At 75.6% G+C, this 57,112-nt stretch carries 55 protein-coding genes, 1 tRNA gene and 1 riboswitch (1 of these 57 cut by a window edge); of the genes, 42 read left to right on the top strand and 14 right to left on the bottom strand.

Going from position 1 to position 57,112, the window contains the following annotated elements:
• The 10 genes from dacB to AB0J00_RS18815 form a co-directional block, all read left to right on the top strand.
• A protein-coding gene (dacB, locus tag AB0J00_RS18860; RefSeq protein WP_357747696.1) for a D-alanyl-D-alanine carboxypeptidase/D-alanyl-D-alanine-endopeptidase crosses the window boundary here: on the top strand, positions 1-2,273 show its 3' portion. Its footprint begins 334 nt before the window's first position; only the last 2,273 of its 2,607 coding nucleotides appear in the window; the start codon falls outside the window, past its left edge; the stop codon is at positions 2,271-2,273.
• A gap of 39 nt (positions 2,274-2,312) precedes the next feature.
• Positions 2,313-3,407, top strand: a complete 1,095-nt coding sequence (locus tag AB0J00_RS18855; RefSeq protein WP_357747694.1) for a zinc-dependent metalloprotease — start codon at positions 2,313-2,315, stop codon at positions 3,405-3,407.
• A 22-nt stretch (positions 3,408-3,429) separates the two neighbouring features.
• Positions 3,430-4,425 carry a tRNA lysidine(34) synthetase TilS gene (gene tilS / locus AB0J00_RS18850; protein WP_357747691.1) on the top strand — a complete coding sequence of 332 codons (996 nt, stop codon included), beginning with the start codon at positions 3,430-3,432 and terminating at the stop codon, positions 4,423-4,425.
• 109 nt (positions 4,426-4,534) lie between these two features.
• A complete protein-coding gene (hpt, locus tag AB0J00_RS18845) occupies positions 4,535-5,092 on the top strand; it encodes a hypoxanthine phosphoribosyltransferase (RefSeq protein ID WP_357747785.1) in 558 nt (185 codons plus the stop codon).
• Between the two features lie 209 nt (positions 5,093-5,301).
• Complete coding sequence (gene ftsH / locus AB0J00_RS18840) at positions 5,302-7,299, top strand: ATP-dependent zinc metalloprotease FtsH (protein WP_357747688.1); 1,998 nt, start codon at positions 5,302-5,304, stop codon at positions 7,297-7,299.
• A 77-nt stretch (positions 7,300-7,376) separates the two neighbouring features.
• Positions 7,377-7,955 carry a GTP cyclohydrolase I FolE gene (folE, locus tag AB0J00_RS18835; RefSeq protein WP_357747783.1) on the top strand — a complete coding sequence of 193 codons (579 nt, stop codon included), beginning with the start codon at positions 7,377-7,379 and terminating at the stop codon, positions 7,953-7,955.
• Between the two features lie 78 nt (positions 7,956-8,033).
• Positions 8,034-8,885, top strand: a complete 852-nt coding sequence (gene folP / locus AB0J00_RS18830) for a dihydropteroate synthase (RefSeq protein ID WP_357747686.1) — start codon at positions 8,034-8,036, stop codon at positions 8,883-8,885.
• Positions 8,878-9,252: a dihydroneopterin aldolase gene (gene folB, locus AB0J00_RS18825; protein ID WP_357747684.1), complete on the top strand. Its 375-nt coding sequence runs from the start codon at positions 8,878-8,880 to the stop codon at positions 9,250-9,252. The genes folP and folB overlap by 8 nt, the downstream gene beginning before the upstream one ends.
• The gene (gene folK, locus AB0J00_RS18820) at positions 9,249-9,752 is read left to right on the top strand and encodes a 2-amino-4-hydroxy-6-hydroxymethyldihydropteridine diphosphokinase (protein ID WP_357747682.1); all 504 of its coding nucleotides are present in this window, start codon (positions 9,249-9,251) and stop codon (positions 9,750-9,752) included. Before folB ends, folK begins: the two co-directional genes overlap by 4 nt.
• Positions 9,749-10,258, top strand: a complete 510-nt coding sequence (locus AB0J00_RS18815; protein WP_357747680.1) for a DUF3180 domain-containing protein — start codon at positions 9,749-9,751, stop codon at positions 10,256-10,258. Before folK ends, AB0J00_RS18815 begins: the two co-directional genes overlap by 4 nt.
• 31 nt (positions 10,259-10,289) lie before the next feature.
• On the opposite strand, the gene AB0J00_RS18810 is transcribed toward AB0J00_RS18815, so the two are convergent.
• Positions 10,290-11,477 carry an ATP-binding cassette domain-containing protein gene (locus tag AB0J00_RS18810; protein ID WP_357747677.1) on the bottom strand — a complete coding sequence of 396 codons (1,188 nt, stop codon included), beginning with the start codon at positions 11,475-11,477 and terminating at the stop codon, positions 10,290-10,292.
• 47 nt (positions 11,478-11,524) lie between these two features.
• Between AB0J00_RS18810 and AB0J00_RS18805 the strand changes: the two genes are divergently transcribed.
• The 3 genes from AB0J00_RS18805 (at position 11,525) to AB0J00_RS18795 (ending at position 14,079) form a co-directional block, all read left to right on the top strand.
• Positions 11,525-12,196: an ABC transporter permease gene (locus AB0J00_RS18805; protein ID WP_357747675.1), complete on the top strand. Its 672-nt coding sequence runs from the start codon at positions 11,525-11,527 to the stop codon at positions 12,194-12,196.
• Entirely contained in the window at positions 12,193-12,927 is a 735-nt protein-coding gene (locus AB0J00_RS18800) for an ABC transporter permease (RefSeq protein WP_357747673.1), read from the top strand. Before AB0J00_RS18805 ends, AB0J00_RS18800 begins: the two co-directional genes overlap by 4 nt.
• 141 nt (positions 12,928-13,068) lie before the next feature.
• Complete coding sequence (locus AB0J00_RS18795) at positions 13,069-14,079, top strand: glycine betaine ABC transporter substrate-binding protein (RefSeq protein WP_357747671.1); 1,011 nt, start codon at positions 13,069-13,071, stop codon at positions 14,077-14,079.
• A gap of 52 nt (positions 14,080-14,131) precedes the next feature.
• Here the strand turns inward: AB0J00_RS18795 and AB0J00_RS18790 are convergent, their stop codons facing one another.
• A complete protein-coding gene (locus AB0J00_RS18790; RefSeq protein WP_357747669.1) occupies positions 14,132-14,740 on the bottom strand; it encodes a DUF1684 domain-containing protein in 609 nt (202 codons plus the stop codon).
• A 180-nt stretch (positions 14,741-14,920) separates the two neighbouring features.
• Between AB0J00_RS18790 and AB0J00_RS18785 the strand changes: the two genes are divergently transcribed.
• Positions 14,921-16,573: a DUF6779 domain-containing protein gene (locus AB0J00_RS18785; RefSeq protein WP_357747667.1), complete on the top strand. Its 1,653-nt coding sequence runs from the start codon at positions 14,921-14,923 to the stop codon at positions 16,571-16,573.
• A 19-nt stretch (positions 16,574-16,592) separates the two neighbouring features.
• Here AB0J00_RS18785 and AB0J00_RS18780 read toward each other — a convergent pair whose 3' ends face one another.
• Complete coding sequence (locus AB0J00_RS18780) at positions 16,593-17,348, bottom strand: SDR family oxidoreductase (protein WP_357747664.1); 756 nt, start codon at positions 17,346-17,348, stop codon at positions 16,593-16,595.
• Between the two features lie 303 nt (positions 17,349-17,651).
• On the opposite strand from AB0J00_RS18780, the gene AB0J00_RS18775 reads away from it, so the two are divergent.
• From AB0J00_RS18775 to AB0J00_RS18730, 10 genes are all read left to right on the top strand, one after another.
• Complete coding sequence (locus AB0J00_RS18775; RefSeq protein WP_357747661.1) at positions 17,652-18,599, top strand: DUF2520 domain-containing protein; 948 nt, start codon at positions 17,652-17,654, stop codon at positions 18,597-18,599.
• Positions 18,596-19,438 carry a pantoate--beta-alanine ligase gene (panC, locus tag AB0J00_RS18770; RefSeq protein ID WP_357747659.1) on the top strand — a complete coding sequence of 281 codons (843 nt, stop codon included), beginning with the start codon at positions 18,596-18,598 and terminating at the stop codon, positions 19,436-19,438. Before AB0J00_RS18775 ends, panC begins: the two co-directional genes overlap by 4 nt.
• Positions 19,435-19,860 (top strand): aspartate 1-decarboxylase, encoded by a 426-nt coding sequence (gene panD, locus AB0J00_RS18765; RefSeq protein WP_357747656.1) that lies wholly within the window; start codon positions 19,435-19,437, stop codon positions 19,858-19,860. Before panC ends, panD begins: the two co-directional genes overlap by 4 nt.
• Positions 19,857-21,506, top strand: a complete 1,650-nt coding sequence (locus AB0J00_RS18760; protein WP_357747654.1) for an L-aspartate oxidase — start codon at positions 19,857-19,859, stop codon at positions 21,504-21,506. Before panD ends, AB0J00_RS18760 begins: the two co-directional genes overlap by 4 nt.
• Before the next feature lie 70 nt (positions 21,507-21,576).
• Positions 21,577-22,509 (top strand): carboxylating nicotinate-nucleotide diphosphorylase, encoded by a 933-nt coding sequence (gene nadC / locus AB0J00_RS18755; RefSeq protein WP_357747653.1) that lies wholly within the window; start codon positions 21,577-21,579, stop codon positions 22,507-22,509.
• 3 nt (positions 22,510-22,512) lie between these two features.
• On the top strand, positions 22,513-23,310 hold the full coding sequence (locus tag AB0J00_RS18750; RefSeq protein ID WP_357747651.1) for a type III pantothenate kinase: 798 nt from the start codon (positions 22,513-22,515) through the stop codon (positions 23,308-23,310).
• 36 nt (positions 23,311-23,346) lie between these two features.
• Positions 23,347-24,852 (top strand): lysine--tRNA ligase, encoded by a 1,506-nt coding sequence (gene lysS, locus AB0J00_RS18745; RefSeq protein WP_357747648.1) that lies wholly within the window; start codon positions 23,347-23,349, stop codon positions 24,850-24,852.
• A gap of 140 nt (positions 24,853-24,992) precedes the next feature.
• Positions 24,993-25,349 carry an Lsr2 family protein gene (locus tag AB0J00_RS18740; RefSeq protein ID WP_357747646.1) on the top strand — a complete coding sequence of 119 codons (357 nt, stop codon included), beginning with the start codon at positions 24,993-24,995 and terminating at the stop codon, positions 25,347-25,349.
• Positions 25,350-25,647: 298 nt separating this feature from the next.
• Complete coding sequence (locus tag AB0J00_RS18735; protein WP_357747643.1) at positions 25,648-28,182, top strand: ATP-dependent Clp protease ATP-binding subunit; 2,535 nt, start codon at positions 25,648-25,650, stop codon at positions 28,180-28,182.
• A gap of 80 nt (positions 28,183-28,262) precedes the next feature.
• Positions 28,263-28,469 carry a hypothetical protein gene (locus AB0J00_RS18730; protein ID WP_357747640.1) on the top strand — a complete coding sequence of 69 codons (207 nt, stop codon included), beginning with the start codon at positions 28,263-28,265 and terminating at the stop codon, positions 28,467-28,469.
• Here AB0J00_RS18730 and AB0J00_RS18725 read toward each other — a convergent pair whose 3' ends face one another.
• On the bottom strand, positions 28,470-29,360 hold the full coding sequence (locus tag AB0J00_RS18725) for an A/G-specific adenine glycosylase (RefSeq protein ID WP_357747638.1): 891 nt from the start codon (positions 29,358-29,360) through the stop codon (positions 28,470-28,472).
• Between the two features lie 85 nt (positions 29,361-29,445).
• Between AB0J00_RS18725 and AB0J00_RS18720 the strand changes: the two genes are divergently transcribed.
• Both AB0J00_RS18720 and AB0J00_RS18715 read left to right on the top strand, forming a co-directional pair.
• The gene (locus AB0J00_RS18720) at positions 29,446-30,102 is read left to right on the top strand and encodes a MucR family transcriptional regulator (protein ID WP_357747635.1); all 657 of its coding nucleotides are present in this window, start codon (positions 29,446-29,448) and stop codon (positions 30,100-30,102) included.
• A complete protein-coding gene (locus AB0J00_RS18715) occupies positions 30,099-30,563 on the top strand; it encodes a hypothetical protein (protein ID WP_357747632.1) in 465 nt (154 codons plus the stop codon). Before AB0J00_RS18720 ends, AB0J00_RS18715 begins: the two co-directional genes overlap by 4 nt.
• Before the next feature lie 10 nt (positions 30,564-30,573).
• On the opposite strand, the gene disA is transcribed toward AB0J00_RS18715, so the two are convergent.
• The 3 genes from disA to AB0J00_RS18700 form a co-directional block, all read right to left on the bottom strand.
• On the bottom strand, positions 30,574-31,656 hold the full coding sequence (gene disA, locus AB0J00_RS18710) for a DNA integrity scanning diadenylate cyclase DisA (RefSeq protein ID WP_357747629.1): 1,083 nt from the start codon (positions 31,654-31,656) through the stop codon (positions 30,574-30,576).
• A 116-nt stretch (positions 31,657-31,772) separates the two neighbouring features.
• Complete coding sequence (radA, locus tag AB0J00_RS18705; protein WP_357747626.1) at positions 31,773-33,137, bottom strand: DNA repair protein RadA; 1,365 nt, start codon at positions 33,135-33,137, stop codon at positions 31,773-31,775.
• Between the two features lie 67 nt (positions 33,138-33,204).
• On the bottom strand, positions 33,205-33,831 hold the full coding sequence (locus AB0J00_RS18700) for a copper chaperone PCu(A)C (protein ID WP_357747624.1): 627 nt from the start codon (positions 33,829-33,831) through the stop codon (positions 33,205-33,207).
• 121 nt (positions 33,832-33,952) lie between these two features.
• On the opposite strand from AB0J00_RS18700, the gene AB0J00_RS18695 reads away from it, so the two are divergent.
• Positions 33,953-35,515, top strand: coding sequence for a cryptochrome/photolyase family protein (locus AB0J00_RS18695; RefSeq protein ID WP_357747621.1), 1,563 nt, complete (start codon positions 33,953-33,955; stop codon positions 35,513-35,515).
• Here the strand turns inward: AB0J00_RS18695 and AB0J00_RS18690 are convergent.
• The gene (locus AB0J00_RS18690) at positions 35,512-36,363 is read right to left on the bottom strand and encodes a UbiA family prenyltransferase (RefSeq protein WP_357747618.1); all 852 of its coding nucleotides are present in this window, start codon (positions 36,361-36,363) and stop codon (positions 35,512-35,514) included. The genes AB0J00_RS18695 and AB0J00_RS18690 overlap by 4 nt on opposite strands.
• Before the next feature lie 136 nt (positions 36,364-36,499).
• On the opposite strand from AB0J00_RS18690, the gene AB0J00_RS18685 reads away from it, so the two are divergent.
• The 6 genes from AB0J00_RS18685 (at position 36,500) to AB0J00_RS18660 (ending at position 40,993) form a co-directional block, all read left to right on the top strand.
• Complete coding sequence (locus AB0J00_RS18685; RefSeq protein ID WP_097206868.1) at positions 36,500-36,982, top strand: CarD family transcriptional regulator; 483 nt, start codon at positions 36,500-36,502, stop codon at positions 36,980-36,982.
• Between the two features lie 38 nt (positions 36,983-37,020).
• Positions 37,021-37,707, top strand: coding sequence for a 2-C-methyl-D-erythritol 4-phosphate cytidylyltransferase (gene ispD / locus AB0J00_RS18680; protein ID WP_357747615.1), 687 nt, complete (start codon positions 37,021-37,023; stop codon positions 37,705-37,707).
• A complete protein-coding gene (gene ispF / locus AB0J00_RS18675; protein WP_357747611.1) occupies positions 37,704-38,204 on the top strand; it encodes a 2-C-methyl-D-erythritol 2,4-cyclodiphosphate synthase in 501 nt (166 codons plus the stop codon). Before ispD ends, ispF begins: the two co-directional genes overlap by 4 nt.
• Entirely contained in the window at positions 38,201-39,604 is a 1,404-nt protein-coding gene (cysS, locus tag AB0J00_RS18670; RefSeq protein WP_357747609.1) for a cysteine--tRNA ligase, read from the top strand. Before ispF ends, cysS begins: the two co-directional genes overlap by 4 nt.
• Entirely contained in the window at positions 39,604-40,566 is a 963-nt protein-coding gene (rlmB, locus tag AB0J00_RS18665) for a 23S rRNA (guanosine(2251)-2'-O)-methyltransferase RlmB (RefSeq protein WP_357747606.1), read from the top strand. Before cysS ends, rlmB begins: the two co-directional genes overlap by 1 nt.
• Before the next feature lie 38 nt (positions 40,567-40,604).
• Positions 40,605-40,668: riboswitch (guanidine-III (ykkC-III) riboswitch) on the top strand.
• Positions 40,669-40,678: 10 nt separating this feature from the next.
• Entirely contained in the window at positions 40,679-40,993 is a 315-nt protein-coding gene (locus AB0J00_RS18660; protein WP_357747605.1) for a multidrug efflux SMR transporter, read from the top strand.
• Positions 40,994-40,997: 4 nt separating this feature from the next.
• Here the strand turns inward: AB0J00_RS18660 and AB0J00_RS18655 are convergent, their stop codons facing one another.
• A complete protein-coding gene (locus AB0J00_RS18655) occupies positions 40,998-42,278 on the bottom strand; it encodes a DUF445 domain-containing protein (protein WP_357747603.1) in 1,281 nt (426 codons plus the stop codon).
• A gap of 126 nt (positions 42,279-42,404) precedes the next feature.
• Positions 42,405-43,862: a trypsin-like peptidase domain-containing protein gene (locus AB0J00_RS18650; RefSeq protein WP_357747601.1), complete on the bottom strand. Its 1,458-nt coding sequence runs from the start codon at positions 43,860-43,862 to the stop codon at positions 42,405-42,407.
• A gap of 250 nt (positions 43,863-44,112) precedes the next feature.
• Between AB0J00_RS18650 and AB0J00_RS18645 the strand changes: the two genes are divergently transcribed.
• Entirely contained in the window at positions 44,113-44,838 is a 726-nt protein-coding gene (locus AB0J00_RS18645; protein WP_357747598.1) for a hypothetical protein, read from the top strand.
• Between the two features lie 9 nt (positions 44,839-44,847).
• Here the strand turns inward: AB0J00_RS18645 and AB0J00_RS18640 are convergent, their stop codons facing one another.
• Positions 44,848-45,714, bottom strand: coding sequence for an NAD(P)-dependent oxidoreductase (locus AB0J00_RS18640; protein WP_357747595.1), 867 nt, complete (start codon positions 45,712-45,714; stop codon positions 44,848-44,850).
• A gap of 76 nt (positions 45,715-45,790) precedes the next feature.
• Between AB0J00_RS18640 and AB0J00_RS18635 the strand changes: the two genes are divergently transcribed.
• The 3 genes from AB0J00_RS18635 to AB0J00_RS18625 all read left to right on the top strand — a co-directional run bounded on the left by AB0J00_RS18635 (position 45,791) and on the right by AB0J00_RS18625 (position 47,024).
• Positions 45,791-45,862, top strand: a tRNA-Thr gene (locus AB0J00_RS18635).
• The gene (locus AB0J00_RS18630; RefSeq protein WP_357747592.1) at positions 45,855-46,736 is read left to right on the top strand and encodes an LLM class flavin-dependent oxidoreductase; all 882 of its coding nucleotides are present in this window, start codon (positions 45,855-45,857) and stop codon (positions 46,734-46,736) included. Before AB0J00_RS18635 ends, AB0J00_RS18630 begins: the two co-directional genes overlap by 8 nt.
• Positions 46,737-46,814: 78 nt before the next feature.
• Positions 46,815-47,024, top strand: coding sequence for a dodecin (locus AB0J00_RS18625; protein ID WP_357747591.1), 210 nt, complete (start codon positions 46,815-46,817; stop codon positions 47,022-47,024).
• Positions 47,025-47,028: 4 nt separating this feature from the next.
• Here the strand turns inward: AB0J00_RS18625 and AB0J00_RS18620 are convergent, their stop codons facing one another.
• The 3 genes from AB0J00_RS18620 to AB0J00_RS18610 are packed head-to-tail and all read right to left on the bottom strand — an operon-like array spanning position 47,029 to position 49,565.
• The gene (locus tag AB0J00_RS18620) at positions 47,029-47,439 is read right to left on the bottom strand and encodes a Rieske (2Fe-2S) protein (RefSeq protein WP_357747588.1); all 411 of its coding nucleotides are present in this window, start codon (positions 47,437-47,439) and stop codon (positions 47,029-47,031) included.
• Between the two features lie 23 nt (positions 47,440-47,462).
• Positions 47,463-47,861: a DUF5313 family protein gene (locus tag AB0J00_RS18615; RefSeq protein WP_357747586.1), complete on the bottom strand. Its 399-nt coding sequence runs from the start codon at positions 47,859-47,861 to the stop codon at positions 47,463-47,465.
• A 48-nt stretch (positions 47,862-47,909) separates the two neighbouring features.
• A complete protein-coding gene (locus AB0J00_RS18610) occupies positions 47,910-49,565 on the bottom strand; it encodes a Na+/H+ antiporter (RefSeq protein WP_357747583.1) in 1,656 nt (551 codons plus the stop codon).
• A gap of 644 nt (positions 49,566-50,209) precedes the next feature.
• Between AB0J00_RS18610 and rarD the strand changes: the two genes are divergently transcribed.
• From rarD to AB0J00_RS18585, 5 genes are all read left to right on the top strand, one after another.
• Complete coding sequence (rarD, locus tag AB0J00_RS18605) at positions 50,210-51,121, top strand: EamA family transporter RarD (protein WP_357747580.1); 912 nt, start codon at positions 50,210-50,212, stop codon at positions 51,119-51,121.
• Positions 51,122-51,247: 126 nt separating this feature from the next.
• On the top strand, positions 51,248-51,640 hold the full coding sequence (locus AB0J00_RS18600; protein WP_357747578.1) for a DUF3263 domain-containing protein: 393 nt from the start codon (positions 51,248-51,250) through the stop codon (positions 51,638-51,640).
• Between the two features lie 121 nt (positions 51,641-51,761).
• Entirely contained in the window at positions 51,762-53,162 is a 1,401-nt protein-coding gene (locus AB0J00_RS18595; protein ID WP_357747576.1) for a LytR C-terminal domain-containing protein, read from the top strand.
• A gap of 80 nt (positions 53,163-53,242) precedes the next feature.
• Positions 53,243-56,053, top strand: a complete 2,811-nt coding sequence (locus tag AB0J00_RS18590; protein ID WP_357747573.1) for an alpha/beta fold hydrolase — start codon at positions 53,243-53,245, stop codon at positions 56,051-56,053.
• Positions 56,050-56,991 (top strand): ABC transporter permease subunit, encoded by a 942-nt coding sequence (locus AB0J00_RS18585; RefSeq protein WP_357747570.1) that lies wholly within the window; start codon positions 56,050-56,052, stop codon positions 56,989-56,991. The genes AB0J00_RS18590 and AB0J00_RS18585 overlap by 4 nt, the downstream gene beginning before the upstream one ends.
• Positions 56,992-57,112 lie beyond the last annotated feature (121 nt).

The raw sequence follows: 57,112 nt of genomic DNA, 5'->3' as shown, positions 1-57,112 counted from the left end.
AGACCGAGCCGCCCGCCGAGACCGCCCCCGTCGCCGCCGCACCCGAGCCGGCCGAGCAGGCCGAGCCGGTCGCTGAGCCCGCCCCCGAGGTCGTTGCCGAGGCCGAGCCCGTCGCCGAGGTCGAGCCCGCTGCCGAGGAGCAGCCTGTCGCCGAGGCAGAGCCGGCGGCGGAGGCCGAGCCGGCGCTCGAGACGGCCGTCGACCCGGCGGACGCCGCCGAGCCCGAAGTCCTCACCGCCCCCGAGCCCCCGGCCGAACCCGCACCGCAGACCGCGCCCGAGCCGGAGGCCGCCACCCCGGCCGAGGCCGAGCAGCACGCCGAGCCCGAGGCGGAGCAGCACGCCGAGCCCGAGGTGGACGTCGAGCCCGAGGCCGTCGCGGAGGTCCAGCCCGAGCCGGCGGCCACGGAGCCGGTCGCGCCGGCAGCGGAGGCGGCGCCCGAGGTCGACGCCGAGCCGGAGCCCGAGCAGTACGTCGAGCCGGTTCGCGAGGCAGCGCCCGAGCCCGAGGCGTACGTCGAGCCCGAGCAGTACGTCGAGCCCGTTCGCGAGGCAGCGCCCGAGTCGCAGCCCCACGTCGAGCCCGAGCAGTACGTCGGGCCCGAGCAGTACGTCGAGCCCGAGCCGCCGGTCGCGCCCGAGCCGCCCGCCGCGCCGGCGCCGTACGCGCCGCCGCCGGTCCCGTCCGCCCCACCGGCCCGCCAGCAGCGCCGGTCGACGCCCGCCGGTCTGCCGCCGGTGCCGCCGCCCCGCCGTCCGGCCCCTGCGGCGGCACCCCGGCCGGCCGCCGAGCAGGCGCCGCCGGTGCGGCCCACGCCGCAGCCGCGCCCCACGCCCGCCCCGCCGGCCGGGGCCACCCCCGCCCCCGTCGCCGTACCGGTGAAGCGCGGTCGGGGCCGGAAGCTGCTCATCGCGCTGGTCTCGCTCGTCCTCGCGCTGGCCGTCGTCGCCGGCGCGGTGCTGGTCGCGATCAACCTGACCGGCAGCGACAGCTCCGCGTCCGGCGCGGCACCGGTGCCGGACGCCGTCCTGCCCCAGCTCGGCGAGCCCCGGCCGGTGCTCGCCGAGCTGTCCTCGACCGCCCCGATGCCCGACCCCGGCACCCTCAGCGGCGTCCTCGGCCCGCTGCTGGACAAGCCGACGATCGGCACCGGGCTGTCGGCGCAGGTCGTCGACGTCGCCACCGGCACCGTGCTCTACGACCGGGACGCCGCCGACCCCGCCACGCCCGCCTCCACGGCGAAGCTGGTCACCGCCGTCGCCGCGCTCACCACCCTCGGCCCCTCGCACACGATCACCACGAAGGTGGTCAGCGGCAGCACCCCGGGCGAGGTGGTCCTGGTCGGCGGCGGCGACCCCACGCTGTCGACCACCGACCCCTCGCAGAGCTACCCGGGCGCGCCCACGGTCGCCGACCTCGCCGGCCAGGTGACGAAGGCCCTCGCCGGGCAGCCGGTCACCCGCGTCGTCGTCGACACCTCGCTGTACTCCGGGGACACGACCGGTCCCGGCTGGCAGCCCGACGACGCACCCTCCACTTACGCGGCCCCGGTGCTCGCGGTGGCCGTCGACGGCGCCCGCACCGACCCGGGCGACCCGAAGTCGATGCGCAGCGCGAACCCCGCGACCGACGCGGGCCGGGCCCTCGCGCGGGCGCTCGGGGCCCCCGCGGCCGCGGTCACCACCGGCACCGCGCCGTCCGGTGCGGCGACGCTGGGCACCGTCCGGTCGGCGCCGGTCGAGCGGCTGGTGGAGCAGGCGCTCAAGGCCTCGGACAACCTGCTCGCCGAGTCGCTGGCCCGGCAGGTGGCGATCGCGGCGAAGCAGCCGGCCAGCTTCCAGGGCGCGGCCACCGCGGTCGTCGACGCGATCGCGAAGGCCGGCGTCGACACCAGCGGGCTGACCCTCACCGATGGCAGCGGCCTCTCCCAGGACGACCGGGTACCGGCCGCGCTGCTGGTCCGGCTGGTCCGCGGCGCCGCCGACGGCTCGCTGCCGGCCGCCTCCGGGCTGCTCAACGGGCTGCCGGTGGCCGGCTACGACGGCACGTTGTCCGACCGGGCGGTCACCGGCGGGAAGAGCGCCCCGGGCGCGGTCCGGGCGAAGACCGGCACGCTGCTGGGGGTCAACGACCTGGCCGGCACGGTGGTCACCGCCGACGGGCGGCTGCTCGCCTTCGCCGTCATGGCCGACGGCACGGTGGGCGCGCTGACGGCCGGCGAGGGCGCGCTCGACGTCGTCGGCGACGCCCTGGCCGGGTGCGGCTGCCGCTGACCCCTCTCCGGGGGCGCCGGCAGCACGTACGGTGGGCCGATGAGCCGTGCCTCCTCGCTCGTCGACTGGGACCTCGCCGGCCGCACCGCTCGCCGGCTGCAGGGCCCCGGCCCCACCACGACCCGTGACGAGGCGGCCGCCGTCGTCGCCGAGCTGCACGAGGCAGCCGCGACCGCCGTCGCGCACGTCGAGGGCCTGACCGGCCTGCACCCGGTCGCCGGTGGGCCGACGCCGACCGTCGCGGTCGTCGACCGGCCGGGCTGGGTCGACGCGAACACCCTCGGCATGTCCGCCGTCCTCGACCCGCTGGCCGAGGCCCTCCAGCTCAAGCAGGGCAGCACCCCCGGTCCGTTCGCCGCCGCGATCGGCTCCCGGGTCACCGGCGCCCAGGCCGGCGCGGTGCTGGCGTTCCTGTCCTCGCGGGTGCTCGGCCAGTACGAGGTGTTCGGCAGCGGCGGCCGGCTGCTGCTCGTCGCCCCGAACATCGTGGAGACCGAGCGCCGGCTCGGCGTCGACCCCAGCGACTTCCGGCTGTGGGTCTGCCTGCACGAGGTCACCCACCAGCTGCAGTTCACCGCCGTCCCCTGGCTGCGCACGCACCTGGAGCAGCAGATCGGCCAGTTCGTCGAGGTCAGCGACCTCAGCACCGACGTGCTCCGGGAGCGGCTGGCCGACGTCGTCCGCAGCCTCGGCGACGCGGTGCGCGGCGGGGACGCCGACGACGACCGCCCGCAGGGCCTGATGGCCCTGGTCAGCGACCCCGAGCAGCAGGCCGTGCTCGACCGGGTCACCGCGGTGATGAGCCTGGTCGAGGGGCACGCCGAGTACGTGATGGACGGCGTCGGCCCGGAGGTCGTGCCGTCGGTGCGCACCCTGCGCAAGCGGTTCGCCCAGCGCCGCAAGGGCCGCGGGCCGGTCGACCGGGTGCTCCGCCGGCTGCTGGGCCTGGAGCAGAAGATGCAGCAGTACGCCGACGGGCGGGTGTTCGTGTCCGGGGTCGTCGACCTCGCCGGCATGGCCGGGTTCAACCAGGTGTGGGAGCGCCCGGAGAACCTCCCGCGCAAGGAGGAGCTCACCGAGCCGCGCGCCTGGGTCGAGCGGGTGCTGCGCTCCACCCCCGCCCTGCCCGCCTGAGGTGGTCGGCCCCGCACCCGCGGTGGCCGCGCTGCGGTCCGCCGTCCGGCCGGGCCTGCGCTCCTCGGCGCAGCCGGTGCTGGTCGCCTGCAGCGGGGGAGCGGACTCCCTCGCGCTGGCCGCCGCGCTGGCGTTCGAGGCGCGCGCCGCCGGGGTCGCGGTGGGCGGGGTGACCGTCGACCACGGCCTGCAGGCCGGCTCGGCCGACCGCGCGGCCGCCACGGCGGAGCTGCTGCGCGGGCTTGGGCTCGACCCGGTGCGCACCCTCCCGGTGACCGTCGGCGACGACGGGGGACCCGAGGCGGCCGCCCGCACCGCCCGGTACGCAGCGCTGGCCCGGGTGGCCGGCGCGCACGGTGCGCGGATCGCGCTCGGGCACACCCTCGACGACCAGGCCGAGACCGTCCTGCTCGGGCTCGGCCGCGGGTCCGGCCCGCGCTCGGTGGCCGGCATGGTCGCCGACCGGGTGGACGGCGGGGTCCGCTGGTGGCGGCCGCTGCTCGGCGTGCGGCGGGCCACCACCCGGCAGGCCTGCGCCGACCAGGACCTCCCGGTGTGGGACGACCCCTGGAACACCGACCCCCGGTTCTCCCGGGTGCGGCTGCGCACCGAGGTGCTGCCGCTGCTGGAGGAGGTGCTCGGCGGGGGCGTCGCGCCGGCGCTGGCCCGCACCGCCCAGCTGCTGCGGGAGGACCTCACCGCCCTCGACGACCTGGCCGCCGAGCAGTTGACCCGGCTGACCGTGGGCGCCGACCTGGACTCCGGGCCGCTGGCCGCGCTGCCCGACGCGGTGCGCCGCCGGGTGCTGCGGGGCTGGCTGCGCGGGCGAGGGGTGCCGGACCTGCAGGCGGTCCACCTCGCCGCCGTCGACGCGCTCGTCACCCGGTGGAGGGGGCAGGGTCCCGTCCACCTACCCGGAGGTACGGCCGCCGTCCGGGCGTCTGGCAGGCTGGTCCTGCAGCCGGCCGCCCGGACCGCCGCGGCGGAGCCGCCCGCGGCAGCCCCCGGCGCCGGCTGACGCGCCCCCGACGAACTGCTCTGCACCACCCTGCCCGCCCTGACGAGGAGCTCCTGCCGTGACCGAGTCCGCCGCCCCCACCGCCACCGGAGCGCCGGCAGCCGGTCCCCTGGGTCCCGACCACGGCTACGGCCCGGACATCGACCACGTGCTGCTCACCGAGGCGCAGATCCAGGAGAAGATCGAGCAGCTCGCCACGGAGATCGCCGTCGACTACGCCGGCCGCGAGGTGCTGCTGGTCGGCGTGCTCAAGGGCGCCGTGCTGTTCATGTCCGACTTCGCCCGGGCGCTGCAGCTGCCCACCCAGATGGAGTTCATGGCCGTCTCGTCCTACGGCAGCTCCACCAGCTCCTCCGGCGTGGTCCGCATCCTCAAGGACCTCGACCGGGACATCGCCGACAAGCACGTGCTGGTGCTCGAGGACATCATCGACTCCGGCCTGACGCTGTCCTGGCTGCTGAAGAACCTCGGCGCCCGCCGGCCGGCGAGCCTCGAGGTCTGCGCGCTGCTGCGCAAGCCCGACGCGATCAAGGTCGAGGTGCCGGTCAGGTACGTCGGCTTCGACATCCCCAACGAGTTCGTCGTCGGGTACGGCCTGGACTACGCCGAGCGCTACCGGGACCTGCCCTACATCGGCACGCTCAAGCCCGAGGTCTACTCCTCCTGACGCCCGGCTCCTGACCCCGGCCCGGGCCGCCGGACACCCAGCCTGCGGGCGGGTCGCGGCCAGCGGGGACACAGGTCGGCCGGTGTACCGTCGTCGCAACGACGTCGTCCAGCGCCGGGGTGGCCCACCTCCGCGTGGGCGGCGTTCCCGACGATCAGGAGGGTCGACGGGCACCTGGGGCCCGCCCCGGATGCGCCCGGCATCGGTGTATGGAACGTAAGAAGATGGTCCGGTCGCCCTGGCTCTGGGTGGTCCTCGTCCTCGTCATCGTCGTCATCGGGTCCAGCCTGTTCCGGGGCAACGGCGGTTACGACTCCGTGCCGACCTCGGTGGCGCTGGCCCAGTTCTCCGACGGCAACGTCGACGAGGTCACGATCAACGACAAGGAACAGACGCTCGATCTGGACCTGAAGTCGCCGGTCGACGGCAAGGACAAGATCACCACGTCCTACCCGGCCGGCGCGTCGGACGACATCTTCGACCTGGTCCGAGGCACCGACTCGCAGACGTCGGCCACCGGTGACAACGCGGTCCGCTTCGACACGCACGTCAGCCAGGACAACCTCTTCCTGAACCTGCTGTTCAGCTTCCTGCCCTTCATCCTGCTGCTCGGCCTGCTGTTCTGGCTGTTCAACTCGATGCAGGGCGGCGGCCGGGGCGTCATGGCCTTCGGCAAGTCCAAGGCCAAGCAGGTCACCAAGGACACCCCCAAGACGACGTTCGCCGACGTCGCCGGCGCCGACGAGGCCGTCGAGGAACTGCACGAGATCAAGGACTTCCTGCAGAACCCGGTCAAGTTCCAGGCCATCGGCGCGAAGATCCCCAAGGGCGTGCTGCTGTTCGGTCCGCCCGGGACCGGCAAGACGCTGCTGGCCCGCGCGGTGGCCGGCGAGGCGGGCGTGCCGTTCTACTCGATCTCCGGGTCGGACTTCGTCGAGATGTTCGTCGGTGTCGGCGCCAGCCGCGTCCGCGACCTGTTCAACCAGGCCAAGGAGAACGCGCCGGCGATCATCTTCATCGACGAGATCGACGCCGTCGGCCGGCACCGCGGCGCTGGCATGGGCGGCGGCCACGACGAGCGCGAGCAGACGCTCAACCAGATGCTCGTCGAGATGGACGGCTTCGACGTCAAGGGCGGCGTCATCCTCATCGCCGCGACCAACCGGCCGGACATCCTCGACCCCGCGCTGCTGCGCCCGGGCCGCTTCGACCGGCAGATCGCCGTCGACCGCCCCGACCTGCTCGGCCGCGTCGCCGTCCTGAAGGTGCACGCCACCGGCAAGCCGCTGGCGCCCGACGTCGACCTGGAGACCGTCGCCCGCCGGACGCCGGGCTTCACCGGCGCCGACCTGGCCAACGTCCTCAACGAGGCCGCGCTGCTCACCGCCCGCCACAACGGCACGGTGATCACCGACGAGACCCTCGAGGAGGCGATCGACCGCGTCATCGCCGGCCCGGAGCGCAAGACCCGGGCGATGAGCGACAAGGAGAAGAAGGTCACCGCCTACCACGAGGGCGGGCACGCCCTGGTGGCGCACGCGATGCCCAACCTCGACCCGGTGCACAAGGTGACGATCCTGCCGCGCGGCCGCTCGCTGGGGCACACGCTCGTGCTGCCGACCGAGGACAAGTACACCCAGACGCGCTCGGAGATGATCGACACCCTCGCCTACGCGCTGGGTGGCCGGGCCGCCGAGGAGCTCGTCTTCCACGAGCCCACCACCGGCGCCGGCAACGACATCGAGAAGGCCACCTCGATGGCCAAGGCGATGGTCACCCAGTACGGCATGAGCGCCAAGCTGGGCGCGGTGAAGTACGGCAGCACCGACTCCGAGCCCTTCCTCGGCCGGGACATGGGCTCGCGGCCGGACTACTCCGAGGCGGTCGCCGCCGACATCGACGGCGAGGTCCGCGCGCTCATCGAGGCCGCGCACGACGAGGCCTGGGAGATCCTGGTCGAGTACCGGGACGTCCTGGACGCGCTGGTGCTCGAGCTGATCGAGAAGGAGACCCTGTCCCGCGAGGACATGGACCGCATCTGCGCGCCGGTGACCAAGCGCCCGTCGCTGGCCCCGTACAACGGGTTCGGCAAGCGGACGCCGTCGCAGCGCGGCCCGGTGCAGACCCCGGCCGAGCGGGCCGCGGCCAACGGGCACGCGGACACCGCGCCGGTCGGGGACGTGGGCGCCCCGGCGCAGGGCCGGTGAGCGCCGCCGACCGCGCCGAGCCGGAGCCGCTGGACGGCGTGGGGCTGGACCCGCGCACCAGCGACACCGCCGGCGACCTGCGCCCGGACCGCATCGACGCGCCGCGGATCGAGGCCGCCGTCCGGGAGATCCTCGCCGCCATCGGCGAGGACCCGGACCGGCCCGGCCTGGTCGACACCCCGGCCCGGGTGGCCCGCGCCTACGCGGAGACCTTCGCCGGCCTGGCGCAGGACCCGTACGACGTGCTGGCGACGACCTTCGCCGAGGACCACGACGAGCTCGTGCTGGTCAAGGACATCCCGATGTACTCGACCTGCGAGCACCACCTGGTGCCCTTCCACGGCAAGGCGCACGTCGGCTACATCCCCGGTGCCGACGGCAAGGTGACCGGCCTGTCGAAGCTGGCACGGCTGGTCGAGGTCTACGCCCGGCGCCCGCAGGTGCAGGAGCGGATGACCCGGCAGATCGCCGACGCCCTCTTCGAGGTGCTCAAGCCGCGCGGCGTCATCGTGGTGATCGAGGCCGAGCACCTGTGCATGGCGATGCGGGGGATCCGCAAGCCCGGGTCGACCACGATGACCTCGGCGGTGCGCGGCATCTTCCGCGAGAAGCAGGCCACGCGCAGTGAGGCGATGAGCCTCATCCTCGGCCGGTGACGGTGCCGTGAGCATCGCAGCGAGCGCCGGCGAGCGAGGAGCGGAGCGGGGCCGGAACCGGCCCAGAAGGCTCGGCCGGTGACGGCGCTCCAGCTCCCGCGGCCGGGCCGCACCCTGGTCATGGGCGTCCTCAACGTCACGCCCGACTCCTTCTCCGACGGCGGGACGTTCGCCGACCCGGCGGCCGCGGTCGCGCACGGGCTGGCGATGCACGAGGCCGGCGCGGCCTACGTCGACGTCGGAGGTGAGTCGACCCGGCCGGGCGCCGACCGGGTCGACACCGGCGAGGAGTGCCGTCGCGTCGTCCCCGTGGTGCGCGAGCTCGCCGGCGCCGGGGTGCGGGTCAGCGTCGACACCACCCGCGCCGAGGTGGCCGAGGCGGCGCTGGACGCCGGTGCGGTGCTGGTCAACGACGTCAGCGGGGGGCTCGCCGACGCCGGCATGGCCCGGCTGGTCGCCGACAGCGGCGTGCCGTGGGTGCTCATGCACTGGCGCGGGCACAGCCGCGAGATGTACGCCGCGGCCCGCTACGGCGACGTCGTCACCGAGGTCGCGGCCGAGCTGACCGCGCGGGTCGAGGACGTCGTCGCCGCGGGCGTCGCGCCCGAGCAGCTGGTGCTGGACCCCGGCCTCGGCTTCGCCAAGAACGCCGAGCACAACTGGGCGCTGCTCGCCGGGCTGGACCGGCTGGTCGCCCTCGGGCTGCCGCTGCTGGTCGGCGCCTCCCGCAAGACCTTCCTGGGCCGGCTGCTCGCCGGCCCCGACGGCGGGCTCCGGCCCGTGGAGGGCCGGGAGACCGCGACCGCCGCGATCTCGCTGCTGGCCGCGCAGGCCGGGGCGTGGGGGGTGCGCGTGCACGAGCCGGTGCCGTCGCTGGACGCGATCGCCACCCTGGAGGCGGTCCGCAACGCAGGAGGACGACGTGGCTGATCCGACCCCCGACCGCATCACGGTGCGCGGGCTGACCGCGCACGGCTTCCACGGGGTCTACCCGGCCGAGCGGGAGCACGGGCAGACCTTCCGCGCGGACGCCGTCCTCGAGCTGGACACCGCCCCGGCCGCCGCCACCGACGACCTCGAGCTGACGGTCAACTACGCGGAGCTCGCCCAGCGGCTGCACGCGGTGCTCGCCGGCGACCCTGTCGACCTGCTCGAGACCCTCGCGCAGCGGCTGGCCGACGTCGCGCTGTCCTACCCGGTCGTGACCGCCGTCGAGATCACCGTGCACAAGCCCGAGGTCGACCTCGGCGTGCCGGCGGACGACGTCACGGTCGCGATCCGCCGGACGCGCGCATGACCCGGGCGGTCCTCTCCCTCGGCGCCAACCTCGGGGACCGCGCCGGCACGCTGCGCGCCGCCATCACCGCGCTCAAGGACGACGGGCTGGTCGCCCGCTCGATGCTCTACGAGACGCCGCCGTGGGGGCCGGTCGAGCAGCCGCCGTACCTCAACGCGATCGTCGTCGTCCGCGGCGTCCGGGACGCCGCCGGCTGGCTGGCCCGCGCGCACGAGCTGGAGCAGGCCGCCGGGCGCACCCGCGAGGTGCGGTGGGGCGCCCGCACGCTGGACGTCGACGTCGTCACCGTCACCGCGGACGACGGCACCCCGGTGCTCTCCGACGACCCGGAGCTCACCCTGCCGCACCCGCGGGCGCACGAGCGGGCGTTCGTGCTCGTGCCGTGGCTGTCGCTGGAGCCGACCGCGGAGCTGCCCGGGGCCGGGAAGGTCGCCGACCTGGTGGCCGCGCTGCCGGCCGACGACGTGGCCGGCGTGGTCCGCTGGGAGCAGCTGGCGTGAGCCCGGTCCGCCGCCGCGACCTGGTGCTGCTCGCCGTCCTGGTGGCCGCCGCCACCTGGGCGGTGGTGCGGACCCGCTACGGCGACCTGCCCCGGCTGGTGTGGTGGCAGCCGCTGCCGCTGGGCGTGCTCGCGGTCGCCGAGGCGCTCGGCGCCCGATCGCTGCGCTCGCGGCTGTCGGCGCTGCGGCAGGCCCGCCGCGACCCGGCCAGCGTGGCGCGCCCGGCGGCGCTGCGACCGGTCGAGCCGCTGCTGGTCGCCCGGCTGGTGGTCGTCGCCCAGGCCAGCGCCTGGGTGGGGGCGGTCTTCACCGGTGTGTGGGCGGGCGTGCTGCTGCACACCGTGCCGTCGCTCGCCCGGCTCACCGCCGCCCGCGGCGACACCGTCACCGGCGTGATCGGGGTGCTGTGCGCCGCGGGCCTCGCGGTCGCCGCGCTGTGGCTCGAGCACGTCTGCAAGATCCCGCCCGAGGACGACGAGCAGCCCCCCAACGGCGTCCGCGCCTAGCCCGCCCGCCGTGACCCGCCCGTCGGCAGGGTCAGGCGAGGGCGGCGCCGGCGGTCTCGGGCTCGGTGCCCTCCACCGAGCGGCGCAGCGCCCGGTGCAGCGACTCCGGCGTCAGCACGCCGCAGAACCGGTCGCCGTCCAGCACCGCCACCCAGCCGGCCTCGAGCTGCAGCATCGTCGAGAACGCCGTCTTCAGGCTCGCGCCGGTCGGCACCCACGCCTCCATCCGCCGGGCGGCGTCGCGCACCGTGCCGCTGCCGGCGGCGCGCTCGGCGGAGATCCAGCCGCGCAGCGCCTGGTCGCCGTCGAGCACCACGGCCCACCGGGCGCCGCTGGCGGCCAGGACGGCGCGGGCATCGGCCAGCCCGTCGTCCTCGTGGACGACCGGCGGGTGCTCCAGGTCGTGGGTGTCGATGCCGGTCACCGCGAGCCGCTTGAGGCCGCGGTCGGCGCCCACGAAGTCGGCGACGAACGGGGTCGCCGGCGACCCGAGCAGCTCGGCCGGGGGAGCGAACTGCTCGATCGTCCCGCCCTCGCTCATCACCGCGATCCGGTCGCCGAGCCGCACGGCCTCCTCGATGTCGTGGGTGACGAACACGATGGTCTTGCGGACGGCGTCCTGCAGCCGCAGGAACTCCGACTGCAGCCGCTCCCGCACGATCGGGTCGACGGCGGAGAACGGCTCGTCCATCAGCAGCACCGACGGGTCGGCGGCCAGCGCCCGGGCCACCCCCGCGCGCTGCCGCTGACCGCCGGACAGCTGGTGCGGGTAGCGGTCGCCGAACGTCGCCGGGTCCAGGCCCACCAGGTCCAGCAGCTCGTCGACCCGCTCGGTGGTCCGCCGCCGGTCCCAGCCCAGCAGCCGGGGCACCGTCGCCACGTTCCGCCGCACGGTCTGGTGGGGGAACAGCCCGATGCTCTGGATGACGTAGCCGATCCGCCGGCGCAGCTGCTCGGCGGGCACCCGGGTGACGTCCTCGCCGCCGAGCAGGATCCGGCCGGTCGACGGCTCGATGATCCGGTTGATCATCTTCATCGTCGTCGTCTTCCCGCAGCCGGAGGGGCCGACCAGCACGGTCAGCTCGCCCGCGGCGAAGGTCAGGTCCAGCTCCCGGACGGCGACCGTGCCGTCGGGGTAGACCTTGCTGATCCCCTCGAGCCGGATCTCCTCGGCGGACGGGCTGGCAGCGGAACCGGCGGTGGGAGCAGTAGCGTCCACGTCGTGGCCTTCCTGGCAGGCGCCCGGTGCTAGGCGCGACGAGCAGTGTGCTCGCGGTCGATGCGGCGCCGAACCCCTGGTTCAGCTCCTCCTACGTGTCCGACAACTGGAGCACCATCGTGCACCTCACCGGTGAGCACGTGCGGCTCACGGTGCTCGCCGTCGTGCTCGGGGCGGTGATCGCGCTGCCGCTGGCCCTGCTGGCGCGGCGCAGCCGCTACCTCGCCGGCCCGGTCCTCGCCCTGTCGACGCTGGTCTACACGATCCCGTCGCTGGCGATGTTCGCGTTCGTCGCCCCCTTCACCGGGCTGTCGACGACCACCGTGCTCGTCGGCCTGGTGCTGTACTCGCTGGTGATCCTGGTGCGGAACTTCCTCGCCGGCCTCCAGTCGGTGCCCGAGGACGTGCGGGAGGCCGCCCGCGGGCTGGGCTACGGCCCGGCCCGGCTCTTCTGGCAGGTCGAGCTGCCGCTGGCGCTGCCGTCGTTCATGGCCGGCCTGCGGATCGCCACCGTCTCGACGGTCGCGCTGGTCACCGTCGGCGTGATCGTCGGGCACGGCGGGCTCGGCCAGCTGATCACCGGCGGTTTCAACGCGAACTTCTACCGCGCCGAGATCGTCACCGGCGCCGTCGGCTGCGTGCTGCTCGCGCTGGTCGCCGACCTGGTGCTGGCGGGGGTCGAGCGGTCGCTGACCCCGTGGACGCGGGGGCGGGCGTGAGCGCCCTCGGCGACGCGGTCGTCTACCTCAACGACCCGTTCAACTGGTCGCGGCCCGGCGGCATCGCCGACCTGCTCGGCCAGCACCTGGAGATCTCCGGGCTGGCCGTCGCCGCCGCCGTCGTCGTGGCCGTGCCGCTGGGCGTGCTGCTGGGCCACACCGGCCGGGGCGGCGGCTTCGTGATCGGGCTGGCCAACGTCTCCCGCGCCGTCCCGACGCTGGCGCTGCTCACCGTCTTCGCGGTCACCCCGATCGGCTTCGGGCAGACGGCGACCACCATCGCGCTCGCCCTGTTCGCGCTGCCGCCGGTGCTGACCAACACCTACGTCGGCTTCCGCGGCGTCGACCGCGACCTGGTCGAGGCCTCCCGCGCGATGGGCATGAACGCCCGGCAGGTGGTGGTCAAGGCGGAGCTCCCCGCGGCGGCGCCGCTGCTGATGACCGGCATCCGGACGGCGGCCGTCCAGGTGGTCGCCACGGCCACCCTCGCCGCGCTGGTCGCCGGCGGCGGGCTGGGCGAGCTGATCAACCTCGGGTTCGGCCAGCAGGACTACGGGGTGGTGGTCGCCGGCGCGATCCTGGTCGCGGCGCTGGCCGTGCTCACCGAGCTGGTGCTGGCCGTGCTGGCCTGGGCGCTGACGCCGGGGGAGAAGCGGCTGCCGTGGCGCCGGGTCCGGCCCGCACGGCTCGAGCCGGTCGACCTGGTGGCGGCTCGGGTCACAGACGCGTAACGGAGGCCACGACCCGGGAACAGGTGCGCGACCGGGTTGCTTGCCAGCCTTCCGGAGGGTTCAGTGACCGACGCGGGTCACCCCCGCCAGACACGCGTGGCAGTCCACCAGGGGGCGCCACGGGACACAGAAGGCGGAGCCATGCGCATGCGTGCCCGGTTGTTCACCCCACTCGTCCTCGCCGCGGCCCTCGCGACCGCCGCCTGCGGGGAGTCCGGTTCCTCGGGCACCGGCGGCGACAGCGCCGCCGGCGGCTCCGGGTCCGGCTCGTCGGCCGGCGCCACCTGCGCGCCGGTCAAGGGTGACCAGCTCGTCGTCCTCCAGGACGACAAGAACCTGCAGAACGCCGACAACGTGCTGCCGGCCGTCAACGGCGCCGCGGCGTCGGGCAACCCGGCGCTGATCAGCACCCTGGACAAGGTGTCGGCGGTGCTCACCACCGACGACCTGGTGCAGATGAACGCCGACGTCGACGTGCAGCGCAAGAACGCCGCTGACGTGGCGGCGGACTACGTGAAGTCCAAGAAGCTGGACTCGGGGCAGTCCGGCGGCAGCGGGAAGGTCGTCGTCGGCGGCAGCAACTTCACCGAGTCGACCGTGCTGGCGAACGTCTTCGCCGACACCCTCAAGGCGGCCGGCTTCGACGCCTCCGTGCAGACCGTGGGCAACCGCGAGCTCTACCTGCAGGCGCTGGAGAGCGGCGAGATCCAGGTCGTGCCGGAGTACCTCTCCACGCTCACCGAGTTCCTCGACGGTGACGACAACCGGCAGGTGGCCTCCGGTGACGTCGACAAGACGTTCGCCGCGCTCACCCCGCTGGCCCAGTCGAAGGGCCTGGCCGTCGGCACCCCGTCGAAGGCGGCCGACCAGAACGCGTTCGCCGTCACCAAGGCGTTCGCCGACAAGGTCGGCGTCACGACGCTGTCGGAGCTGGGCCAGAAGTGCAGCGACGGCTCGCTGGTGCTCGCCGGCCCGACCGAGTGCCCGACCCGGCCGTTCTGCCAGCCGGGCCTGGAGCAGACCTACGGCCTGGAGTTCGCCAGCTTCTCCAGCACCGACGCCGGTGGTCCGCTGACCAAGGCCGCGCTGCAGCAGGGCAAGGCCTCGATCGGCCTGGTCTTCAGCTCCGACGGCGCCCTCGCCAAGCAGTAGCCGCACACGACGGAGGCCCGTTCCCCAGCCGGGGAACGGGCCTCCGTCGTGTTCAGTACCAGCCGCCGGGCGGGAGCTGCTCGCCCGCGGGGACGGCGGCGTCGAGGACGTTGCCCTCCGGCGCCAGCGGGCAGGTCCACCGCGGGTCGTAGGCGCAGGAGGGGTGGTAGGCGAAGTTGAGGTCGACCACCAGCCGGCCGGCGTCCCCACCGAGGTCCGCGCCCTTGATGCTGTCCAGCAGGTAGCGCCCGCCGCCGTAGGTGCCCCGACCCGCGCTGCCGTCGCGCAGCGGCAGGAACACCCCGCCGCCGTACCCGGCGATCCACCAGACGTCGAGCCGGCCAAGGTCGCCCAGGGTCACCCGGCCGATCCGGTCCATCACCACGACGCCGTCCGCGGCCGTGGGCACCTCGCGGCGCTCGGGCGGGACGTCGGTGTCGACCGCAGCGACGAACCGCAGCGCGGGGTCGTAGGGCGCCACGGGCACCCCGCCGAACCGGGCCCGGGCGGCGTCGGCCAGCGGCGAGTCGGGGTGCTCGGCGATCAGGGAGTCCCGACCGGCCCGCCAGCGGCGCCAGCCGTCCGCGGGGTCGTCGTCGGACCGGACGGCGGCGTACAGCTCGGCCACCGAACGGCGCCAGCTCAGCAGTGAGAGGGTCACGCGGTCCACCCTGCACCACCTCTGCCACCCCATCCGTCCCACGGGCGGCAGACCGCCCCAGGCGCTCCCCGCAGATGCCCGGGATGCGGGATGGTCCGGCCGTAAGGTCGGCGCATGGTCAACGGCCGGGAGCACCCTCGCAGCACGGCCCGGCGGACCCCGTCCGCCGCGTCCGGCCGGGTGCCCGTCGGGCCCGTCGCCGCCGGTGTGCTGGCCCTGGTCGCCACCGTCGTCGTGCTCGCCACCGACAACCCCGTGCAGCTGCGCGTGGGGCTGCTCGCGGTCTGCTGGGCCGCGGTCGTGGGTGTCTTCGTCGTGGCCGGACGCCGCAACGACCGGCTGGCCGCCGAGCGCCGCGAGCTGGCCCTGCGGCACGCCCACGAGCTGGACCTGCAGCGCGAGGCCGCCGCCCGCCGGGCCGCCGACCTCGCGGTGGAGAACGAGCTGCGCCGGGAGAGCGAGCAGGGCATGCGCGAGGAGCTCGTCCAGCTGCGCAGGGACCTCGCCGTGCTGGCCGGCGCCGCCGGCGACACCGGCGGGGTCTCCCAGCTGCGCGACGGGCTGGCCGACCTGGCCCAGCTGCGCGCCGAGATCACCGCGCTCACCCAGCTGCGGGCGGAGCTGTCCGGGCTGGGGAGCCTGCGCGAGGACCTGGGGCGCATCCGCGCCGAACTGACCGATCAGCGTTCGGGGGAGCTCATGGTGGAACGGATGGTCATGCGGGCCCAGTCGGTGCGGTTGCCCGCCGACCGCGACGACAGCACCCGCGTCGTGGAGGGGCCGGTCACCCGGATGTGGGAGACCAGCCGCATCGAGAGCGACCAGTGGCCCGAGCAGTGGGACCAGACCCGCATCGACCGGGTGCTGCCCGCCGTCGAGGCCCGTCCGGCCGTCGCGGGTGCGAGGCCGGCCGTCCCGCCGGCGACCGCGGTGCAGCCGCCGGTGCCCGTCCCGGCGCCGCAGGCGCGCCCGCCCGTCCCGCCGGTCACCCGGGCTGCTGCCGAGCCGGTCACCGTCGCGCAGCCCGCCGTCGGCGCCGAGCCGGCGCCCGAGCCGGCCGACCAGCCGACCCCGACGCCGCTGCAGTGGCTGGTGCAGCAGTCGGTCGTCGAGCCGTGGGTCGAGTCGCGCCCGAAGTCGCCGCTGGAGTGGCTCAGCGAGCAGTCGCTGGTCGACGCGGCACCGACCCCGCCCGCCGCGCCGCTGCCGCCGGTCGAGGAGCCCGCGCCGCTGCCGACCCCGTGGGCGGCTGCCGGGACGGCGGCCCCCGCCGCGCCGCGCCGGCACCGCCGGGCCGCCGAGCCGGACGACGGGCCGGTGGCGCCGCAGCGGCCGCGCCGCAGCCACGCCGCCCCCGAGACAGCGGTCGGCCTGGACCTCACCCCGTACCGGCTGGGCTCGGCCACCGAGGAGACCCCGCGCGCCGAGGAGACCCCGTCCTGGACGGCGAGCTCCTGGTCGTCGGACCCGATCCCGTCCGTGGCACCGGCCGCGGACCCGCTCTGGTCGACCGGCTCCTCGTGGGCCGACGCCGAGCCGACCCCGGCCCCCGCGTCACCGTCCTGGTCGGCCGGGGAGTGGTCGAGCAGCGCCTGGTCCAGCAGCAGCGCCTGGTCCAGCAGCAGCGACTGGTCGGGCACCGCGGCGACCGCGCCGTCCGCCGGCAGCCACCACCGGGCCGACGACGACGAGGCGGCCGGCTCCGCCCGGCTGGCCGAGATCCTGGCGCAGAACGAGCCGCGGCCGGCGCCGACCGGTCGCCGGCGCCGCCGCTACCGCGACGAGGACGCCGGCCAGGACGACGTCCTCGCCCGCGTGCTCGGTCAGCAGTAGCGGGGCGGGACGGGGTCCGTCAGCCGATCGGGCCCCGGGCGAGCGCCCCGCCGTCCAGCACCAGCGTCTGGCCGGTGACCCAGCCGGCCTCGTCGGACAGCAGGTAGGCGGCGGCGGAGCCGATGTCCTCGGGCACGCCCAGCCGGCCGGCCGGGTACTGCGCCGCGACCTGCTCCTCGCGGCCGGTGAACAGCGCCTCGGCGAACTTCGTCTTCACCACCGCCGGTGCGACGGCGTTCACCCGCACCGTCGGCCCGAGCTCCACGGCCAGCTGGGTGGTCAGGTTGACCAGCGCCGCCTTGCTCACCCCGTAGGCGGCGATGCCCTCGCTGGAGCGCAGCCCGGCCACCGAGGCGACGATCAGCACCGAGCCACCGTGCTCGGCCATCCACCCCCGCCACGCCTCCTGCACCAGCCCGAGGCTGGCCACGACGTTGGTGTCGAGGATCTTGCGGACGGCGTCGAGCGGGGCGTCCATCAGCGGGCCGTAGACCGGGTTGATCCCCACGTTGCCGACGAGCACGTCGAGGCTGCCGAAGGTGTCGATCGCGGTGCGCACCGCCTCGGCGCGGTGCTCGGCGTCGCCGGCGTTGCCCGCCACGGCGACCGCCTTGCCCGGCCCGCCCAGCTGCTCGACCGCCGCGGCCAGGGCGTCGGGCTTGCGGGCGGTGACCACCACCCGCGCCCCCCGGTCGACCAGGGCCTGGGCGATGGCCAGGCCGATGCCCCGGCTCGCGCCGGTCACCAGCGCGGTGCGTCCCTCGAAGCTGCTCACCGTGCTCCTCCGCTCGTCGCCGGCCGCATCGCCGGCTGGCGAGCAACGTAACCGGACGCCGCGGGCGCCGTGTGCCCACCCGGGTGAGCCAGCCCACAGTGCGGCGGCTTGGCATCGGCTCGCCCGCCGTCCCACACTCGACAGCGACGTGGCACCCGCGTGACACACCGGTCGGTGGTTGCAGCAGGCGGCACGCCACCGCAGGTCCCAGCACGACCCGCTCCACCGGCCCACGACGACGTGGGTCGCCACCGCGACCCGAGTCCGGTACCCGCGAGGGACTGGAACGAGAGGTGCACCGGGATGTCCGCTCGTCCCTTCCGCGCTCACCCGCGCCCGTCCGGGCTGGCCCCGGCCGCCGACGCCCCCGCCCGGCTGCGCGTCGGCGTCATCGGCGCCGGCCGTGTCGGCGCCGTCGTCGGCGCCGCGCTGGCCGCCGCCGGCCACGACGTGGTCGCCGCCGCCGGCGTCTCCCGCGAGTCCGCCGAGCGCGCCGCCCGGCTGCTGCCCGGCGTCCCGCTGCTGCCGGCCGACGAGGTCGTCGCCGCCAGCGACCTCGTCGTCCTCGCCGTGCCCGACGACGTGCTCGCCGGGCTGGTCTCCGGGCTCGCCGAGACCGGCGCGTGGCGCCGCGGGCAGCTCACCTTCCACACCTCCGGCGCGCACGGCCTCGCCGTCCTGGCGCCGGCCGAGCGGGCCGGCGTGCTGACGCTCGCGCTGCACCCGGCGATGACCTTCACCGGTGCCCCCGAGGACGCCGACCGGCTGGTGCACGCGCCGTTCGGCGTGACCAGCCGGCCCGAGCACCGCCCGGTCGCCGAGACGCTGGTGCTCGAGATGGGCGGCGAGCCGTTCTGGATCGCCGAGGAGGACCGGCGGCTCTACCACGCCGCGCTGGTCACCGGCGCGAACCACCTGGTCACCCTCGTCGCCGAGGCCGCCGACCTGCTGCGCGCGGCCGGCGTCGACAGCCCCGACCGGGTGCTCGCGCCGCTGCTGACCGCCGCGCTGGACAACGGCCTGCGCCGGGGCGACCGCGGGCTCACCGGGCCGGTCAGCCGCGGGGACGTCGGCACGGTGCGCGACCACCTGCAGACCCTCACCGAGCGCGCCCCGGACTCCGTCGCCGCCTACACGGCGCTGGCCCGCCGCACCACCGAGCGCGCCCTGGCCGCCGGCCGGCTCAAGCGGCACGACGGCGCGCCCCTGCTCGAGCTGCTCGACGGTTCCCCCGAGGAGGCCGCCCGATGAGCGTGCCCGCGGTCGCCGAGACCACGGCGGAGCTGGCGGAGCTCCGCGCCGACCTGTCCGGCCCGGTCGTGCTGGTACCGACCATGGGTGCCCTGCACGAGGGCCACCGCACGCTGGTCCGCGCCGCGCGGGCGCGGGGCGGCAGCGTCGTCGTCTCCGTCTTCGTCAACCCGACCCAGTTCGGCCCGGGGGAGGACTTCGACCGGTACCCGCGCACCTGGGACGCCGACCTCGCCGCGCTGGCCGAGGAGGGCGCCGACGTCGTCTTCCACCCGCCGGTCGCGGAGGTCTACCCGCCCGGCGCGCTCGGGGTGACCGTGCAGCCCGGGCCGCTGGGCTCGGTGCTGGAGGGGGCGGTGCGGCCGGGGCACTTCGCCGGCGTGCTCACCGTCGTCGCGAAGCTGTTCGGCCTGGTCCGCCCGGACGTGGCCGTCTTCGGTGAGAAGGACTACCAGCAGCTGACCCTCATCCGGGCGATGGCCCGCGAGCTGGCGCTGGGCGTGGAGGTGGTCGGCGTCCCCACCGTCCGCGAGGACGACGGGATGGCGCTGTCCTCCCGCAACCGCTACCTGACACCGGAACTGCGGGCCAGCGCCGCCACCCTCTCGGCCGCGCTGCGCGCCGGTGCCGCCGCCGGGGCGGAGGGCCCGGCCGCGGTGCTCGAGGCCGCCGCGGCGGTGCTCGCCGGCGCACCGGACCTGGTGCCCGACTACCTCGAGCTCACCGATCCCGACCTGGGGCTCGCGCCGCGGACCGGGCCCGCCCGGCTGCTGGTCGCCGCCCGCGCCGGCACGACCCGGCTGATCGACAACACCGCTGTGGAGCTGACGAACCGATGATGCGCACCATGCTCAAGTCCAAGATCCACCGGGCGACGGTCACCCAGGCCGACCTGCACTACGTGGGCTCGGTGACGATCGACGAGGACCTGCTGGACGCCGCGGACCTGCTGCCCGGTGAGCAGGTCGCCATCGTCGACGTCACCAACGGTGCCCGGCTGGAGACCTACGTGATCCCGGGCGAGCGGGGCACCGGCGTGATCGGCATCAACGGTGCCGCCGCGCACCTGGTGCACCCCGGCGACCTGGTCATCCTGATCAGCTACGGGCTGATGGACGAGACCGAGGCCAAGTCCTACCTGCCCAGGGTCGTGCACGTGGACGCCGCGAACCGGGTGGTGGAGCTCGGTGCCGACCCGTCCGCGCCGGTGCCGGGGGACGGCGACCAGCAGCGCAGCCCGCTCGGCGTCCCGGTCCGTTGACGCGTCTCCCGGCCCGGCTGGCCGCGCCCGCGCCGGGCTGGGAGCTCGCCGCCGACGTGGTCGTCGTCGGCTCCGGGGTCGCCGGCCTCTGCGTCGCGCTGCACGCCCGCGCGGCCGGGCTGTCGGTCGCCGTGGTCACCAAGGTCCGGGTGGACGACGGGTCGACCCGGTGGGCGCAGGGCGGGATCGCCGCCGTCCTGTCGGCCACCGACACCCCGGCCGCGCACGCCCGGGACACCGAGGTGGCCGGCGTCGGCCTGTGCGAGGCGGCGGCCGTGCACGCGCTGGTCACCGAGGGCCCGCAGCGGCTGCACCAGCTGATCAGCTGGGGTGCCGCGTTCGACCGCGACCCGGCCGGCCGGCTGCTGCTCACCCGCGAGGGCGGGCACTCCACCGACCGGATCGTGCACGCCGGCGGCGACGCCACCGGGGTCGAGGTGCAGCGGGCGCTGGTGCAGGCGGTCGCCGCCGACCCGGGCATCACCCTGGTGGAGCACGCGATGGTGCTCGACCTGCTCACCGACGCCGCCGGCCGCGCCGCCGGTGTGACGCTGCACGTGCTGGGGGAGGGGAGCGCCGACGGCGTCGGCGCGGTGCGCGCCCGCGCCGTCGTGCTCGCCACCGGCGGCATGGGCCAGGTGTACGCGGCCACCACCAACCCCTCGGTCTCCACCGGCGACGGCGTCGCGCTCGGCCTGCGCGCCGGTGCGGTGGCCACCGACCTGGAGTTCGTCCAGTTCCACCCGACGGCCCTCTACCTGGGCCCGGCGGCCCGCGGGCAGCAGCCGCTGGTGTCCGAGGCGCTGCGCGGCGAGGGGGCGGTGCTGCTCGACGGCGCCGGGCAGCGGTTCATGACCGGCGTGCACGAGCTGGCCGACCTCGCCCCGCGCGACGTCGTCGCCAAGGCCATCACCCGGGTCCAGCTGCGCGACGGCGTGGACCACGTCTGGCTCGACGCCCGGGGCGTGCCCGGGCTGGCGGAGCGGTTCCCGACCATCGTCGCCCGCTGCCGGGAGGCCGGCACCGACCCGGTCACCGACCTGGTGCCGGTCACCCCCGCCGCGCACTACGCCTCCGGTGGGCTGGCCACCGACCTGGCCGGCCGCACGACCGTGCCCGGCCTCTACGCCTGCGGCGAGGTCGCCTGCACCGGCGTGCACGGCGCGAACCGGCTGGCCTCCAACTCGCTGCTCGAGGGCCTGGTGTTCGCCGGCCGCATCGGGGAGTCGCTGGCCCGCGACCTGCCGGTGCCCGACGGTGACCCGGTCGCCGACCCGCGCGTGCCGGGGCTCGCCGACCCCGCCGTCCGGCCCCGGCTGACCGACGTGATGTCGACCCGGGTCGGGGCGCTGCGCAGCGGCGCCGGGCTGGCCGGGGCGACTGCGGAGCTGGCGGCGCTCACCTCCGGCGACGGCCCGGTGCGCCCGGCGGTGGCCGCGTGGGAGGCCACCGGCCTGCTCACCGTCGCGACCGCGCTCACCGCCGCCGCGACGGCGCGCACCGAGACCCGCGGCTGCCACTGGCGGGAGGACCACCCCGAGGCGGACGACGCGTGGCGGGTGCACCTGGACGTGCGGATGGACGCGACCGGCACGATGCAGCTGTCCCGCCGTCCGGTCGGGCAGGCCCTGGAGGTGCACTGGTGAGCGAGCATCGCAGCGAGCGCCGGCGAGCGAGGAGCGGAACGAACCACCGAGCGGAGCGAGGCATGACCTGGTGAGCGACGCGGCCGACCCGACCGACCCGACCGACCCGACCGACCTGGCGGGCACCGGGCTGGGCGAGGCGTGGGTCGACGAGCTGGTCGAGCGCACCCTCACCGAGGACCTCACCGGCGGCGCCCCGCTGCCCCGCTCGCCCGAGCTGGCGGTCAGCTACGACGTCACCAGCGCCGCGACCGTCCCGCCCGCGCAGTACGGCACCGCCGACCTGGTCGCCCGCGCCGACGGCGTGGTCGCCGGCCTGCCGGTCGCCGCCCGGGTGTTCCGCCGGCTGGCGCCGGGCGCGACGATCACCGCGGTCGCCGCCGACGGCGACCGGGTGGCGAGGGGCGACGTGCTGCTCACCGTCCGCGGGCCGGTCCGGGCGCTGCTGGCCGCCGAGCGCAGCGCCCTGAACATCGCCAGCCGGGCCAGCGGCATCGCCACCCACACCCGCGCCTGGGCCGACGCGATCGCCGGCACCGGGGCGACCGTGCTGGACACCCGCAAGACGACGCCGGGCCTGCGGCCGCTGGAGAAGTACGCGGTGCGCTGCGGCGGCGGGTCGAACAAGCGGATGGGCCTCTACGACGTGGCCATGGTCAAGGACAACCACGTGGCCGCCGCCGGCTCGGTCGCCGCCGCCGTCGCGGCGGTGCGCGAGCGGGCGCCGCAGGTGCCGGTGCAGGTGGAGGTCGACGTCCCGGCGCAGGCCGTCGAGGCCGTCGAGGCGGGCGCGGACTTCCTGCTCTGCGACAACATGCCCCCCGCCCAGCTGCGCGAGGTCGTCGCCCTGGTCGGGGACCGGGTGGAGCTCGAGGCCACCGGCGGGCTCACCCTGGCCGTCGCGCGCGAGGTCGCGGAGACCGGCGTCGACTTCCTCTCCGTCGGCGGGCTCACCCACTCCTCGCCGATCCTGGACCTCGCGCTGGACCTGCGGGAGGGCTGAGCCGTGCTGCTCGCGGTCGACGTCGGCAACAGCCAGACGGTGCTGGCGACCTTCGACGGTGACCGGCGGGTCGACTGCTGGCGGGTCACCACCGCGCCCCGGGCCACCGCCGACGAGCTGCTGTTCGTCTGGCGCGGGCTGCTGCGCGACACCGAGGTCACCGGGGTCGCCGCCTGCTCCACGGTGCCCGCGCTGCTGCCCTCGCTGCGCCAGCTGCTCGACCGGCTCGCCGTGCCGGTCACCCTCATCGGGCCGGGCGTGCGCACCGGTGTCCCGCTGCACGTCGACAACCCGCGGGAGGTCGGCGCCGACCGGGTGGTGACCGCGCTCGCCGCGCACGAGCGGTACGGACGGCGTCCCGACGGCACCGGCCGGCCGGTCGTGGTCGTGGACTTCGGCACCTCCACCAACGTCGACGCCGTCGGGCCCGACGGGCAGTTCCTCGGCGGGGCGCTGGCCCCCGGTGTCGAGGTCAGCCTGGACGCGCTGGCCACCCGCGCCGCCCAGCTGCGCTCGGTCGAGCTGACCGTGCCGCCGCAGGCCATCGGCAAGAACACCGTCGCCGCGCTGCAGTCCGGGCTGGTGCTCGGCTTCGCCGGCCTCGTCGACGGGCTGGTCGCCCGGATCGCCGCGGAGCTGGTCGGCCAGTTCGGCGCCGCGCCGGTCGTGGTCGCCACCGGCGGGCTGCACCGGCTGGTGGTCGACAGCTGCCGGTCGATCGGCGAGCGCGACCCGGACCTCACCGTGCACGGCCTGCGGCTGGCCTTCGAGCGCCACCAGGGCGGCAACCACCAGCGGTGACGGGTGACCGGCGTCGCGGCCGTACCCTCTGACCCGATGAACGAGGACACCCCCGGCACCCCGGACGACGAACTCCCCGAGCAGCTGCGGGTCCGGCGGGCCAAGCTCGACCGGCTCCGCGAGGCCGGGACCGACCCCTACCCGGTGGTCGTGCCCCGCACGGCGTCGCTGACCGACGTGCGCACCGGGCACCCCGACCTGGAGCCGGACGTGATGACCGGCGAGCGGGTCGGCATCACCGGCCGGGTGATCTTCGTGCGCAACACCGGCAAGCTGTGCTTCGCCACGCTGCGGGAGGGCGACGCCGAGCTGCAGGTCATGCTCTCCCTGGACCGGGTCGGCGAGCAGCGGCTGGCCGACTGGAAGGCCGACGTCGACCTGGGCGACCACGTCTTCGTCGAGGGCGAGGTGGGCACCTCGCGCCGCGGTGAGCTGTCGGTGTTCGCCGACGCGTGGCAGCTGACCGCCAAGTCGCTGCGCCCGTTGCCGGTGGCGCACAAGCCGATGAGCGAGGAGCTGCGGGTCCGCCGCCGCTACGTCGACCTGATCGTGCGGGAAGAGGCGCGCCGCACGGTGCAGCAGCGCGCCGCGATGATGAGCGCGCTGCGCACCGGGCTGACCGGACGCGGTTTCCTCGAGGTCGAGACGCCGATGCTGCAGACCGTGCACGGCGGTGCCGCCGCCCGTCCGTTCCGCACGCACATGAACGCGTTCGACCTGGACCTCTATCTGCGCATCGCACCCGAGTTGTTCCTCAAGCGCTGCATCGTCGGCGGTCTGGACCGGGTGTTCGAGGTCAACCGCAACTTCCGCAACGAGGGTGCGGACTCCTCGCACTCGCCGGAGTTCGCGATGCTTGAGTTCTACGCCGCCTACGGCGATTACCAGGACGGCGCGCGCATCACCCGCGAGCTCATCCAGGAATGCTGCGCCGCACTGTTCGGCGACCACGTCGCGCGGCACAACGACGGCACCGAGGTCGACCTCTCCGGGGTGTGGCCGCAGGTCAAGCTGTACGACGTGGTGTCCGACGCCGTGGGCGAGGAGGTCACCCCCGCGACGCCCGTCGAGCGGCTGCGCGAGCTCGCCGCGCAGCACGAGGTCGGCGTCGACCCCGCGTGGCTGCCCGGCAAGGTGGTCGAGGAGCTGTTCGAGGCGCTCGTGCAGGACTCCCTGCAGGCGCCGACGTTCGTCATCGACTACCCGGTGGACACCTCGCCGCTGACCCGGGCGCACCGCACCGACCCCGGGGTGGCCGAGAAGTGGGACCTGTACATCGGCGGCATCGAGCGGGGCACCGGCTACTCGGAGCTGGTCGACCCCGTGGTGCAGCGGGAGCGGTTCACCCAGCAGGCGTTGCTCGCCGCGGCCGGCGACCCCGAGGCGATGGTGCTCGACGAGGACTTCCTCGAGGCGCTCGAGTACGGCATGCCGCCCACCGCCGGTGTCGGCATGGGCATCGACCGCTTGATGATGACGCTCACCGGATTGGGCATCCGGGAGACGATCCTGTTCCCGTTGGTGCGACCGCTCCACCAATGACCTGCCCATTCGGGTGCAATTGACGGATCTGCCGCAGGTTGAGCAGCGCAATTGTGCCCGGGTGTGATGGAATGTCCGCATCCGCCGTTCGCGGCGGGAATTCCACTCGCACGGGGCTGAGCAACAGGAGACGGTACTAAATGGCGCGCAAGGTCCAGGTGATCCTGAGTGACGACCTCGACGACAGCATTCCCGCCGACGAGACCGTGACGTTCGCGCTCGACGGGACGACGTACGAGATCGACCTGTCGGAGAAGAACGCCGAGCAGATGCGCGACGCGTTCGGCAAGTACGTGCAGGCCGCCCGCAAGGTGAGCGGCCGCGGCGGCAACCGCGCCTCGGGTGCCGGCCGGTCCCGGGCGACCGGCGGCGGTGGCCGCATGGACCGCGAGCAGGCCGGCGCGATCCGCGAGTGGGCCCGCAAGAACGGCCACGAGGTCAGCGACCGCGGCCGCATCCCGGCCAGCGTCGTGGAGGCCTTCGAGGCCGCCCACTGAACCACGACCTCCCAGCACGTCACCTCGGCCCGGCACCCCACGTGGGGTGCCGGGCCGTCGTGCGTCCGCTGTCGGCGTAACCGGGGCGCGGCAGCGGCGGAACAGCGCTCGTGGGACGACAGTTGTGTCCATCGAGCCCCCGATCACGGTCCGACGGCCTCGTCTGGACGTCGGGTCGGTGGCGAGAACTACAGTGGAGCGACCGGTGCCCAGCGCGCCGACGAACGTCGGGTGTCCACCGTCCCCTTCGCGGGGGACCGAGCACAGCAGGTCCAGCCGGTCAGAGGAGAAGCAGCAGATGTTCGAACGGTTCACCGACCGAGCCCGTCGGGTGGTCGTCCTGGCCCAGGAAGAGGCCCGGATGCTCAACCACAACTACATCGGCACCGAGCACATCCTCCTGGGCTTGATCCACGAGGGTGAGGGCGTCGCCGCCAAGGCGCTCGAGTCCCTGGGCATCTCGCTCGAGGGCGTCCGCCAGCAGGTCGAGGAGATCATCGGCCAGGGCCAGCAGGCCCCGTCCGGCCACATCCCCTTCACCCCGCGTGCCAAGAAGGTGCTCGAGCTGTCGCTGCGCGAGGCGCTGCAGCTCGGCCACAACTACATCGGCACCGAGCACATCCTGCTCGGTCTGATCCGCGAGGGCGAGGGCGTCGCCGCCCAGGTCCTGGTGAAGCTCGGCGCCGACCTCAACCGCGTCCGCCAGCAGGTCATCCAGCTGCTCTCCGGCTACCAGGGCAAGGAGCCGGCCGCCGCCGGTGGCCCCGCCGAGGGCACGCCGTCGACCTCGCTGGTCCTCGACCAGTTCGGCCGCAACCTGACCCAGGCCGCCCGCGACGGCAAGCTCGACCCGGTCATCGGCCGGGCCAAGGAGATCGAGCGGGTCATGCAGGTGCTGTCCCGCCGCACCAAGAACAACCCGGTGCTGATCGGCGAGCCCGGCGTCGGCAAGACCGCCGCCGTCGAGGGCCTGGCCCAGGCGATCGTCAAGGGCGAGGTGCCCGAGACGCTGAAGGACAAGCAGCTCTACACCCTGGACCTCGGGGCCCTCGTCGCCGGTTCCCGCTACCGCGGTGACTTCGAGGAGCGGCTGAAGAAGGTCCTCAAGGAGATCCGCACCCGCGGCGACATCATCCTGTTCATCGACGAGATCCACACCCTCGTCGGGGCGGGTGCCGCGGAGGGCGCGATCGACGCCGCCAGCATCCTCAAGCCGATGCTGGCCCGCGGTGAGCTGCAGACCATCGGCGCCACCACGCTGGACGAGTACCGCAAGCACCTGGAGAAGGACGCCGCGCTCGAGCGCCGCTTCCAGCCCATCCAGGTCAGCGAGCCGACCCTCGCCCACACGGTGGAGATCCTCAAGGGCCTGCGCGACCGGTACGAGGCGCACCACCGGATCAGCATCACCGACAGCGCGCTCGTCGCTGCCGCGACGCTGGCCGACCGGTACATCTCCGACCGCTTCCTGCCGGACAAGGCGATCGACCTGATCGACGAGGCCGGTGCCCGGATGCGGATCAAGCGGATGACCGCCCCGCCGGACCTGCGCGAGTTCGACGACCGGATCTCGGCCATCCGCCGGGAGAAGGAGTCGGCGATCGACGCCCAGGACTTCGAGAAGGCGGCGAACCTCCGCGACAAGGAGAAGCAGCTGCTGGGCGAGAAGGCCGAGCGCGAGAAGGCGTGGAAGGCCGGCGACATGGACGTCGTCGCCGAGGTCGACGACGAGCAGATCGCCGAGGTGCTGGCCAACTGGACCGGCATCCCCGTCTTCAAGCTGACCGAGGAGGAGACCACCCGTCTCCTGCGCATGGAGGACGAGCTCCACAAGCGCATCATCGGCCAGGAAGAGGCCATCAAGAGCGTCAGCCAGGCGATCCGGCGCACGCGGGCGGGCCTCAAGGACCCCCGTCGCCCCGGTGGCTCGTTCATCTTCGCCGGCCCCTCGGGTGTCGGTAAGACCGAGCTGGCCAAGGCGCTCGCGCAGTTCCTCTTCGGCGAGGACGACGCCCTCATCCAGATCGACATGGGCGAGTTCCACGACAAGTTCACCGTGTCGCGGCTCGTCGGTGCCCCTCCCGGCTACGTCGGGTACGACGAGGGCGGCCAGCTGACCGAGAAGGTGCGGCGCAAGCCGTTCTCGGTGGTCCTCTTCGACGAGATCGAGAAGGCGCACGCCGATGTCTTCAACACGCTGCTGCAGGTGCTGGAGGACGGCCGGCTGACCGACGGCCAGGGCCGGATCGTGGACTTCAAGAACACGATCCTGATCCTGACCACGAACCTCGGGACGCGGGACATCTCCAAGGCCGTCGGCCTCGGCTTCCAGGCCGGGAACGACACGACGAGCAACTACGAGCGGATGAAGCTCAAGGTCAACGAGGAGCTCAAGCAGCACTTCCGGCCGGAGTTCCTCAACCGCATCGACGACATCGTCGTGTTCCACCAGCTCACCGAGAACGAGATCATCCACATCGTGGACCTCATGCTCGGCCGCGTGGAGACGCAGCTGAAGAACAAGGACATGGCGATCGAGGTCACCGAGGCCGCCAAGAAGGTCCTCGCGGCCCGCGGCTTCGACCCGGTGCTGGGCGCCCGCCCGCTGCGGCGGACCATCCAGCGCGAGATCGAGGACGCGCTCAGCGAGAAGATCCTCTACGGCGAGCTGACCAGCGGTCAGATCGTGGTGGTGGACATCGAGGGCGAGGGCACCGACGCGAAGTTCACCTTCCGCGGCGAGGCCAAGCCGATCGCGGTGCCCGACACCCCGCCGGTCGCGCTCTCCGGTGCCGACGGTGACGACGACGGTCAGGCCGCCCAGGCCGAGTGACCTGAGTCCAGGACGACCACAGGGGCCGTCTCCCTCCGGGGAGGCGGCTCCTGCGGCGTGTCGGGGGTACAACGGGCGGCATGGCACGTGGCGACCACCCGAGACGGACGCCGGTCTACGGCGGCCTGCTGATCCTGGTGGCGATGGTGGGCGCCACGCTGCTGGTGGCCGATGCCGGCAGCTGGCCGGCCGCGGTGCGCGTCGTGCTCCTGCTGCTCGCCCTGGTGCTGGCCGTGGCGGGGTGGCTGATGACCTTCCGCGACCTGACCCCGCCCCGCCGCAGGTGATCAGTCCGGCAGCGAGAAGCGGCCGTCCTCGGTCTGCACGACCAGCCCGTCGACCAGCAGCGAGTCCAGGCACCGGGCGCGCTGGGCCGCGTCGCCCCAGGCCGGCTCCAGCGCGACCGCGGGCACCGGACCGGGTGCTGCGCGCAGCACGTCCAGCAGCCGGCCGCGCACCTGACGGTCGGTGCCGGCGAACTTCTGCACCCGGCGCGGCGGGCCGTCGTGCGCCGGGGAGCCGGCCAGCCGCCACGCGCACCGGTCGCGCACCGGGCAGGCGGGGCAGCGCGGGGTGCCGGCCACGCACACCAGCGCACCGAGCTCCATGACCGCCACCGAGAAGCGCACCGCGCGGGCGTCGTCGACCGGCGCCAGCGCGGCGATGTCGGTCAGGTCGGTGGCCCGGGCCGGCGCGGCCTCCGCGCGGCCGTGCACCAGCCGGGCGACGACCCGCCGCACGTTGGTGTCGACGACCGGCTGCCGCTGGCCGTGGCCGAAGCAGGCCACCGCCCGGGCGGTGTAGGTGCCGACGCCCGGCAGCGCCTCCAGCTCGGCGACGTCGGCGGGCACCCGGCCGCCGTGCCGCTCGGTGATCGCGACCGCGGCCTCGCGCAGCCGCAGCGCCCGGCGCGGGTAGCCGAGCTTGCCCCACGCCCGGATCACCTCCGCCGGGCTCACGGCCGCCAGGGCGGCCGGGGTGGGCCAGCGGGCCGTCCAGTCCCGCCACACGGGCTCCACGCGGCTCACGGGGGTCTGCTGGAGCATCACCTCGCTGACCAGCACCGCCCACGGGTCGGTGTCCGGCGCCCGCCACGGGAGGTCGCGCGCGGCGTCGGCGTACCAGTCGACGATCGTCTCGCCGACGGGCTCCCCGACCTGCGCGGCTGCACTGCTCACGGGGACCGAGTGTGCCCTGCCGTGCCGGCGGGGGCCGCGCCCCGGTCAGCCCGCGACAGGCCGGGCGGGGCGGTAGCGTCGCGGCGTGCTGCACCCGGTCGGCCCGCTGCCCTCCGCCGTCTACTGGCGGCGCCGGGTGCTGGTGCTGACGCTGCTCGTCGCCCTGGTCGGCGGCGGCTCGTGGGTGGGCGCGGCACTGCTCGCCGGGAACGACGCGGGGACGGCCCGGGCGGCCGTCCAGCGCCCCGACGCCGGGCCGCCGGCCCTGGAGCAGGTGCTGCCCTCGCCGGCCGCCGTCCGGCTGCCGGACACCGATCCGCCGCCCGCGGCGGTTCCGGACGCAGCCGACGCCGGGCCGTGCGCCGACGACATGATCGGGCTCGAGGTGCGCCCGGGGGCGCCGAGCGCGGCGACGGGCACGCCGGTGCCCGTGCAGCTGGTCGTCACGAACACCTCGCCGGACGCCTGCACCCGGGCGCTGGACGCGCAGCTGCAGGAGGTCGTGCTCCTGGACGGCTCCGGCGCCCGGGTGTGGGGCAGCAACGACTGCCGGCCCGGGGCGGGCAGCGACACCCGCACCCTCGCCCCGGGCGAGGCGGTGACCGTCACCGTGGAGTGGCCCGGGCGCACCAGCGAGCCCGGCTGCGCCGCGGACCCCGCCACCCCGGGGCCCGGCGACTACGTGCTCCGCGGCCGGTTGGACACCAAGACCACCGACGACGCCCGGCTCACCCTGACGTGACCGGAGGGGCGCCCCGCACCGGCCCCGAGCCGGTCGGGCCGCGGACGCTGCGGGCCTGGCGCCGCACCGGTCTGGTGCTGGGCTGGACGGCGGTCGGCTGCGCCGGTGCCGCTCTGGTGGCCTGGCCGGTCGTGCACGGGAGGAGGGACGGCGTCCTCGCGGCGCTGCTGCTGGCCGCGTTCGCCGGTGCCCTGGTGGGGCTGGGGTTCCTGCGCCGCGCCTGGGCCGATCCGCAGGTGGCCGACGACCCGGCGGTGGTGCGGGCCCGGGCGGGCTCGGACGTGTCGACCGCCGCGTGGACGGCGGGTGTGGTCGCCGCGCTGGCCACCCGGGTGTTCCGCGGCGAGGGTGCGGCGCCCACCTGGCTGGCGGTGGTCGCTGCGGCGCTGGGCGTGCTGGCCGTGGCCGGCTTCGTCGGGACGCTGGTGCTGGCTGCCCGCTGGCGCCCGGCGCGGCCGTGACGGGGGAGGGTCAGCTGTAGCGGTCGAGGATCGAGGTCTCGGCCAGCCGGGACAGCCCCTCGCGGATGCCGCGAGCGCGGGCCTCGCCGACGCCCTCGACGGCGAGCAGGTCCTCGATGGTGGCGGCCAGCAGCTTCTGCAGCCCGCCGAAGTGGGTGACCAGCCGGTCGATGATGCCGGCGGGCAGCCGGGGCACCCGGGCCAGCAGGCGGTAGCCGCGGGGGCTGACCGGGGAGTCCAGCGCGTCAGGGGAGGTGGGCAGCCCGTAGCAGCGGGCGACCGCGGAGAGGTCGAGCAGCTCGGTGGCCGACAGGTTGCGCAGGTCGGCGAGCACCTCCTCGCCGGAGCGGCCGCGCCGGCCGCTGGGCAGGTAGTCGCGGACCAGCAGTCCGCGGTCCTCCTCGACGCCGGCGAGCATCTCGTCCAGCTGGAGGGCGAGCAGCCGGCCGTCGGTGCCCAGCTCGACGACGAAGCCCTCGATCTCGTCGGCGATCCGGCGGACCATCTCCAGCCGCTGCGCCACGCTCATCGCGTCGCGGACGGTGACCAGGTCCTCGATCTCCAGCGCCGAGAGGGTGCTGGCCACCTCGTCCAGGCGCAGCTTGTACCGCTCGAGCGCCGCGAGGGCCTGGTTGGCGCGCGCCAGGATGGTGGTCGGGTGCTCGAGGGTGTAGCGGCGGCCGGCCACGTACACCGAGATGATGTGCATCGACTGGCTGACCGAGATCACCGGGAAGTCGGTCTGGAGGGCCACCCGCTCCGCGGTGCGGTGCCGGGTGCCCGACTCCTCGGTGGGGATCGTCGGGTCGGGCATCAGGTGCACGCCGGCGCGGACGATCCGGGTGCCGTCGTAGGAGACGATGACCGCGCCGTCCATCTTGGCGAGCTCGCGCAGCCGGGTGGCCGACAGGGCGACGTCGAGGGCGAAGCCGCCGGTGCACAGGGACTCGACGACCCGGTCGTAACCGAGCACGATGAGCGCACCGGTCCGGCCGGCGAGGATCCGCTCCAGGCCGTCCCGCAGAGGCGTTCCCGGGGCGATCCGACCGAGCAGTTCCCGCAGTGCGGCCTCTGGGTCCACGGCGGGGGGCACGAGCGCTCCTGACGGTCGGGCGGTACGGCGGCCGATTCTACGTGCCTGGTCTCCGGCCGCGGTCACCTCGGGTCGCCCGTGGGGTGTGACCCCTGCCGCGAACGGGCCGGTGGGGGTCACCACAGCCGGCCGAACACCGCCCCCAGGTCGGGCACCTCGACCAGGCGCATCCCCTTGGGGGCCGGGCCCGGGTCCTCCGGCACCAGGGCCAGCGTGTAGCCCTGCCGGGCGGCCTCCGCGAGGCGCCGGCCGAGCCCGCCGACCCGGCGGATCTCCCCGGACAGCCCGACCTCGCCGAGCGCGATCACGCCCTCGGGGAGCGGCCGGTCCTTGGCGGCCGAGCCGATGGCCAGCGCGAGCGCCAGGTCGGCGGCGGGCTCGGCGATCTTGACCCCACCCACCGAGGCGGCGAACACGTCGGCGTCGCCGAGCTTGACCCCGCCGCGGCGCTCGACGACGGCGTTGACCATCGCCACCCGCTGGGAGTCCAGCCCGCTGACCGCCCGGCGCGGCGAGCCGCCGCCGTTGTTGGACGACACCAGCGCCTGCACCTCGGCCAGCAGCGGGCGGCTGCCCTCCATGGCCACGGTGACGCAGCTGCCGGGCACCGGGGCGGCCCGGCGGGACACGAACAGGTGCGAGGGGTCGGGGACGCCGATCACCCCGCTGTCGGCGATCTCGAAGCAGCCGATCTCGTCGGCCGGGCCGAACCGGTTCTTCGTGGCCCGGATCATCCGCAGCGTCGAGTGCCGCTCCCCGTCGAAGGAGATGACCACGTCGACGAGGTGCTCCAGCGCCCGCGGGCCGGCGATCGCGCCGTCCTTGGTCACGTGGCCGACCAGGATCGTGGTGATGCCCCGGGACTTGGCCACCGCGCTCAGCGCGCTGGCCACGGCCCGCACCTGGCTGGCGCCGCCGTCGGTGCCGTCGACGGCGGGGGAGCGGACCGTCTGCACGCTGTCGAGCACCAGCAGCGTCGGCTGCACGTCGTCGATGTGGGCGAGCACCGCGGACAGCTCGGTCTCGGCGGCGAGGTAGAGCTCGTCGTGCAGCGCCCCGATCCGCTCGGCCCGCAGCCGCACCTGGGCGGCGGACTCCTCCCCGGACACGACGAGGGTGGGGCCGTTGGTCGCGGCGACCCGGTGGGCGACCTCGAGCAGCAGGGTGGACTTGCCGACGCCGGGCTCGCCGGCGACCAGCAGCACCGCCCCGGGCACCAGCCCGCCGCCGAGCACCCGGTCGAACTCCTCGATGCCGGTGGGCACCGCGCGGGCGCCGGCGAGCTCGACCTGGGCGATGGGCAGGGCGCGGGCGGTGACCGGGCCGGCGCTGACCGCGCGCAGCGGCGCGGCGACCGCGCCGACCTCCTGCACGGTGCCCCAGGCCTGGCACTCGGGGCAGCGGCCGACCCACTTCGCCGACGTGTAGCCGCACTCGGTGCAGCGGTGGGCGGGGCGGGCGGACTTCACCGAGGGAGGCACCCGTCCATCGTGGACGGGGGGTACGACAGTCCGGGGCAGGCGCCCGGGACCGCCGCAGGGCCGGACGTCAGCCGGCGCCGCCGCCGCGCTGCTCGTCGGCCTCGGTCGGGTTGAAGTCGAACGGCGTCTCGCGCGGCAGGCCGCGGGTCGGGGTGGACACCAGGGTGGTGACGTCCACGCTGCCGGCCCGCTCGAAGGTCAGCGTGAGCGTGATGTGCTGGCCCACCGTCAGCTCCTTCGTGAGCCCGTTGAGGGTCACGACCGCGCCGTTGCCGCCCAGGTAGACGTTGCCGTCGGCCGGGACCGTCAGCTCGCCGCCGCTCACCGACGGCGGGGGAGCGGTCTGCCCGGTGGGCACCGCACCGGTGGCGGTCGCGGCGGCCCCCGCGGGAGCCGGGGTGATGGTCGCGCTGGAGAAGTCGTCGCCGCTGACGTCGGTCAGCACGTCGTCCTCGTCGCCGGCGTTGACCAGCCCGGCCAGCAGCTGGGCGTCGGCGCCCGCCGGGTACGAGCCGGTCGACGGGTAGGCCAGGCGGGCCTCGCGCACGGTGATGTTGCCGACGGCGGCCTCGCCGCCGTTCTTGGCCCGCTGCTGGGTGGCGGTCTGCGACACCTGGCCCGCGCTGCACGCCGACAGCGCGACCGGGGACAGGACCAGAACACCGATCGCGGCAGCGCGCACTGCGCGGTTCACAGCGTGACCTCCAGGGGGACGTGCAGGCGTGGTGCGGGCACCCGCCCGTGGCTGGGTTCGGGGTGCACCGGTCGCGCAGAGCGTAACGGTCACCCCACCATGTCCGCTGGGAGGTGAGGGGGTGACCGCGGATCGGACGGCCGGCACGCCAGGACAGGGTGACCCGGCGCTGGGGGACTTCCCAGCTCATGCCCCGGATACGCGCCGGTGGTGCTTCGCCGACCAGCTCGGCGCGCACTTCCTCGACGCGCCGGACCAGCCGGTGCTGCTGGTGGAGTCCCGGGCGGTGTTCCGGCGGCGCCGGTTCCACCGGCAGAAGGCGCACCTGCTGCTGTCGGCGCTCCGGCACCGGGCGGCGGAGCTGGGCGACCAGGCGGTGTTCCTGCAGACGGACACCTACGCCGAGGCGCTGGACCAGGTGCGCGAGCCGCTGTCGGTGTGCGCGCCCACCACCTGGCCGGCGCGCGACTTCGTGCTGCGGCGTCCGGGCGTGGAGGTGCTCGCCGCCCGCGGGTTCGTCACCGACCAGACGCGGTTCGGCAACTGGATCGCCCACCGCCGGGGACGGCTGCTGATGGACGACTTCTACCGGGACGCCCGGCGGCTGCACGACGTGCTGATGGACGGCGCCGAGCCGGTGGGCGGGAAGTGGAACCTCGACCACGACAACCGGCAGCCCCCGCCCGCCGACGGCCGCTCGCCGGTGCCGCCGCCGGTGCTGCCCGTCGAGGACGAGATCGACGAGCAGGTGCGCGCCGACCTCGACCGCTGGGTCGCCGACGGCGACGTCGCGTTCGTCGGGGACGACGGCCCGCGGCTGTTCCCGGTGACCGCCGCGGAGGCGGAGGTGCGGCTGCAGGACTTCCTCGACCACCGGCTGCGCGAGTTCGGCCCGATCGAGGACGCGATGCTCGCCGAGGAGCCGTGGCTGGCCCACTCGATGCTCTCGGCGACCACCAACCTGGGCCTGCTCGACCCCCGGGAGATCGTGCACCGCGCGGAGCAGGCGTGGCGGGACTCGGTGGCCGAGGGCGACCCGCTGCCGCTGAACTCGGTGGAGGGCTTCGTCCGGCAGGTGATGGGCTGGCGGGACTGGATCTGGCACCTGTACTGGCAGCTGGGGCGCGAGTACCGGCACGGCAACGCGCTGGACGCCCAGGAGGAGGTGCCGGCGTGGATGGCCGAGCTCGACGCCGAGGCGGTCGACGCGAACTGCCTGTCGCACGTGCTGGCCGACGTCCGGGACCGCGGCTGGGTGCACCACATCCCGCGGCTGATGGTGCTGGGCAACTACGCGCTGCAGCGCGGCATCCGGCCGCTGGCGATGACCGACTGGATGCACCGGGTGTTCGTCGACGCCTACGACTGGGTGATGGTCGCCAACGTGGTCGGCCTGAGCCTGCACGCCGACGGCGGGGTGCTGGCCACCAAGCCCTACGCGGCCGGCGGCGCCTACATCGACCGGATGAGCGACTACTGCGGCGGTTGCCGGTACGACCCGAGGAAGCGGGTGGGGGAGGACGCCTGCCCGTTCACCGCCGGCTACTGGGCCTTCCTGGACGGCAACCGCGAGCGCCTGGCCCCCAACCTGCGGATGCGCCAGCCGCTGGCCGGGCTCGGCCGCCTCAAGGACCTGGACGCCGTCGTCGAGCAGGAGCGGCTGCGCGGGACCGACGCCCCCTAGGCCAGCGATGCGCCCCCGGCCAGCAGCAGGACCACGTCCAGCACCGTCAGCAGCATGACCGCGGGGAACGCCAGCCGGCGGGCCCGCGGGCTGCCCGCCAGCGCGGCGACCACCGCGGCCGGGACGGCGACGGCGGCGCCGACCCAGGCGAGGGTGCTGGGCGGGCCGTCGGGGCCCAGCACCAGCAGCGCGGTCGCGGCACCGAGGCACAGCGCGCCGAAGACCGCGGAGACCACCGGCCCGACCCGGTGGGGGAGGCCGCGCACGCCGGTGGCGAGGTCGTCGGCCACGTCGGGCGCGACGTTGGCGACGTGCGCGGCGCCGCCCAGCGCCGCCCCCGCGCCCACCAGCCACCACGGCGCGCCCGGCTGGCCGGGGGCGGCGGCCACCACGCCGGCGGGCAGCGCGCCGAAGCCGGTCAGGTACGGGACGACGGACGCCGCCGTCCGCTTGAGCCCGAGGTCGTAGGCCCACCCGCTCGCGACGAGCACCAGCAGCAGCCCGGGCACCAGGCCGAGCAGCAGCGACAGCACCACCGACAGGAGCAGCCCGGTCAGCGCCGCGGCGCGCAGCGTGGCCGGCGTCACCACGCCCTGGACGACCGGCTTGTCCGGCCGGCCGACCGCGCGGTCCCGGTCGGCGTCCAGCCAGTCGTTGCACCAGCCGATGGACACCTGACCTGCGAGGACGGCTGCCCCGACGAGCACGGTGCGGCCCGGGGACACGCCCGCGGCGACGGCGAGCAGCACCGCGACAGCGGTGACCGCGACGGCCGGCGGGAGGTGCGTGGCACGGGCCAGGCCGACGGCCGCCGATCCGGCCGACACGCGCTGCCGTGGAGCGCTCACACGCACACCAACCCCCATCTGTCAACCCCACCCTGACCTCGCCATGGGCCTCTGACCAGCACTTTTGGCTGAACTCGACGAGCCGGACCGGATTCTCCCGTGGTAACCTGGGATGAGCGAAAGGGGTCACACACACATGGGCTTCACTGTCGGCGAGACCGTTGTCTACCCGCACCACGGCGCTGCGCTCATCGAAGCGATCGAGAAGCGCGTCATCAAGGGCGAAGAGAAGGCCTACCTCGTGCTCAAGGTCGCCCAGGGCGACCTGACCGTGCGCGTCCCTGCGGACAACGCGGAGATCGTCGGCGTCCGCGACGTCGTCGGCCAGGAGGGCCTCAACCGCGTTTTCGAGGTCCTGCGTGCCCCCCACACCGAGGAGCCGACCAACTGGTCCCGCCGGTACAAGGCGAACCTGGAGAAGCTGGCCTCGGGTGACGTGAACAAGGTCGCCGAGGTCGTCCGCGACCTGTGGCGGCGCGACAAGGACCGTGGGCTGTCCGCCGGCGAGAAGCGGATGCTGTCCAAGGCCCGCCAGATCCTGGTCAGCGAGCTCGCGCTCGCCGAGGGCACCAACGAGGACAAGGCCGAGGTCCTGCTCGACGAGGTGCTCGCCTCCTGAGCGCAGGGCTCCACCCCGGCACCACCCAGAACGCTCCCGTGCACGCTGTCGGCATCGTCGCAGCGGCCGGGAGCGGTCTGCGTCTGGGGGCAGAACTCCCGAAGGCGCTGGTCCCGCTCGGCGGCCGCCCGCTGGTCTGCTGGGCGGTCGACTCGCTGCGCGCCGGTGGCGTCGCCGAGGTCGTCGTCGCGGTGCCCGCGCCGCAGCGCGCCGCCTTCACCGCCGTCCTCCCCGACGACGTGCACGTGGTGCTCGGCGGGGACACCCGCACCGCGTCGGTGCGCGCCGCGCTCGCGGCCGCCCGCGAGCACGCCGCGGACGACGAGCGCACCGCCGTCCTGGTGCACGACGCAGCCCGGCCGCTGACCCCGCCGGAGGTCGTCGCCCGGGTGCTGGCCGCGCTGGCCGACGGCGCCGACGCGGTCGTGCCGGTGCTGCCGGTCGTCGACACCACGATCGTCGTGGACGCCGACGGCCGGGTCGCCGCCGACGTCCCGCGGGCCCCGCTGCGCCGGGTGCAGACCCCGCAGGGCTTCGACCGGGCCACCCTCGTCGAGGCCTACGCCCGCTCGCACGGCACCGCCGCGGAGTTCACCGACGACGCCTCGGTGGTGCGCGCCGCCGGCATCCGGGTGCACACCGTCGAGGGCGACGAGCGCGCCGCCAAGATCACGGTCGCGCACGACCTGCGGATGGCCGAGCTCCAGGTGCAGGGGTCCCGGTGAGCGCCGAGCTGCCCCGGGTCGGCATCGGCACCGACGTGCACCCGGTCGAGCCGGGCCGCGCCTGCTGGCTGGCCGGGCTGGAGTGGCCGGGCGTCGACGGCTGCGCCGGGCACTCGGACGGCGACGTCGCCGCGCACGCGCTCACCGACGCGCTGCTGTCGGCCGCCGGCCTCGGCGACATCGGCGGCCTGCTCGGCACCGACGACCCGCGCTGGGCGGGTGCCCGCGGTGCCGCGGTGCTCGAGCACGTCCGCGAGGTGCTCACCGCCGCCGGCTGGCGGATCGGCAACGCCGCCGTCCAGCTGGTCGGCAACACCCCCAAGCTCAGCCCCCGGCGCGCGGAGGCGGAGGCCGCGCTGTCGGCCGCGCTCGGCGCCCCGGTCAGCGTCACCGCCACCACCACCGACGGGCTCGGGCTCACCGGCCGCGGCGAGGGCCGGGCGGCAGTCGCGACCGCGCTGGTCGTCCGCGACGGGTCCGTAGGATCGTCCGGGTGAGCCTCCGCCTGTACGACACGGCCGTGCGTGCCGTGCGCGACTTCACGCCCCTGCGTGCAGGACAGGTCTCCATGTACGTCTGCGGGCTGACCGTGCAGGGCCCGCCGCACATCGGCCACGTGCGGTCCGCCGTCGTCTTCGACGTCTTCCGCCGTTGGCTGACCGCGAGCGACCTGCAGGTCACCTACGTCCGCAACGTCACCGACATCGACGACAAGATCCTCGCCAAGGCCGCCGCCGCCGGCGAGGAGTGGTGGGCGTGGGCGTACGAGAACGAGCGGGCGGTCACCCGGGCGTACGACGCGCTCGGCGTGCTGCCGCCCACCTACGAGCCGCGCGCGACCGGGCACGTGCCGGAGATGGTCGAGCTCATCGAGCGGCTCATCGCCGGCGGGCACGCCTACGCCGTCGACGGCGACGTGTACTTCGACGTCCGCTCGTTCGCCGGCTACGGCGAGCTGACCGGGCAGCGGATCGGCGACCTGCAGCCCGCCGCCGACACCGAGACCGACGAGCGCAAGCGCGATCCCCGCGACTTCGCGCTCTGGAAGGCGCACAAGCCGGGCGAGCCCGGCACCGCGTCCTGGCCCACGCCGTGGGGCCGCGGGCGGCCGGGCTGGCACCTGGAGTGCTCGGCCATGGTCGGCAAGTACCTGGGCGCGGAGTTCGACGTCCATGGTGGTGGGCTCGACCTGCGCTTCCCGCACCACGAGAACGAGCGCGCCCAGTCGCAGGCCGCCGGCGACCCGTTCGCCCGGTACTGGCTGCACCACGGCTGGGTGACCATGGGCGGCGAGAAGATGAGCAAGTCGCTGGGCAACACCGCGCTGGTCGACGAGGTCGTCCAGCGGGTGCGCCCGGTCGAGGTGCGCTACTACCTCGTCGCGCCGCACTACCGCTCGACGGTGGAGTTCACCGAGGCGGCGCTCGAGGAGGCCGGCGCCGCCTACCGGCGGATCGAGAGCTTCGTGACCCGGGCCGCGCAGCGGGTCGGGGCGGAGGCCGGGAAGCCGTTCCTCGCGCCGGAGTTCGTCGCCGCGATGGACGACGACCTCGGGACGCCGGCCGCCGTGGCCGCCGTCCACGAGGTGGTGCGGCAGGGCAACACCGCCCTCGCCGCGGACGACGAGGCGGGCACCGCCGCCGCGCTCGGCGCGGTGCGCGCCATGCTGGGCGTGCTGGGGCTCGACCCGCTCGACCCGCACTGGGCCCAGGGGGAGGGCAGCGGCCGGCTGGCCGAGGTCGCCGACGGACTGGTGTCGTTGGCCCTCGAGCAGCGCCAGGCCGCCCGGGCCCGCAAGGACTACGCAGCTGCGGACGCGATCCGTGACCAGCTCGCCGGCATGGGCGTGACGGTCGAGGACACCCCGCAGGGACCACGTTGGGAGATCACTCGCTGATGGCCGGCAACAGCCAGCGCCGGGGCCGCACGAGCGGATCCGGCAAGAAGGGCGCCACCACCGGGACCGGTGGCAAGAACCGCAGGTCGCTCGCCGGCCGGGGAGCCACGCCGAAGGCCAGCGACCGGCCGCACCACCCCGCCTACAAGGCGGCGAAGGCCGCAGCTGCCCGGCAGGACAACCGGGCCCGGGTGCAACGGCGCAACGAGGAGCAGCCCGAGCTGCTGCTCGGCCGCAACCCCGTGCTCGAGGCGCTGCGCGCGGAGATCCCGGCGACGGCGCTCTACGTCGTCACCGGCGACAGCACCCGGGGCGGTACCGACGAGCGGATCGCCGAGTCGGTCCAGCTCGCCGCCGACCGCGGGCTGCCGCTGCTCGAGGTGGGCAAGGCGGAGTTCGACCGGATGTCGAACGGGTCGCTGCACCAGGGCATCGGCCTGATGGTGCCGCCGTACGACTACGCGCACCCCGACGACCTGCTCGACCTGGCCCGCGACTCGGGCCGCCCGCCGCTGCTGGTCGCGCTGGACGGCGTGACCGACCCGCGCAACCTCGGTGCGGTCATCCGCTCGGCGGCCGCGTTCGGCGCGCACGGCGTGGTCGTGCCCGAGCGCCGGTCGGTCGGCGTCACCGGGTCGGCCTGGCGCACCAGCGCCGGTGCCGCCGCCCGGCTGCGGGTCGCCCGGGCCACCAACCTGGCCCGCGCTCTCGGCTCCTACCAGGACCAGGGCCTGCAGACGGTCGGGCTGGCCGCGGACGGCGACATGAGCATCCACGACTACGACGGCTTCACCGACCCGGTGGCGCTGGTCGTGGGCGCGGAGGGCGCGGGGCTGTCCCGGCTGGTGCGGGAGCGCTGCGACGTCGTCGTCTCCATCCCGATCACCCGGGACACCGAGTCGCTCAACGTCAGCGTCGCCGCCGGCATCGCCCTCTACCAGGCGGCCTCGGCCCGCCGGTAGCGCGCGGCACGGCCGCGCGCCGTGTGACACCCTGGGCGGCAGGGCCAGCAACGGCTCCCGGACGAGCAGCGCCGTACCCGGACAGCGACAAGACGGCGTCCAGGAGATCACCGTGTACTGGCTCGTCCTCATCCTGTCCGGCGGCCTCGAGGCGGTCTGGGCGACCGCCCTCGACCGCTCGGAGGGCTTCAGCCGCCCCTGGCCCGTCGTCGTCTTCCTCGTCGCGCTGGCCGGCAGCATGGCCGGTCTCGCCTACGCGCTGCACGGCCTGCCGGTCGGCACCGCCTACGCGGTCTGGGTGGGCATCGGCGCCGCGCTGACCGCCGGCTGGGCGATGGCCACCGGGCAGGAACCGGTGTCGGTGGTCCGGGCCCTGCTGCTGCTGGGCATCGTCGGCTGCGTCGCGGGGCTCAAGCTCACCTCCTGACCGGTCAGGACAGCAGCTGGCCCACGGTGTAGATCACCAGGCCGGCCAGCCCGCCGACGACCGTGCCGTTCACCCGGATCCACTGCAGGTCGCGGCCGACCTGCAGCTCGATCCGGCGGCTGGTCTCCTCGGTGTCCCAGCGGGCGACCGTGGTGCCGACCAGCTCGGCGGCGTCGGCGGCGAACCGCTCGACCGTCCAGCCGGCGGCCCGCTCGGTCTGCCGCTGCACCAGCTCGCGCACGGTCGGGTCCTCCTGGAGCAGCCGGGCCCCGCGGCGGATCAGCGCGACCAGCCGCACCCGCAGCTCCGACCCGGGGTCGGCGGCGGCGGTGACCAGGCCCTTCTTCGCGTTGCTCCACAGCGAGCCGGACCACGTGCGGACGGCGGGGTGGTCGAGCACGTCCTCCTTGAACCGCTCGACCCGCGCCGCGGTGTCCGGGTCGGTGCGCAGCGCCGCGATGTAGGCGCGCAGCCGCCGGTCGTACACCCGGCGCAGCTCGTGCCGGGGGTCGTCGCCGACCTCCTCGAGGAACCCGTGCATCAGCGCGAACACCCGGTCGAACACCCGGTCGTCGACCCAGTCGGGCACCCAGGACGGCGAGGCGTCACCGAGCCGGGCGCGGAAGACGACCCGGTTCTCGGCGAGGAAGCGGCTCAGCGCCTGCATCGCCGCCGACAGCACCTCCTGGTGCCGGTCGCCGTCGACGGCGAGCTCGAGCACCCGGGCCAGCACCGGCGCGGCCGGGGTCTCCCGGAGCTTGCGGTCGACCAGGGCGGCGACGGCGGGCTGCACCTCGTCGTCCTCGACCAGGTCGGCGAGCGCGCCCAGCGCGGCCCCGGCGTCCCCGGCCAGCCGCTCGGCCCGCCCGGGCGCGGCGAGGAAGGCGCCCAGCCGGCCGGGCACGTCCATGCCGGCCAGCCGGTCGACGACCACCGCCCGGGTCAGGAAGTTCTCCTGCACGAAGGTGCCCAGGCTGGTGCCGATCTGGTCCTTCTTGCGCGGGATGATCGCGGTGTGCGGGATCGGCAGCCGCAGCGGGTGCCGGAACAGCGCGGTGACGGCGAACCAGTCGGCGAGCGCGCCGACCATCGACGCCTCCGCGGTGGCCCGCACGTAGCCGACCCAGGTGCGGCCGTCGCCGAACAGCACGCAGGCGAGGAAGACCAGCGCGGCCAGCAGGAAGAGCCCGGTGGCCAGCCGCTTCATCCTGCGCAGGCCCTCGGCGCGGGCCGGGTCGTCGAGCGAGCCGGCCAGCGGGACGGACGTGGACGTCGAGGCCGGCACCTGCCCGAGCCTAGGACGGCGGGTGCACCGTCCGCCCACCGGACGACGACGACCCCGGCACCGCGGGGGTCCGGTGCCGGGGTCGTCGGTCCTGGGCTGGCTGGGTGGGTCCGACCAGCCGGTGTCTCAGTCGGCCTCGTCCAGGGTGACGTCGACCTTCGTGGTGTCGTTGCCGCGGCGGACGGTGAGCGTGACCTTGTCGCCCGGGTCCTCGCTGCGGACGGCGGCGGTCAGCTCGGTCGAGGTGGTCACCTGCCGGTCGCCGACGGCGATGATCACGTCGCCGGGGCGCAGGCCGGCGTCGGCGGCCGGGCTGCCGTCGGTGACCTGGGCGATCGTGGCGCCGGTGCCCACCTCGGAGTTGCCGTTCGCGGTGGCCGTCTGCGCGCTGACCCCGAGCAGCGCGTGCGTCGCCTTGCCCGTGTCGACGATCTGCTGGGCGATCCGCTTGGCGGCGTTCGACGGGATGGCGAAGCCGACGCCGATGTTGCCGCTCTGCGCGTCCTGCCCGCCGGGGCTGCCGGAGGCGACGGTCGCGATCGCCGAGTTGATGCCGATGACCTCGCCGGCGCTGTTCACCAGCGGGCCACCGGAGTTGCCCGGGTTGATCGCGGCGTCGGTCTGGATGGCGTCGATGACCGTGCTGTCGTTCTGCGTCGAGCCGGTCTGCACCGCGCGGTTGGTCGCGCTGATGATGCCGTCGGTGACGGTGTTGGACAGCCCCAGCGGCGCGCCGATCGCCACCGCGGTGTCGCCGACCTGGACCTTCTCCGAGTCGGCGAACGTGGCCGGGGTGAGGTCGCGGGCGTCGGACAGCTTGATGACCGCGAGGTCCGACGTCGGGTCGGTGCCGACCACGGTGGCGTCGTAGAGGGTGCCGTCGGTGGTGCGCACCTGGACGGTGGCCTGGCTGGTGGCGCTGTCGAGGGTGACCACGTGGTTGTTGGTGAGCACGTAGCCGTCCTTGCTCAGCACGACGCCCGAGCCCGAGCCGCTGCCGCCGCTGGCCGTCACGTAGATCGTCACCACGCTCGGCGCCGCCTTGGCCGCGGCCGCGGTGGCGGTGGTGGCCGACTGCGGGTCCTTGATGACGACGTTCTGCGCCGACGTCGCGCCCGAGGCGACCACGGTGCCGTCGCCGTCCAGGCCGGCGACCGCCGCGCCCGCCCCGCCGCCGATCAGCGCACCGGCGACCAGGCCGGCGACGCCGATCCGCCAGCGGCCGGAGCGGCGGGCCTTGTCGGCCGGCTGCGCGGGCGCCTGGAACAGCGGCGGCACCTGGCCGGGCTGGCCGGGCTGGCCGGCCTGGCCCTGCGGCGTGCTCCAGCCGGCCGGCTGACCGGTCCAGCCCTGGTGCGGGGCGCCGTACCCGGCCGGCTGGTGCGGGGCGCCGTACGGGGGGACGCCGAAGCGCTCGGTCGGCTGGCGGCCGGTGTCCCCGGCGGGGTGCTGCCCGCCGGTCCAGCCCGGCTGCGCGGGGGTGCCGGCAGCCCAGCCCGGCTGGCCCCCGCCGGCCGGCGGCTGCTGCGGCGTCCCCGGGGTCCCGGGCGTGCCCGTGCTCCCCGTGCCGTTCTGCTCGGTCACTGGTCTTCCCTCCCACCCGCGGGGGCCCTCCCCGGCGCGTTGCCACCACTGTGCCCCGGTGGCCCAGCCGGACGCTGGTGGTGCGCTGTGAGTTCCCTGGACGCGCTGGGCGGCCCGCGCGGTGCGTCGGTCCGCGACGCGCCGGGCGGCGGTTGACCGGGAGCCGGACGGGGAAGGGCGGGGGCACGACCGCGGGGGCGCCCCCCGCCGTCGTCCTTCTGCACCCCCGTTCCAGCCTCGGAGGCCGCCGGTGTCGGCACGCGGTCCGCTCGCCCGGCTCTCGCTCGGGCTCCTGTTCCTCCTCGCCGGCGCGCTCGCCGTGGTCGGCGGGGTGGCGATCCGCGGAGCCGGGCTGGTGGCCGTGCTGCTGGCCGCCGTCGTCGCCGCCTGCGTGGCCGCCGGTGTCGCCCGGGAGTCGCACCCCGTGGCCGCCCGGCAGGCCGGGCTCGACGCCGCGTGGCGGGCGGTCGCCTGGACCGTCGGCGGGCTGCTGGTGGTCTGCGGGGCCGGTGCGCTGGCCGGGCCGGGCGCCGCGGCGCTCGCGGTGCTGCTGCTCCTCGGTGCGCTCACCGCCCGGCCGCTGCTGGCCCGCTCCCGCCGGGGCCCGACCGCCCCCGGGTCGCGGGTGGTGCCGTTCCCCGGGCCGGCGACCGGGCGCCCGACCGGTCCCGTGCCGGCTCACGGGTCCCGGCCGGCGGCGGGGCCTCTGGCGGCCGCCGGTGGTCCCGGCTGGGCCGCCGACCTCACCGTGGCCGAGCTCGGCCGGGCCTGGGTGCGCAGCTCCGCCGCGCTGGCGGCCACCCGTGACCCGGCCGCCCGCATCCGGCTGGTCGCCCGCCGGCAGCAGGCGCTCGACGAGCTCGAGCGCCGCGACCCGGAGGGGTTCGCCCGCTGGCTGGCCGCCGGCGCGACCATCGACAGCGACCCGTCCGGCTGGGTGTCGCCGCCGTCGTCCAGCGGGAGCGAGGCCGCCTGACCCGGCGGGTCAGTCGCGCAGCTCGAGCCCCGCGATCAGGGCGCTGAGGTCGACCGACGCCGGGTCGGGCAGCCGGTCGATCGCCAGCTGCATGGTCTCGACCGCCGCCGCGTCGAACCGGTCGGAGACCCCGGCGGTCTGCAGCGCAGCCTGGATCAGCCGGGCGTCCTTGGTGGCGCCGGTGAGCCCGAAGCTGACCGGGTGCTCGCCGCTGATCATGTTCTTCGCCTTCAGCTTGGCGTAGGGGGTGTCCATCGGGCCGCCGTCGACCGCGTCGAGGAACAGCTGCGGGTCCAGGCCCAGGCCGCGGGCCAGCGCCACCGACTGCGCCGTGCCCACGCTGATCGAGATCAGCCAGGCGTTGCACGCCATCTTCAGCCGGCTGCCCGCGCCGGTCTCCCCGGCCCAGACGGTCTTGCGGCCCAGCGCGTCGAGCACTGGGCCGAGCGCCTCGCGCTGCTCCTCCGGACCCGAGGCCAGCATCACCAGCTGGCCCTGCTCGGCCGGCTGCTTGGTGCCGAGCACCGGGCAGTCGACCAGCACCAGGTCCAGCTCGCGGGCCACCTCGGCGACCCGCTCGATCCCCTCGACGCCCACCGTCGAGCACTGCAGCCACACGGTGCCGGCCGGCACCTGGGCCTGGCGGACCACCTCGATCGCGGAGTCGGCGTCGAACAGCATGGTCAGGACGACGTCCGCGCCGGCCACCGCCTCGGCGGCGGACCCGAACGCCTCGGCACCGGTGCCGGTGAGCGCCCGGGCCTTGCTCGCGTCGCGGTTCCACATGCGCACGGGGAGGCCCTCCCGCCGCAGCGAGCGGACCATGCCCGCGCCCATCGTGCTTGTGCCGAGGACCGCCACCACCGGTTGTGTCATGAGCCGATCCTCCGTCGCGCGCCGCCGGTCGGCAGCCCGGGCCCGGGCCGGCCGGCCCGGTAGCCTGACCGCACCCGCCCCATTAGCTCAGTGGTAGAGCACCCGCCTTGTAAGCGGAAGGTCGTCCGTTCAATCCGGACATGGGGCTCGACGACGCGGAGTGGCACGGCAGGATGGCCGCCGTGCCCCGACCTGCGCTCCCGCCCGCGACCGCGGTGGCCCGGCGGGGCCTCTTCCTGCCGCCGTTCGACGCGCTGGCCGACCCGGTGCTGCTCGGCGACCTCGCGGTGGAGGCGGAGCAGGCGGGGTGGGACGGCGTCTTCCTCTGGGACCACCTGCTCTACAGCGAGCCGGTGCGCGAGATCGCCGATCCCTGGACCTGCCTCGCCGCGATCGCCGTCCGCACGTCCCGGCTGCTGCTCGGCCCGATGGTGACGCCGCTGACCCGGCGGCGCCCGCAGGTGCTGGCCCGGCAGGCGGTCACCCTCGACCGCCTCTCCGGCGGCCGGCTGGTGCTCGGCTTCGGGCTCGGGGACGACGGCGGGGTCGGCGAGCTGTCGCGGTTCGGCGAGGAGCTCGACGCCCGGGTGCGCGCCGCGCGGCTGGACGAGGGGCTGGAGCTGCTGCGGTCGCTGCTGGCCGGCGGCGACGTCGACCACGACGGCGAGCACTTCACCGCCCGCGACGTCCGCTTCCTGCCGACCGCCGCGCGGCCCGAGGGCATCCCGATCTGGATCGGCGGGCGCTGGCCGAACCGGGCACCGCTGCGCCGGGCCGCCCGGTACGACGGCGCCTTCGTCATCTCGGTGCCCGGGCCGGACGACCTGGCCGCGGTGCTGACCACCGTCGCCGGGTCGCGGCCGGACGGCGCGGCCGCGTTCGACCTCGTGGTCGAGCTGCCGCCGGGGGCCGACGCCGCCACGTGGGCGGCGGCCGGCGCGACGTGGGTGCTGACCCGGGTGGGGCCCTACGGTTTGGACCTCGCCGAGGTGCGGCGCGTCGTGCGGAACGGCCCGGGCTGACCGCGGGCATCCGGTCGCGGGGCGCGCCGGGCCGTGCCAGGGTCGAGGTGACCTTGAAACCGGCACGAGGAGGACCCGTTGAGCGACCACGTCTACCGGCTGAGCGAGATCGTCGGCAGCTCCACGACCAGCGTCGACGACGCCGTCCGCACCGCGGTCAAGAAGGCCTCGCAGACGGTGCGCAACATCGAGTGGTTCCAGACCTCGGAGATCCGCGGCCAGGTCGTCGACGGGGACGTCGCCTACTTCCAGGTCACCCTCAAGATCGGCTTCCGCGTCGACGACTGAGCGGTCAGGCCAGGACGACGTCCGAGCCGCGGACGGCGACCTGCACCGGGGCCAGCGGCTCCTCCGCCGGGCCGCGCAGGACCGCGCCCGTGCCCGGGTCGAACTCCGACCCGTGGCACGGGCAGCCCAGCGGCCCGTCGTCCGTGGCCCGCACCCGGCAGCCCTGGTGGGTGCAGGTGGCGTCGAAGGCGACCGCGGTGTCCTCCGTCGGCCGGCCCACCACCACCCGGCGGCCGTTCAGCGACACCTCGTAGGCGCCGCCCACCGGGACGTCGGCCAGGGCCACGACCCGGTCGCCGCGCCCGACACCGGTGAGCTCGGGCACCTGCTCCCCGGAGCACGCGGCGAGCGCCAGCAGCCCCGCGCCGGCACCCCCGGCGGCGAGCAGCGACCGGCGGGAGAAGCAGGGGTCCACGAGGAGCCATCCTGCCCGGCGGCCTAGTCGAAGCTGCCGGCCCCACCCGAGCGGTAGCGGGCGCGCCGCTCGATCCGCTCGCGCTCGGCCCGCTCCTCCCGCACCTGGGCGGTGGTGCCCGGCGGGTACCCGGCCTTCCGGGCGCGGTGCTCGGTGGTCTCGACCATGTAGGCGACCGAGTAGATCAGCCCGATGACGATGCCCCCGGCGGCCGCGGTGAGCCGGTAGACGAACTCGACGAACGGCACGACCAGCACCACGACGACGACCGGGGTCAGCTGGACGAGTGCCCGGGACAGGTGCCGCCACACCCAGGTGCGCCGGGTGGTGTCGGCGAGCACCCAGGGCGCCAGGCGCCGCGGCAGGCCGCCGCCGAAGGCGTACCAGACCCACTGGAGCGGGTTGGGACGGTCAGCCGGCACACCGAGAACGGTAGGCCTCCGCACAGGCCGGTGCCGGGGTCCGCCCGCTCACAGCCGGTTGGTCCAGGTGTGCGCGTTGGCCGCCTCCTCGTAGTCCAGCTCCTGCAGCACCCCGCGCACCACCTCGTCGTCCACCGTGCCCCGGTCGCGCTCCACCATCAGCGCCTCGCGCTGGGCGCGGACGACCTGCTGGCGGATGTGCCGGAAGCTCTCCGCGCGTCGCCGGCCGCGCTTGGCGTCCTCCTCCTGGTCGGCCCGGATCGCCTGGTGCATGGTGCGGGTGCGGGCCTGCAGCGGGCCGCGGATCCGCTGCTCCCACTGGTCGGCCCGCTCGTCGCCGACCTTGGGGCGGGCCTCGGCGATGAGCTCCTCGGTGCGGCGCAGCGCAGCGGCGGTGGCCCGCTCCTGCAGCCGGAGCTCGCCCTCGGCGTCCCGCTGCCACTGGTCCGGGTCGCGCACCCCGAGCCGGCGGATGAGCGTGGGCAGCGTCAGCCCCTGCAGCAGCAGGGTGCCGATGGTGACCGCGTAGGCGATCCACTGGACGACGCCCCGGTCGGTGAACGGCTCGCCGTCGATCTCCCGCGGCAGCGCGGCGGCCACCGCCAGCGTCACCACCCCGCGCATGCCGGTCCAGGAGATGACGACCTGGTACGTCCACGGCGGCCGGGCCGGCCGCACCCACCGGCGGCCGGGCACCGGCCGGGGCGCGCGCCGCAGCCCCTCCAGCCCGAAGACGAACAGCCCCCGGACGACGACCACCGTCACGAGCACCACCACCGCGGCGACCACCAGCTGCCCGTCGGACCGGTCGGACTCCTGCAGCTCGCCCACGACGTACCGCAGCTCCAGCCCGATCAGCCCGAACACCACCGCCTCGAGCAGCAGGTCCAGCGACGACCACAGCGGCCCCTCCTGCAGCCGCGAGGCGTAGCCGGCCTCGGGGGAGCGGTGCCCGAGGTAGAGCCCGGCGGCGACGACGGCGAGCACGTCGGAGCCCTCCAGCTCCTCGGCCAGCAGGTAGGCGGCGAACGGCACGATCAGCCCGAGCACCGACTCGACCACCGGGTCGTCCAGCCGCAGCCGGACGACGTGCACGACGACGCCGATCACCAGGCCGAGCCCGACGCCGACCCCCACCGCCAGCCCGAAGGTGCCGGCCGCCGACGTCCAGTCCAGCCCGAGCAGCCCGCCGCCGGCACCGAAGACCGCCGCGAGCGCGACCTTGTAGAAGGTCAGCGCAGCCGCGTCGTTGATCAGGCTTTCGCCGGACAGCACGGTCATCACCGGCCGGGGCAGCCCCAGCCGCCGGCCGATCGAGGCCGCGGAGACCGCGTCCGGCGGCGCCACGATCGCGCCGAGCACCAGGGCGACCGGCATGGGCAGGCCGGGCACCACCAGCCGCGCGACGAGCGCCACCACCACCGCGCTGACGAACACCAGGACCACGCCCAGCTGCACGATCGGGTGCAGCAGCGACCGGAAGCCGGCGTAGGAGACGCCCAGCGCCGCCGAGTACAGCAGCGGCGGGAGGACGACGGCCAGCAGCAGCTCGCCGTCCACCTCGAACTCGGGGACGCCCGGCAGGAAGCTGACGCCCAGGCCGACCACGACGAGCAGCAGCGGCGCCTGCCAGCCCAGCCGGCGGGCCACCGCGGTGATCGTGACGGCGGCGAGCACCAGCCCCAGCAGTCCTGCCCCGTGCATGCGTGTTCCTCCGTCGCGAGCCGTGTGGTGCCCATGTTTGCCGCCCGCGGCCGGTTGAGCAGAACGGGGCGGTCAGCGGGCCCGGCCGCGGCCGACGTGCGGGCGGCCGGGCACCCCGCTGGTGGTCCCGGTCGACGTCGCCGACGCCACCGCCGAGGAGCACGACCGGGTCACCGCCGTGACCCACCTCGAGTTCGTCAACGGCACCCGGACGGCGCTGGGCCGCCGCGGTCGCCCCCATCCACGCCCCCGAGCTGACGGCCGACGCGCTCGTGCACGCCAGCGAGCGCCCGCGCCGTGCCTGGTGGGTGGGCCTCCCCACCGTCTGCACCGTGCTCGGTGCCGGCCGACCCCGCAGTTCACGGACCGGTACCTGGCCCGCACCGGCAAGGACGGCCGGTTGACCGGGCAGGACGCGAGCCCGGGCGACCCGGTCGACCTGTTCGCGCCGACCGCGACGCCGGCGCCGACGGCCGGTTCAGCGACCAGCAGTGGACCCGCGACCCGCAGATTCGGGCCAGCCGGCACCACGGCGTGCTGGCCGCGGCGGGCGCCGTCGGGCTCGCCGGGCCGGCCGTGCTGCGCGGCCGCCGCCGCTGGGCCCGGGGCCGTCGGGCAGGGCGTCGCTGGGTACCGTGCCCGGCGTGGACGAACGCCGGGCCGGAGTCGCGGCCGGGCTGTCGGCCTACGTCATGTGGGGCGTCTTCCCGCTCTACTTCCCGCTGCTGGAGCCCGCCGGCGGGCTGGAGATCGTCGCCCACCGGGTGGCCTGGTCGCTGCTGTTCATCGCCGCGCTGCTGTCGGTCCGCCGGGGGTGGGGGCAGGTGCGGGCGGTGCTCCGCGACGGGCGGTCGATGCTGGTGCTGGCGGCCGCCGCGGTGCTCATCGCGGTCAACTGGTCGGTGTACGTCATCGCCGTCAACTCCGGCCACGTCGTCGAGGCCTCGCTCGGGTACTTCATCAACCCGCTGGTCAGCGTGGTGCTCGGCGTCGCGGTGTTCCGCGAGCGGCTGCGGGTGCTGCAGTGGGTGGCCGTGGGCGTCGCCGCGGTCGCGGTCGTCGTCCTCACCGTCGACTACGGGCACCCGCCGTGGATCGCGCTGTCGCTGGCGGCGAGCTTCGGCCTGTACGGGCTGATGAAGAAGCTGGTGCGGGTCGAGGCGGCGCCGGGCCTGTTCGTCGAGACGGCGGTCGTCGTCGTCCCGGCGGTGGTGTTCCTGGCCGTGCTCGAGGCCCGCGGCACCGGGCACTTCGGGCACGCCGGGGCCGGCAACGCCCTGCTGCTGGTCAGCTCCGGCGTGGCCACCGCCGTCCCGCTGCTGATGTTCGCCGCGGCCACCCGCCGGGTGCCGCTGTCGACCATCGGGCTGCTGCAGTACGTCACCCCGCTGCTGCAGCTGGCGGTGGGCGTGTTCGTCCGGCACGAGCCGATGCCCGCCGCCCGGGTCGCCGGGTTCGCGATCGTGTGGCTGGCCCTGGCGGTCTTCACCGTCGACAGCCTGCGGCAGGCGCGCACCACCCGTCGCGCCGCCGCCCTGGTCGCCGCCACGCCCTGAACCGGCCCCGCGCGGACCGCCGACGCGCCCCGGGAGTCCCACCGCGGCCCGGCCCGCGGGACTACCGTCGGGGCTGGAACGCCGGGCACTGCGCCCGGTCGCCGCAGCGAGCACGGAGGCGTCGCCATGAGCACCGACCCGGACGCTGCCACCCCCGGCGCCGAGGGCAGTGCGGCGCCCGGGGCGGATGGGACGGCTGTGACGCCCGAGGTGTCCGTTGCCGATGAGCCGCACGAGGCGCAGGAGGCGGCCGGCGGTGTGACGCTGGGCGCCCGCGACCGCGACGTGCTGGCGTTCGAGCGGCAGTGGTGGCGGTACGGCGGGGCCAAGGAGGAGGCCATCCGGGAGCGGTTCGGCCTGTCCGCGACCAGGTACTACCAGGTCCTCAACGCGGTGATCGACCGTCCGGAGGCGCTCGCCACCGACCCGCTGCTGGTCCGCCGGTTGCGCCGGGTGCGTTCGGCGCGCCAGCGGCAGCGTTCCGGTCGGGTGCTGGGCAGCGAGGGTCGGCGCAGCTAGCCTCGTCACCGTGGGGAGGCATGCGCAGCCGGGCAGTGACGGCCACGTGTCCCAGGACGGTGGGACCTCGGGTCGCCGTCCGGGAACGTCGTCGGTCGCGCCCTGGGAGGACCGTCGTCCGGTGTCGCGGTACGCGGACGAGGTGGGTCCGAACTCCGGCACCATGCCCGGCCCCGGCCGCACCGACCTGCGCCGCGAGGACGTGACGCCCGACGCCGACCCGGCCCGCCGCCGTCCGCCCGCGCGCCCGGCCGCCGCCCCGTCGCCCTCGCCGTCCTCCTCCCTGCCCCCGGCGGGCGGTCGTCGCCGCGCCGACCAGGACGCCGCGCGCGCTGAGCAGCCCCGCGACCGTGAGCCCTGGGAGACCGGCGCCCGCCGCCCGGCCGCCCCGGCTCCCGCACCGGCCACCCCCGCGGCCGCCGGCCGGCCCGCGGTGCCCGCCCCCACGCGCCGGCCGGCCCGTCCGCAGCCCGCGGCCCGCCCCGTCGACGACACCGGCAGCTCGATGCCGCGCACCGGCCACGTGCCCGCCGGCTGGACCCCGTCCGCCGCCGCCTCGGCGCCGGCGCGGGAGGTCCCGCCGCTGTCCGGCCCGCCGTCGGAGGTCAAGGCCGTCGAGGTGCCCGCCCCCGACGTCAAGGCCGAGGACCTGGCGCTGCAGATGCACCACGAGCTCGCCCGCGAGCTGGCCCGGGAGGCCGCCGTCCAGGGCCGCACCCCGGCGGCGGAGAAGCCGGCCGCCGGACGGCGCCCCGCCACCACCCCGCCGCTGCCGCCCCTGCCGGGTGCCGCACCCGCCGAGGCCCCCGCGGCCGACGGCCCGGCCACCGACGAGCACGCGCCGGCCCGCCCCGCCGCCGAGGAGACCCGCGCCCCCGCCGGCTCCACCCGCGCGGCGCTGCGCGCCGAGCGGGAGGCCGCCGAGGCCGCCCGCCGGAAGTCCGGCAAGAAGGGCCCCGCCGGGCCGGCCGGCACCGCGCCGGGCGCCACCGCCGCCGGCGCCCGCGGTCCCCGCCGCGCCGTCCAGCTGGTGCTCGCCATGGTCGTCGTCGCGCTGGTCGTGCTCGGCGTCTGGTCGTTCACCTCGCAGGGCACCGAGACCGCCTCGGCGAAGTCGGGCACCACCTCCTCGGCGGCCCCCGCGCCGTCGTCGTCCGCCGCGCCGGAGACCGCGCAGGCCCCCGCGCCGGTGGAGGACGCCGCGCCGGAGACCCCCGCCGCACCGGTGCGCGCGCCGATCACCGTGCTCAACAGCACCCGCATCGCGGGCCTGGCCAAGAAGCTCGGCGACCAGTTCAGCGGCGCCGGCTGGCAGCTCAACGACTCGGGCAACTACAAGGGCACCGACATCGCCGTCACCACCGTCTACTACAAGGACGGCGACGTGGTGCAGCAGCAGGCGGCCGCGCAGCTGGTCGCCGAGTTCCCCGACGTGAAGGGCCCCGCGCCCCGGTTCTTCGAGGTGCCGGGCGCGGCCGACCCGGGCCTGGTCGTCGTCGCCACCGGAGACTGGAAGCCCTGACCCGCGCGAGCGGGAACGGGAGCGCCCGCCCGACCGTTGCGGCCAGCGTGCGCCCCGCCCCCGGGTCGGCACGTCCCCGCGTGCGCCCCGGCGCCCGGGCGGCGCTGGCCCTCCTGCTCAGCCTCCTGACCACCACCGGCCTGGTCGCCGCGGGCGCCGGCCGCCCGGCCGCCGCGGCCGACGTCGACGTCCGGGTCACTGCGGAGACGGTGCCCGTCGGCTCCGGGGCGGACGCCGCCGAGCTGGACACCAGCCTCTACGTCCCCTCCACCGCGACCAGCGGCTCCCCGGCGCCGGCGGTGCTGCTCGCCCACGGGTTCGGGGGCAGCAAGGACTCCGTCGCCGCCGACGCCCGCGACCTCGCCCGCCGCGGTTACGTGGTGCAGACCTGGTCGGCCCGCGGCTTCGGCCGCAGCACCGGGCAGATCGGCCTGGACGACCCGCGGTTCGAGGTCGCCGACGCCTCCGTGCTCATCGACCGCCTCGGGCAGCGGGACGACGTCCGGCAGGACGGGTCCGGCGACCCGCGGGTCGGGATCGCCGGCGCCTCCTACGGCGGCGCGCTCGCGCTGCTGGCGGCCGGCACCGACGACCGGGTCGACGCGATCGTCCCGCAGATCACGTGGCACTCGCTGACCAGCGCGTTCTTCCCCGACCAGGCCGGGGACGCCGGTGCGGGCACCGTTGCCGCGACCCCGGCCACCGAGGGCGCCGGGGTGTTCAAGCGGCTGTGGGCCGGGCTGTTCTTCGGCAGCGGTGCGGCTCCCGCCGCCGACGGGGCGCTGGGTGCGCTGACCGGCGGGGGCGCCGCGCCGGCCGCGGCCGCCGACCTCGGCGCCGAGCAGCTGACCTGCGGCCGCTTCCGGCCCGACGTCTGCGCCGCCTACCAGTCGGCCGCCAGCACCGGCACGCTCACGCCCGAGGTCGCCGCCGTGCTCGACCGCAGCAGCCCGGCCGCGGTGCTCGGCCGGATCACCGCCCCGACCCTGCTGGTGCAGGGCACCCGGGACTCGCTGTTCGGCCTCGGGCAGGCCGACGCCAACGCCCGCGGGATCGCCGCGGCGGGCACGCCCGTCTCGGTGGCCTGGTACGACGGCGGTCACGACCAGCCGGCGTCCGACCGGGTCACCGACCAGCTCCGGGACGACGTGGCCGGCTGGTTCGACGCCCACCTGCGCGGGCGGGACGCCGCCGCCCCGCCCGGCTTCCGCTTCCCGGTCCCGGCCGGGGTGACCGCCGGCACCGGGACCGTGCAGGGCGGCACCCGCACCGAGTCGACCGCCCGCTACCCGGGGCTGGACGGCGACGACCCGGCCCGCCGCCGCGCGGTGCCGCTGACCGGCCCGGTGCAGCCGGTGGTCACCCCGGCCGGCGGCAGCCCCGCCGCGCTGACCACCATCCCGGGGCTCGGCGCGGTGAGCGCCGCGCTCGCCGGGAGCACCGTCGAGGTGCCCGGCCAGTCGGCGGTGTTCGCCAGCGACGCGCTCGACGCCGCCGTCGAGGTGGTCGGCGCGCCCACGGTGTCCCTCGCCGTCTCCTCGCCGACCGGCGCGGCCACCCTGTTCGCCAAGCTCTACGACGTCACCTCCGGCAGCAGCCGCACGCTGCCCGCCGGCCTGGTCGCCCCGCTCGCGCTCACCGGGCTGTCGACCGACCCGGCCGCGCCGACCGTCGTGCCGGTGACGCTGCCGGCGATCGACCACCGGTTCGAGGCCGGCCACCGGCTGCAGGTCGTCGTCTCCACCACCGACCAGGGCTACGCGCTGCCCAGCACCACCTCGGTGACCACCGTCGGCCTCGCGTCCGGCACCGAGCTGAGCGCGCCCACGGTGAGCGGCTCGGTGTCGGCGACCGGCGGGTCCGCCCGCTGGTGGGTGCTGCTCGCCGTCGTGGTGGCGCTCGGGCTCCTCGGCCGGCTGGCCGCCGTGCTGCTCGGCCGGCGCCGCCGCCGCACCGAGCCGACCGCACCGGACGGCGAGGACGTGCCGCTGCGGTTCGAGGGAGTCACCAAGGCCTACAAGGACGGGTTCGTCGCCGTCCGCGACCTGTCGTTCGAGGTGCGTCGTGGCCAGGTGCTCGGCCTGCTCGGGCCCAACGGCGCGGGCAAGACGACGTCGCTGCGGATGCTCATGGGGCTCATCCGGCCCGACGAGGGGCGGATCGAGGTGTTCGGCCACCCCGCGGGCCCCGGCGCCCCGGTGCTGTCCCGGCTGGGCTCGTTCGTCGAGGGCACCGGCCTGCAGCCGCACCTGACCGGCCGGGACAACCTGACGCTGTACTGGGCCGCCACCGGCCGGCCGCTGGCCGATGCGCACCTGGACGAGGCGATCGAGGTCGCCGGCCTCGGCGCGGCACTCGACCGGCCGGTCCGCCGCTACAGCCAGGGCATGCGCCAGCGGGTCGCGATCGCCCAGGCGATGCTCGGCCTGCCCGACCTGCTGGTGCTCGACGAGCCGACCAACGGGCTGGACCCGCCGCAGATCCACGCGATGCGGGAGGTGCTGCGCTCCTACGCCGAGACCGGCCGCACGGTGATCGTGTCCAGCCACCTGCTGGCCGAGATCGAGCAGGTCTGCACGCACGTGGTGGTCATGGCCAAGGGCGCGAAGATCGCCCAGGGCACGGTCGAGGAGATCGTCGGCACCGGCGGCGCGGTGCTGGTCGGGCTCGCCGACGACGCCGACACCGACCGCGCCGCGGCGCTGCTGGCCGGGCTGCCCGGCGCCGGTGAGGTGCAGCGCACCGACGAGGGGCTGGTGGTCGACCTCGGGCCGACCAGCCGGGCCGCCGCCGTCGCCGCGCTGGTGGGCGCCGGCATCGGCGTCGACCGGATCACGCCGCGCCGCCGCCTGGAGGACGCGTTCCTGTCGCTGGTGGGGGAGAGCTCGTGAAGGTGACGCCTGAGGGAGCATCGCAGGGAGCGCCAGCGACCGAGGAGCGGATCGAGGGCGGAACCGGACAGTCGACACCGCTGACGACGACGACCGGTGCCGCCGCCGGCTACCGCCCCGAGCGCACCCTGCGCCTGGGCGTGGAGCTGCGCCGGCAGTTCAAGCGGCGGCGGACCCTCGGCGTGCTCGCGCTGATGGTGGCGCTGCCGCTGGTGCTCATCGCCGCGCTGCAGCTGGGCGGGGCCGACGACGCGTCGGAGAACAGCCGGGTCAACCTGGTCGACGTCGCGACGGCGAGCGGGCTGAACTTCACGCTGTTCGTGCTGTTCGCGACCACCGGGTTCTTCCTGGTCGTGGTGTTCGCGCTGTTCTTCGGCGACACGGTGGCCAGCGAGGCGTCGTGGGGGTCGCTGCGCTACGCGCTGGCCACCCCGGTGCCCCGGGCCCGGCTGCTGCGGCAGAAGTGGGCCGCGGCGCTGGCGCTCTCGCTGGGCTCGATGGTGGTGCTGGTCGCGGTCGCGCTGGTCGCCGGCGGCGTCGCGTTCGGGTTCGGCGACGTGCGCACCCCGCTGGGCATCGCCCTGGACCAGGGGGCGGCGCTGGTGCGGCTGGCCGGGATGGTCGGCTACCTCGCCGTCCACCTGCTGGTCGTCGGCACGCTGGCGTTCTGGCTGTCGACGGTCACCGACGCGCCGCTGGCCGCGGTCGGCGGCTCGGTGTTCACCACGATCGTGTTCGCCGTCCTCGAGCAGGTCGAGCAGCTCGGCGGCATCCGCGACTGGTTCCCGACGGCGTTCCAGTACACCTGGACCGACCTGCTGGAGACGCCGGTCGACTCCGGCGACCTGTTCCGCGGCGTGGTGCAGGCGCTCGTCTGGTCCGCGGTGTTCACCGCACTGGCCTTCCGCCACTTCGCCCGCAAGGACGTCACCAGCTGAGCGGAGTGGATCCGTCGCGGTCACCGCGACGGAGTTCGACGTGTCGACGACGCAGCGGGCCTGGATGGCCTGGTGGATCGAGATGGGTCGCTTCTGCTACCCGAGCGCCGAGGTCATCACG

The sequence above is a fragment of the Modestobacter sp. NPDC049651 genome, from assembly GCF_040659695.1.
In the GTDB taxonomy this organism is placed as follows: domain Bacteria; phylum Actinomycetota; class Actinomycetes; order Mycobacteriales; family Geodermatophilaceae; genus Modestobacter.
Note: the sequence above shows the minus strand (reverse complement) of the source record. Positions and strands in the feature narration are given on the sequence as shown.

Excerpts from the sequence above, each read along its gene's own strand:
- AB0J00_RS18855 (WP_357747694.1), top strand. The coding sequence starts at position 2,313 with ATGAGCCGTGCCTCCTCGCTCGTCGACTGGGACCTCGCCGGCCGCACC.
- AB0J00_RS18740 (WP_357747646.1), top strand. The coding sequence starts at position 24,993 with ATGGCGCGCAAGGTCCAGGTGATCCTGAGTGACGACCTCGACGACAGC.
- lysS (WP_357747648.1), top strand. The coding sequence starts at position 23,347 with ATGAACGAGGACACCCCCGGCACCCCGGACGACGAACTCCCCGAGCAG.
- AB0J00_RS18630 (WP_357747592.1), top strand. The coding sequence starts at position 45,855 with ATGGGGCTCGACGACGCGGAGTGGCACGGCAGGATGGCCGCCGTGCCC.
- AB0J00_RS18685 (WP_097206868.1), top strand. The coding sequence starts at position 36,500 with ATGGGCTTCACTGTCGGCGAGACCGTTGTCTACCCGCACCACGGCGCT.
- AB0J00_RS18600 (WP_357747578.1), top strand. The coding sequence starts at position 51,248 with ATGAGCACCGACCCGGACGCTGCCACCCCCGGCGCCGAGGGCAGTGCG.
- AB0J00_RS18640 (WP_357747595.1), bottom strand. The coding sequence starts at position 45,714 with ATGACACAACCGGTGGTGGCGGTCCTCGGCACAAGCACGATGGGCGCG.
- folK (WP_357747682.1), top strand. The coding sequence starts at position 9,249 with ATGACCCGGGCGGTCCTCTCCCTCGGCGCCAACCTCGGGGACCGCGCC.
- AB0J00_RS18795 (WP_357747671.1), top strand. The coding sequence starts at position 13,069 with ATGCGCATGCGTGCCCGGTTGTTCACCCCACTCGTCCTCGCCGCGGCC.
- panC (WP_357747659.1), top strand. The coding sequence starts at position 18,596 with ATGAGCGTGCCCGCGGTCGCCGAGACCACGGCGGAGCTGGCGGAGCTC.
- AB0J00_RS18730 (WP_357747640.1), top strand. The coding sequence starts at position 28,263 with ATGGCACGTGGCGACCACCCGAGACGGACGCCGGTCTACGGCGGCCTG.
- AB0J00_RS18735 (WP_357747643.1), top strand. The coding sequence starts at position 25,648 with ATGTTCGAACGGTTCACCGACCGAGCCCGTCGGGTGGTCGTCCTGGCC.
- AB0J00_RS18610 (WP_357747583.1), bottom strand. The coding sequence starts at position 49,565 with ATGCACGGGGCAGGACTGCTGGGGCTGGTGCTCGCCGCCGTCACGATC.
- ftsH (WP_357747688.1), top strand. The coding sequence starts at position 5,302 with ATGGAACGTAAGAAGATGGTCCGGTCGCCCTGGCTCTGGGTGGTCCTC.
- rlmB (WP_357747606.1), top strand. The coding sequence starts at position 39,604 with ATGGCCGGCAACAGCCAGCGCCGGGGCCGCACGAGCGGATCCGGCAAG.
- panD (WP_357747656.1), top strand. The coding sequence starts at position 19,435 with ATGATGCGCACCATGCTCAAGTCCAAGATCCACCGGGCGACGGTCACC.
- AB0J00_RS18775 (WP_357747661.1), top strand. The coding sequence starts at position 17,652 with ATGTCCGCTCGTCCCTTCCGCGCTCACCCGCGCCCGTCCGGGCTGGCC.